This window comes from Sphaerimonospora cavernae (assembly GCF_042435035.1).
Classification (GTDB): domain Bacteria; phylum Actinomycetota; class Actinomycetes; order Streptosporangiales; family Streptosporangiaceae; genus Sphaerimonospora; species Sphaerimonospora cavernae.
This window is the reverse complement of the sequence record NZ_JBHMQT010000003.1, coordinates 1-54902: the sequence shown is the minus strand read 5'-3', so window position 1 is coordinate 54902 and position 54902 is coordinate 1. Positions and strand designations below refer to the sequence as shown.

The following is a 54902-nucleotide window of genomic DNA, read 5'->3' as shown; positions in this document are numbered from 1 at the left end:
GAGCCGAAGGCGTTGCTCGAGCTCAACGCCGTCACGATGCGCTTCGGCGGCGTGCAGGCCCTCGGCGGGGTCGACCTCACCGTCAGGGAGGGGGAGATCTTCGCGCTGATCGGCCCGAACGGCGCGGGCAAGACGACGGTGTTCAACGTGATCACCGGTGTCTACCGGCCGACCTCCGGCGAGGTGCGCTTCGACGGCGGGAAGATCAGCGGTCTGAAGCGATTCACGATCACCAAGCGCGGCGTCGCCCGCACCTTCCAGAACATCCGGCTGTTCCACAGCATGTCGGCGATGGAGAACGTCCTCGTCGGCTTCGACGCGCACAACCGGACCGGCGCGGTCGGCGCCGCTCTCGGCCTTCCGTGGCACCGGCACGCCGAGCGCCGCGGGCGGGAGCATGCGATGGAGTTGCTGGAGTTCGCCGGCATCGCGCACCGGGCCGACGAGACCGCCAAGAACCTGCCGTACGGCGACCAGCGCAGGCTGGAGATCGTGCGGGCCCTGGCGACCGACCCCAAGCTCCTGCTGCTCGACGAGCCGGCCGCCGGCATGAACCCGGCGGAGAAGATCGAACTCCAGGAGCTGATCAGGAAGATCCGTGACGCGGGCCGTACGATCCTGCTTATCGAGCACGACATGGCCCTGGTCATGGGAATCAGCGACCGCATCGCCGTGGTGGACTTCGGGCAGAAGATCGCTGAGGGTCTCCCGGCCGATGTGCAGAGCGACCCGAGGGTCATCGAGGCGTACTTGGGGGCACCCGCAGATGCTTCTTGAGATCAGGGACATCCACGTCCACTACGGCAAGATCGAGGCGCTCAAGGGGATCTCGCTCGACGTCGACGAGGGGGAGATCGTCACCCTCATCGGCGCGAACGGAGCGGGCAAGACCACCACGCTCAAGACGATCTCGGGCCTGCGTCCGCTGACGTCGGGCAGCATCGCCTTCGACGGCAAGGACATCAGCAGGCTGCCGGGCCACAAGCGGGTGCTGGTCGGCATCGGCCAGTCGCCGGAGGGCCGGGGCTGCTTCCCCGGCATGACGGTGATGGAGAACCTGCTCATGGGGGCCTACACCCGGTCAGGTGACTTCTCCAAGGACCTGGCGGAGGTCTTCGACCTGTTCCCGCGGCTGGCCGAGCGCAAGACCCAGGCGGCAGGCACCATGTCCGGCGGCGAGCAGCAGATGGTGGCCATCGGCAGGGCACTGATGAGCAAGCCCAAGGTGCTCCTGCTGGACGAGCCGTCGATGGGCTTGGCGCCCAAACTCGTGGCCCAGATCTTCTCGATCGTCAAGGAGATCAACAACCGGGGGACCACGGTCCTGCTCGTCGAGCAGAACGCCCAGCAGGCCCTCCAGATCGCCCACCGGGCGTACGTCCTGGAGACCGGCAAGGTCGTCAAGGCCGCGCCGGCCGCCGACCTGCTCGACGACCCACAGGTCCGCGAGGCGTACCTGGGCGGCTCCCTGGGACAGCACTGACGGACCCGTATGCGACGAAGGAGAGGCCGGCCGGGGAGGCGTCCCCGGCCGGCCTCTCGCGTCAGGCGTGCGGGAATGGGCGTGTGTCGATCACGGTGACCGCCGCGCGGCCGCCTCGGAAGATCCGGGCAGCCGCCGGGGCGGCACGGAAAGAATGGCGAGCCCGTGGAGGACCTTTGGGTCCGTACACAGCTTCCCCGGCTCCGCACGTTGTCTACTCGGTCCCCACGGGCTCTGAGGGCACCACGCTAGCGACCTGAGGGGCAGGTGTGCAAAGAAAGTCGCAAGGTCGTTCTTTTATGGAGTAAATGAGCTGAATGTCCTCTTTGAGGGTGTGGTGGAAACAGGCGGTGCGAGGATCACCCGGCGTCGCGGAGCATGCAGGTCAGGCGCGAGGTGCACACCCGCCGCCCCCGGTCGTCGGTGATCTCGATGTCGTACGTCGCGAGAGTACGGCCGCCGTGCACGAGAGTGGCCACCGCGGTGATGTGACCGGACGTGGCCGACCGGTGGTGTGAGGCGCTGATCTCGATCCCCACCGCGATCCGCCCGGGACCCGCCTGCAGCGCGGCGCCGGTCGATCCCAGCGTCTCGGCCAGCACGCAGGACGCGCCGCCGTGGAGCAGGCCGTACGGCTGGGTGTTGCCCTCGACGGGCATGCGGCCGACCACCCGTTCGGGGCTCGCCTCCAGGATCTCGATGCCCATGCGCTCGTGCAGGTGGCCCTCGCCGGCCCCGTTGAGGGCGCTGAGGAACTCATCGGGATCGGTGACGGTCAAGGGGAGATCCTCCTCCGGGAAGAGTCCGGGTTTTATGTCGTACAGGGAGACTAGGCTGCGGGTGTGCCGAAGAGTGAAGCGACCCCCGACCGTCCGTGTCTGCTGCTCCTGGACGGGCATTCCCTTGCATACCGCGCCTTCTACGCGCTCAAGGACGCCAATCTCATGACAACCGACGGCCAGCACACGGAGGCGGTCTACGGCTTCACCTCCATGCTGACCAACGTCCTGCGCGATGAGCGGCCGAGCCACGTCGCGGTCTGCTTCGACCGCAGCGAGCCGACCTTCCGGCACGAGGCGTACGACGGATACAAGGCGAACCGGGCGGAGACGCCGGAGGACTTCCGCGGCCAGATGCAGCTCATCTTCGAACTGCTCGACGCCCTGCGCGTGCCGCGGATGTCACTGGCGGGGTTCGAGGCCGACGACCTGATCGCGACGCTGGCCACGCGCGCCGCCGGCGAGGACATGAACGTGCTGATCGTCACCGGCGACCGCGACGCGCTGCAGCTCGTCGACGAGCGGATCACCGTGCTGATGACCAGGCGCGGCATCAGCGACATGACGCGCTTCACGCCTGAGGCGGTCGCGGAGAAGTACGGCCTGACCCCGGTGCAGTACCCCGACTTCGCCGCGCTGCGCGGCGATCCGAGCGACAACCTTCCCAACATCCCCGGTGTGGGTGAGAAGACCGCCACCAAGTGGATCGTCGAGTACGGATCGCTCGACGAGCTGGTCAGGCGGGCCGACGAGGTGAAGGGGAAGGTCGGCGAGCGGCTGCGCGAGCACCTCGGCCAGGTGATCCACAACCGGATGCTGACCGAGCTGCGGCGGGACGTCGCGGTCGAGGCGGGTGTGGCCGATCTGACGATGGGTCAGTGGGACCGCGAGGAGGTCGACAAGCTGCTCGACGCCCTGCAGATCCGGGGCGAGCTGCGCGAACGGCTCTTCAAGACCCTCGGCGCGGTCGGCACGGCCGAGCCGGAGGCGGAGGAGGGCTTCGAGCTCGAGGTGACCGTGCTGGAGCCGGGTCAGGTGGCCGGGTGGCTGTCCGCTCTACCTGAGTCGGTTGAGCCGGGTGGGGGACGGGCCGGGCTCGCGTTCCGCGGCGCGTACGGCAGCGGCACCGGCCGCCTGGACGGCATCGCCATCGCCACCGCGGCCGGCGCGGCCTACGTGGACCCGACGCGGCTCACCCCCGAGGACGAGGCGGCCCTCGGCGGGTGGCTGGCCGACGAGTCGCGGCCCAAGGCCGTACACGACGCCAAGGGGTCGCTGCTCGCGCTGTGGGCACACGGGCAGGACCTGCGCGGTCTCACCTGTGACACAGCCCTGGCGGCCTATCTGGCGCTACCGGGACAGCGGTCGTTCCCGCTCGACGACCTGGTGCTTCGCTACCTGCGCCGGGAGTTGCGGGCGGAGTCCGCGCCGGACGGCCAGACCTCACTGTTCGACGACGTCGACGCCGGTGAGGCGCGTGATCTGGCCCTGCGTGCCCATGCCGTGCGCGACTTGGCCGACGCGCTGGAGGAGCACCTGTCGCGGCGCGGCGGCACTCGGCTGATCACCGAGGTGGAGTTGCCGCTGGTGCGGGTGCTGGCCGAGATGGAGGGGGCCGGGATCGGCGCCGACAGGCAGTACTTCGCGGCGCTGGAAGCGGAGTTCGGCTCCGCCGTGAAGCAGGCCGTCGAGGCCGCCCACGAGGTCGTGGGCGAGCAGTTCAACCTGAGCTCGCCCAAGCAGCTCCAGGAGATCCTGTTCGGCAAGCTGGGCCTGCCGAAGACCAAGAAGATCAAGACGGGTTATACGACGGACGCCGACGCGCTGGCGTGGCTGGCGACGCAGACCGACAACGAGCTGCCGACGATCCTGCTCAGGCACCGCGACCAGACCAAGCTGCGCACCACGGTCGAGGGGCTGATCAAGGAGATCGCCGACGACGGGCGCATCCACACCACGTTCAACCAGATCGTCGCGGCGACCGGGCGGTTGTCGAGCGAGAAGCCGAACCTGCAGAACATCCCGATCAGGACCGTCGAGGGCCGTCGCATCCGCAAGGGCTTCACGGTGGGCGAGGGCTACGAGACGCTGCTGACGGCGGACTACAGCCAGATCGAGCTGCGGATCATGGCGCACCTGTCGGGGGACGAGGCGCTGATCGCCGCCTTCGAGTCGGGCCACGACTTCCACCAGGCGACGGCCGCGCGGGTCTTCGACCTGCCGCCCGAGGAGGTGACCGCCGATCTGCGGGCCCGTATCAAGGCGATGAACTACGGCCTGGCCTACGGGCTGTCCGACTTCGGGCTGTCCGGCCAGCTCGGCATCGCCGTGGCCGAGGCGAGGGCGCTCAAGGAGGAGTACTTCGAGGAGTTCGGCGGGGTGCGCGACTACCTGGAAGCGGTCGTGGCGCAGGCCCGCCAGGACGGCTACACCGAGACGATCCTCGGGCGCCGCCGTTACCTGCCCGACCTCACCAGCGACAACCGGCAGCGGCGTGAGATGGCGGAGCGGATGGCGCTCAACGCGCCCATCCAGGGCTCGGCGGCCGACATCATCAAGGTCGCCATGCTCAACGTACGGCGGGCGATGGAGGGAATGCGCTCGCGGATGCTGCTCCAGGTCCACGACGAGCTCGTGTTCGAGGTGGTGCCGGGAGAGCTGGAGGAGGTGACCGCGCTCGTGTGCGAGCAGATGGGCGCGGCCTACGACCTGCGGGTGCCGCTCGACGTCTCCGTCGGGGTGGGAGAGACATGGGAGGACGCGGGCCACTGACGCCCGCCTCCGGATCCCCGCTTTGTGACCCCGGGTCGTGGAGCGCCGATCATCGACCGTAATCGCCCGGTCATCTGCCCATGTGATTTAGGTAAATTTTGGGCATTATGGTCGGATGATCGTGCGGGAAGTTGCTCGGGTTGCCGTTCTGGCCAACGTCGTTGTGGTAGTGGTGGGTCTCGTCGTGCTCATACTGCTGCCGCGGGCCGGTTCCGGGGGCGGCGGCACCCGGACGGCGGTGGGAGTGTCGCCCACCACCACGCCGACGGCGCCCGCGGAGCTACCGCCCGGCCAGACGGCGTCGGTGACCGCGACGCCGGAATCCGCCAAGAAGGTGAAGGCCAACGAGGCCGGCCTGGTCCCGGTGATCATGTATCACCGGCTGCTGCCCAAGCGGATCGCCTCCATCGACCGCACCCCCGGCCAGCTCCGCAAGGAGCTGGAGCGACTGGCCCGGAAGGACTATGTGCCGATCACGGCCGCCGAGTTCGTGTCCGGAAAGATCGACATCCCGGCGGGCTCCCACCCCGTCGTCCTCACCTTCGACGACGGCCACCCCAGCCACTTCGCGCTGGACTCCAATGGGGTGCCGAAACGGGACACGGCCGTCGGCATCATCTACGAGGTCGCGGCGAAATATCCGAACTTCCGGCCGGTTGCCACTTTCTGGGTCAACCGCAACCCCTTCGGACTGCGGGACCGGGCCGAGCAGACCCTGGCCGTGAAGTGGCTCGTCGAGCGCGGCTTCGAGGTCGGCAACCACAGCTACGATCATCCCGATCTGCGCAGTCTGCCGACAAAGCGAGTGAGCGAGCAGATCGTGCGCCAGGACCGGCTGCTCGCCAAGATCGGCGCGGGAGAGTCCACCACGTTCGCCCTGCCGTACGGCTCACGGCCCAGGAAACTGAGCGCGGCGCACGACGGGAAATGGGACGGCACGAAGTACCACTTCGACGGCGTGTTCCTCGCCGGGGCCGAGCCGGCCGTTTCGCCCTACGCGAAAAAATTCGAGCGATACGCGATCCCGAGGATCCAGTCCAACGGAAAACATGGGGAATGCAGCCGCTGGTGCACTACCTATTGGCTCGAATGGCTGGACGAACACCCCGAGAAGCGGTATACGTCCGATGGAGACCCCAAGAGAGTGTCGATTCCTCGCAAACTGCGTGCCACGGTCGCCTCAAGCAGGGCCGGGAAGATCGTCGCCTACTAGCGGTGTGTCCGCTTGCCTCGGATTGACCCCGCCCGTCATGTCTCATATGCTGATCGCTGCGCTGTGGGCTCGCGCGCGTCTCGGACGGAGCGGGCTCGCGCTCGGTCTTCGGTCGGCTGCGATCGCTGAACAGCCGCCGATGAACGAAAACAGGCCCGCCGCGCTTTCGTCACAACGACATCTGTCCGGTTCGGAGCAATTCCACACATGACGAGCAGCACTGAGGCCACCTCGAGCACCCCGCAGGTAGCGGTCAACGACATCGGTTCCGAGGAGGCCTTCCTCGCCGCGATCGACGAGACCATCAAGTACTTCAACGACGGCGACATCGTTGAGGGCACCGTTGTCAAGGTCGATCGAGACGAGGTCTTGCTCGACATCGGCTACAAGACCGAGGGCGTGATCCCGTCCCGCGAGCTCTCCATCAAGCATGACGTCGATCCGGCCGAGGTCGTCGAGGTCGGGGAGCACGTCGAGGCGCTGGTCCTCCAGAAAGAGGACAAGGAAGGCCGCCTGATCCTGTCCAAGAAGCGCGCCCAGTACGAGCGGGCGTGGGGCACGATCGAGAAGATCAAGGACGAGGACGGCATCGTCACCGGCACCGTCATCGAGGTCGTCAAGGGTGGTCTCATCCTCGACATCGGCCTGCGGGGCTTCCTCCCGGCGTCCCTGGTCGAGATGCGCCGCGTCCGCGACCTCCAGCCGTATGTCGGCCGTGAGCTCGAGGCTAAGATCATCGAGCTGGACAAGAACCGCAACAACGTGGTCCTGTCCCGCCGTGCCTGGCTCGAGCAGACGCAGTCCGAGGTGCGCCAGACGTTCCTCAACACCCTGCAGAAGGGCCAGGTCCGGAAGGGCGTCGTCTCCTCGATCGTCAACTTCGGCGCGTTCGTGGACCTCGGCGGCGTCGACGGTCTGGTGCACGTCTCCGAGCTGTCCTGGAAGCACATCGATCACCCCTCCGAGGTCGTCGAGGTCGGCCAGGAGGTCACGGTCGAGGTCCTGGACGTCGACATGGAGCGCGAGCGGGTCTCGCTGTCGCTCAAGGCGACGCAGGAGGACCCGTGGCAGCAGTTCGCCCGGACCCACCAGATCGGCCAGGTCGTGCCCGGCCGCGTCACCAAGCTGGTGCCGTTCGGTGCGTTCGTCCGCGTCGAGGAGGGCATCGAGGGCCTGGTCCACATCTCCGAGTTGGCCGAGCGCCACGTGGAGATCCCGGAGCAGGTCGTGACGGTCGGCGAGGAGATCTTCGTCAAGATCATCGACATCGACCTCGACCGCCGCAGGATCTCCCTGTCGCTCAAGCAGGCCAACGAGGGTGTCGGCGCCGAGGTCGAGTTCGACCCCACCCTGTACGGCATGGCCGCGACCTACGACGATCAGGGCAACTACATCTACCCCGAGGGCTTCGACGCCGAGACCGGCGAGTGGCTCGAGGGCTTCGACAAGCAGCGCGAGGAGTGGGAGCGGCAGTACGCCGAGGCCCAGGCCCGCTTCGAGGCGCACAAGTCGCAGATCGAGAAGGCCCGCCAGGAGGAGGCGGAGGCGGCCAGCCAGGCGGCCACCTCGTCCTACGGCGGTGAGACCTCGTCGCAGACCCAGCCGAGCGGTGGCGCCCTCGCCTCGGACGAGGCCCTCGCGGCCCTGCGCGAGAAGCTGGCCGGCGGACAGAGCTGAGTCAGGGGACCGGTTCGCAGGCACCGGTTCAGAAAGCAGTACGGAAGGCCCCGCTTCGGCGGGGCCTTCCGCTGTCCGGACCTTCCGCGCACCGATAGGGTGACGGAGTGTTGGACATCGAGCGGGCCATGCCCGGCGACGCCGGGGAGATTCTCACCCTGCAGCGGGCCGCCTACGTGACCGAGGCCCAGCTCTACGGCGACCCGTTCCTGCCCCCGCTCGTCGAGACGGTCGAGCAGATACGCAAAGTGATCGACACCGGGGTCGTGCTGAAGGCGACGGAGGGCGCCCGGCTGGTCGGATCCGTTCGCGGTCAGCTGTCCGGCCCGACGTGCCTCGTCGCACGCCTCGTCGTCGCGCCGGACCGGCAGGGACGGGGCATCGGCGGCGGGCTGCTCGCCGCGCTGCACGAGGCCGTCCCTGAGGCCGCCGTGTTCGACCTGTTCACCGGTCATCTCTCCGAGGGCGATCTGCGGCTGTACCGGCGCCTCGGCTACCGCGAGACCCACCGGGAGCGAGTGCAGGACCACCTGACCCTGGTGCACCTGCGTCTCAGCCGTTGACGTCTCTCCCAGATCCCCTCAGCCCCCGATGCGTCAGCCGGCCCGATGCCGCCGCCCACCAGGCCGCGCCGTACCGCCGGCGGATAGGCTGCGGGGCGTGCTCAGGGTAGGACTCACGGGCGGCATCGGCTCGGGCAAGAGTGAGGTGTCGCGACGGCTCGCGGCGCGCGGCGCGATCGTCATAGACGCGGACAAGATCGCGCGGGAGGTGGTGGAGCCGGGGACTTCCGGCCTCGCCGAGATCGTCCAGGCGTTCGGTGACGGCGTGCTGCGCCCGGACGGGACGCTCGACCGGGAACGGCTCGGCTCGATCGTGTTCGTCGACCCCGACAAGCTGAAGGTGCTCAACGGGATCGTCCACCCGAGGGTCGGCGCCCGGGTCGAGGAGCTCCAGCAGGCCGCTCCCGCCGGGGCGATCGTCGTCTACGACGTGCCGCTGCTCGCTGAGAACGGCCTCGCCGCAATGTACGACCTGGTGATCGTCGTGGACGCCCCCGACGGCGTCCGCGTCCGCAGGCTGGGAGAGTTCCGGGGTATGACGGAGGGGGACGCACGGGCCCGGATCGCGGTCCAGGTATCCCGCGAGGACCGCCTCGACGTGGCCGACATCGTGATCGACAACGAGGGCTCGCTGGAGCTTCTCGACGCCCGGGTCGGCGAGGTCTGGGATGAGCTCGTCGCCCGGGCGGGCGCGTACGCCCCCGGCGGCGGGTGACCGAGACGGCGTTCCGGCCAGATCGTGTCCCGGATGCCGGCGGCTCCGCGGGCTTTCGAGCGGCAGGGATGAGGTGTTGGCCGTGGGGGGAGGTCTGCGGCGGCTGGACGTCCTCGACCGGATCCGGCTCGGCCTGCTAGCGGCAGGTCTGCTGTGCGCGGCCACCGGGCTCCTTCCTCTGACGGCGGCAGAGGAGAGCCTTGCCCGCGTCGCGCCGCTGCTGCTGTTCCTGGTCGCGGTCATCGTGCTCGCGGAACTGGCCAGGGAGGCCCAGGTCTTCGACGTCGTGGCGACTCGCCTGGCGATCGTCGGCAGAGGCAGCTATCCGGCGCTTTTTCTGCTTTGTTCGGCATTCGCATCGCTTGTTACGATATTTCTCAATCTTGACACGACGGCTGTACTGCTCACCCCGGTGATGGTGGCGCTGGCGCGGCGGGCCGGGATCAGGCCGCTGCCGCTGGCCGTGACGACGGTGTGGCTGGCCAACACGGCGAGCCTGGTGTTGCCGGTCTCCAACCTGACCAACCTGCTCGCGATGAACCGGTTCGCGCTCGACGCGCGCGGTTTCGCCGCGCGGATGTGGGCGCCGGGACTCACCTCGATCGCCGTCACGATGGTGTTCCTCTGGGTCTTCTTCTGGCGGCGGGCGGAGCGGGGTGGGGAACGCTACCGGCCGCCGGCCGCGGTCTCAGTGGCCGACCGGCTGCTGTTCACGGCCGCCGTCGCCGTGTGCGTAGTGTTCGCCGCCGCGATCCTCGCGGGGGTACGGATCGAGATCGCCGCGCTCGGCGCCGCCACGGCCGTGGTCGCCGCCTTCGCATGGCGCGACCGTTCGAAGCTCGGTTGGTCACTCATCCCATGGCGGCTCCCGGTCTTCGTCACAGGTCTGTTCCTGGTGGTGCCCACGCTCGCCAGGCTCGGCCTGGCCGACGTGATGCGCGCGGTCATCGGCGTCGACGGCGGCGCGTCGGGCGCATGCCGGGCGGCAGCGGCGGGCGCCGGCCTGTCGAGCATGGTGAACAACCTGCCCGCCTACGTCGCCGCGGAGCAGGTGATCCCACCCGCCGACGGGACGCGGCTGCTCTCTCTGCTCGTCGGCGTCAACATCGGCCCGGTCGTGACGCCATGGGGGTCACTGGCCACGCTCCTGTGGTTCGAGTGGTGCCGCCGCCGCGAGGTGCCGGTGCCGATCGGCAGGTTCGTCGTGACGGGTACCGGACTGGCCGTGGCAGCTCTCGCCGCGACGGTCGGCGTCCTGTTGCTCACCGCATGAACTCTTCGGAATCGATGGGCCGACTCAGTGAATGTGCGGGGGCTTCTCGGACCATCCGCTGCCGACGGTCCGGACCTTGCGGCGCGGAGCCGCGGCCAGAGCCGGGAGCCGTACCGGAATTGTCGGCCGTGCGGCGTAGGTTATGGAGACGTGAGCATCCGGCGGCGGGGGCCGGGCGGATCGGGGCCAGACGCGGGGCGAGAGCGAAGTGGTGAGCGAGCGATGAAGTCTCTGATCGACCTGCAGCGCAAGGCGGCGCCCTTCGAGGTCGTCACCGAGATGACGCCGTCCGGTGACCAGCCGACGGCCATCGCCGAGCTGGAACGCCGGGTCCGGGCCGGGGAGAAGGACACGGTCCTGCTGGGCGCGACGGGCACCGGCAAAACCGCCACCGTGGCCTGGCTGGTGGAGCGGCTCCAGCGCCCCACGCTGGTCATGCAGCCGAACAAGACGCTCGCCGCACAGTTCGCCAACGAGCTCCGAGAGATGCTGCCGAACAACGCGGTCGAGTACTTCGTCTCGTATTACGACTACTACCAGCCCGAGGCGTACGTCCCCCAGAGCGACACCTACATCGAGAAGGACTCCTCGATCAACGAGGAGGTGGAACGGCTGCGTCACTCGGCGACCTGGTCCCTGGTGTCGCGGCGCGACGTGGTCGTGGTCGCCTCGGTCTCCTGCATCTACGGTCTGGGCACCCCCCAGGAGTACGTCGAGCGGATGGTCGGGCTGAAGGTCGGCCAGCAGATCGACCGGGACCAACTGCTGCGCAGGCTCGTCGACATGCAGTACACCCGCAATGACCTGGCCTTCACCCGTGGCACGTTCCGGGTGCGCGGGGACACGGTCGAGGTCATCCCCGTCTACCAGGAGCTCGCCGTCCGCATCGAGATGTTCGGCGACGAGATCGAGAAGCTGGCCACCCTCCACCCGCTGACCGGTGAGGTCGTCGCCGAGGACGACGAACTGCACATCTTCCCCGCGTCGCACTACGTGGCCGGGCCGGAGCGGATGGAGCGGGCCATCAACGACATCGAGGCCGAGCTCGCCGAGCGGCTGGCCGATCTGGAGCGGCAGGGCAAGCTACTGGAGGCCCAGCGGTTGCGCATGCGAACCACGTACGACATCGAGATGATGCGCCAGATCGGCAGTTGCGCCGGCATCGAGAACTACTCGCGTCACATCGACGGGCGCGCGGCGGGCACTGCGCCGCACACCCTGCTGGACTTCTTCCCCGACGACTTCCTGCTCGTCCTCGACGAGTCGCACCAGACCGTTCCGCAGATCGGCGCGATGTACGAGGGCGACGCCTCGCGTAAGCGCACGCTTGTCGATCACGGGTTCCGTCTGCCGTCCGCGATGGACAACCGGCCGCTGAAGTGGGAGGAGTTCCTGGAGCGGATCGGCCAGACCGTCTATCTGTCGGCCACTCCGGGACCCTACGAGCTGGGGCGCAGCAAGGGCGACGTGGTCGAGCAGGTAATCCGCCCCACCGGCCTGGTCGACCCCGAGGTCGTGGTCAAGCCCACGCAGGGTCAGATCGACGACCTCATGGAGGAGATCAGGGTCCGGGCCGAGCGAGACGAGCGGGTCCTGGTCACGACGCTGACCAAGAAGATGGCCGAGGACCTGACCGACTACCTGCTCGAGAACGGCATCCGGGTCCGCTATCTGCACAGCGAGGTGGACACGCTGCGCCGCATCGAGTTGCTGCGCGAGCTTCGCCTGGGTGAGTTCGACGTGCTCGTCGGCATCAACCTGCTCCGTGAGGGCCTCGACCTGCCCGAGGTGTCGCTGGTGTCCATCCTGGACGCCGACAAGGAGGGCTTCCTGCGGTCGGAGACCTCGCTCATCCAGACCATCGGCCGTGCCGCCCGTAACGTGTCCGGCCAGGTGCACATGTACGCGGACAAGATCACACCGAGCATGGAACGGGCGATCGAGGAGACCAACCGGCGCCGGGCCAAGCAGGTCGCCTACAACCAGGCCAACGGCATCGACCCGAAGCCGCTACGTAAGAAGATCGCCGACATCCTGGACAGCCTCGCCAGGGAGGACGCGGACACGGCCCAGATGCTCGGCGGGGCCGGCCGTCAGCAGTCCCGCGGCAAGGCTCCGGTTCCCGGCCTCGCCTCCAAGCGGGCCGGCCGGCACGCGAAGGCCATCGTGGGAGAGATGCCGAGGGCGCAGCTCGAGGCCCTGATCGAGTCTCTCACCGAGCAGATGCACACCGCGGCCGCCGACCTTCAGTTCGAGGTGGCCGCCCGGCTCCGCGACGAGATCAAGGAACTCAAGCGCGAGGTCCGCGACATGCGCGAGGCCGGCGTGAAGTGACCGCTACGAGATGAGCACCGCCACGGTGACACCTGCTGTGATCACTGACGGTGCTCATACTGGGCTTATTCAGCCGACGAACGAGCTTCCGTGGTTGGCCAGCCCAGGCTCAGGTCGATGTCCACGTCGAAACCGATATGGGTTTTGAGCCGCTTGCGATGGATGCCCGTCGGGACGTACGCCTTCACACTCGGCTCCAGCTCGAACGTGTAGACAACCGGCTCCTGATCCTCGAGCTCGATCCGCCACATATACCTGATGCCGGCGTTGGAGTATTTGATCGGCTTGGTGGTCCGGTCCCGCTCCACCGAATCGGCGGACACCACCTCGACGACGAGGTGAACGTCCTCCGGTTTGAACGATGTCGTCTTGAGGTCGGTCAGCGCCATGCTTTTCACCAGCATGATGTCGGGTTCGGGGCGCTGCCGTAGTCCCAGTGTGACACTCATCTCGCGGGCGACGCACAGATCCGGAGGAGGTGTGAGCTCCCGCTCCAGGAGCCTGAGCATGAGCATGTGGAAGGCGGTCTGGGGAGACATCATGATTAGAGACCCATCGATCAGTTCGACGTGCCGGGGCGCGTCGGGGGGAAGATGATCGAGCATCTCGGCGGTCCATCCGCCGGGTGGGCCGGGGTAGAACCAATCGGGGAAAGCCGTGGTCATCCGCTGTCCATCCTCTCTTACCTCGCCGGATCACTCGACATGACCATCCTGCCACCCAGCGTAGCCGGGGTGGACGGATTCCGGTGGTAGGGCGACCGGGGGCAGGTGGGGAGTGCTCAGCCGGGAACGGGTGGCGGACGAGGGGCTGTGCCAGCCGAGGTCGGGGGAGTGCCGCCGTACGATCCTGGCGGGCACCCCGGCGATCACCGAGTGGTCGGGGAACTCGCCCCGCACGACCGCGCCGCCGGCGACGACCGACTGCCGGCCGATCCGGGTGCCCGGCAGGATGATCGCTCCCGTGCCGAGCCAGGAACCCGGCCCGATGACGACGGGCTTGTTGCGCGGCCACTGCCGCCCGATGGGCGCCTCCGGGTCGTCGTACACGTGGTTCTGGTCGGTGATGTAGACGTAGGGGCCGGTGAAGACGTCGTCGCCGATGTCGATGGACTGGTGGCCGACGATGTGGCTGCCCCTGCCGATGGAACAGCCGCGGCCGATCCGCACGATCGAGCCGGGACCGAGGTCCACCCCCGGGCCCATGCCGGCGGAGATGGAGACGCGCTCGCCGATGAGCGTGTGGTCGCCGATCTCGACCCACGCCTCACCGAAGATGGCGCCGGTGGGGAAGGCGATGCATGCCCCGTCGCCGAGGCGGCGGAACCGGTAGCCGCCCATGGCGCCGGGGGTGAGCGCGGCCGCTTCGCGCACGTAGGACCAGCCGCGGTGGACCAGTCGGCCGACGGCACGCTTCACGATCGACATACCGGGACAAGTTACCCGTTGGTCGACTTACCGGCTATAGCGGGTTCGCGCACGTAGGGGGGCGGATAACGGGAAGCGTTTGATATTCTGAGAGCCCGTGGGCATCGCGGTCGCCGACTGGGCGGCCGGGATAGACGACGACCACGGGAGCCATTCTTGCGCAGCGCCGCCCAGACCCGGGAAACACCGTCCAGGGAAACACTGTCCAGGCCGACACCGGCCAAGCAGATTCCGACCAAGCATCTCTTCGTCACCGGTGGCGTCGCCTCCAGTCTCGGCAAGGGGCTCACCGCCTCCAGCCTCGGGCGCCTCCTCAAGCTGCGCGGCCTCCGGGTCACCATGCAGAAGCTCGACCCCTACCTCAACGTCGACCCCGGGACGATGAACCCGTTCCAGCACGGCGAGGTGTTCGTCACGGACGACGGTGCCGAGACCGACCTCGACGTCGGCCACTACGAGCGCTTCCTCGACACCGAGCTGCACGGCTCGGCGAACGTGACGACCGGCCAGGTCTACTCCAACGTGATCGCCAAGGAGCGGCGCGGAGAGTACCTGGGCGACACCGTGCAGGTCATCCCGCACATCACCAACGAGATCAAGGATCGCATCCGCGGCATGGCCGGTCCCGACGTCGATGTCGTGATCACCGAGGTCGGCGGCACCGTCGGCGACATCGAGTCGCTGCCGTTCCTCGAGGCCGTACGGCAGGTCCGCCACGAGGTCGGCCGCGACAACGTGTTCTTCCTGCACGTCTCGCTGCTGCCGTACATCGGCCCGAGCGGGGAGCTGAAGACCAAGCCGACCCAGCACTCGGTCGCCGCCCTGCGCAGCATCGGCATCCAGCCGGACGCCATCGTGTGCCGGTCGGACCGGCCGATCACCACCTCGCTCAAGCGTAAGATCAGCCTGATGTGCGACGTGGACGAGGACGCGGTGGTCTCCGCCGTCGACGCCGCCTCGATCTACGACATCCCGAAGGTCCTGCACTCCGAGGGCCTGGACGCGTACGTCGTGCGACGGCTCGGCCTGCCGTTCCGCGACGTGGACTGGACCGAGTGGGACCAGTTGCTGCGCCGGGTGCACCGGCCCGCCAAGGAGGTCACGATCGGGCTGGTCGGCAAGTACATCGACCTGCCCGACGCGTACCTGTCCGTCACCGAGGCGCTGCGCGCCGGGGGGTTCGCCGCCGACACCAGGGTCAACATCCGCTGGGTCCAGAGCGACGACTGCGAGACCCCCGAGGGCGCCGCCCGGGAGCTCGACGGCGTCGACGGGGTGCTGATCCCCGGCGGGTTCGGCGTGCGCGGCATCGAGGGCAAGGTCGGCGCGGTACGGCATGCCCGCGAACAGAAGATCCCCCTGCTCGGCATCTGCCTCGGCATGCAGTGCATGGTCATCGAGGCGGCCCGCAACCTCGCCGGGATCGCCGAAGCCGACAGCACCGAGTTCGACCCGAAGACCCCGAGCCCGGTCATCTCGACCATGGCCGACCAGGAGGACGTGGTCGCCGGGGAGCGTGACATGGGCGGCACCATGCGGCTCGGTCTCTACCCCGCCAAGCTCGCCGAGGGCTCCATCGCCCGTCGCCTGTACGGCAAAGCCAGGGTGGAGGAGCGGCACCGGCACCGCTACGAGGTGAACAACTCGTTCCGGGAGCCGCTGGAGAAGGTCGGCATGGTGTTCTCCGGCTTGTCCCCGGACGGCAGGCTCGTGGAATACGCCGAGCTGGCCGCCGACCAGCACCCGTTCTTCATCGGCACCCAGGCGCATCCCGAGTTCCGCTCCCGCCCGACCAGGTCGCACCCGCTGTTCAAGGGGCTGGTGGAGGGCGCCCTCGAGTACGCGCAGGCCCGCCAGGCCGGGGCGAACCAGGCTGCGAGCCAGCCCGTCGTGAAGGCGGGCCGTACCAAGTGAAGGCGCACCAAATGAAGGCGTCGTCCTCGAACGGGCCGTCCACGGACGTTCCTCCGCAGGTGCGGGACGTCGAGGAGTCGTGGGAGGTCGTGGCCGCCGCGGAGCGGTTCAGCGGGCGGGTCATCTCCGTGCGCACCGACACCGTGGTGATGCCGGACGGCGGGACGGCGGACCGCGACTATGCCGTGCACCCCGGCTCGGTCGCGGTGGTCGCCCTCGACGACTCCGGCCGCGTGCTGCTGATCCGCCAGTACCGGCATCCGATGCGGCGCCTGCTGTGGGAGCTGCCGGCCGGCCTCCGCGACGTGCCCGGCGAGCCGCTGGTGGCCTGCGCGGCGCGCGAGCTGGCCGAGGAGGCGCGCTACCGTGCCCGCACCTGGGACACGCTGGTCGACGTCTACACCTCGCCCGGCATGACCGACGAGCGCATCCGGATCTTCCTGGCCCGCGACGTGGCGCCGATCCCCGAGGAGGAGGACTCCTACGTCCGCCGGAACGAGGAGATCGACATGCCGGTGGTGTGGATCCCGATGGCTGAGGCGGTCGACAGAGTGCTGACCGGAATGATCCACAATTCTCCGGCGGTCGCCGGTATCCTCGCCGCATACGCAGCTTCCGCCGACGGATTCATGGGACTCCGTCCCGCCGACGCGCCGGAGGCATGAGTCCGTAGGGGGACGTCCTGAGCGAGCCCGAGGCGGTGCTGTCCAGCTATCTCGCCCATCTGGCGGTGGAGCGGGGGCTGTCTGCCAACACGCTCGCGTCCTACCGGCGCGACCTGCGCCGCTATGTCGAGCATCTGGAGGCACGGGGCCTCGCCACGCTGGCGGACGTCGCGGAGGGGGACGTGGTGGCGTTCCTCGCCGCGCTGCGCGAGGGGGACGACCATCACCCGGCGCTGGTGGCCAGCTCGGCCGCCCGCGCCGTGTCCGCGGTGCGCGGGCTGCACCGGTTCGCGCTCCGCGAGGGCGTCTCCGGTCACGACCCCGCGCACGACGTCCACCCGCCGCGCCAGATGCGGCGCCTGCCCAAGGCGATCAGCGTCGCCGACGTCGAGCGGCTCCTGGCCGCGTGCGGTCCCGAGGACTCGCCGCTGGCCCTGCGCAACCGCGCGCTCCTGGAGGTCCTGTACGGCACGGGCGCCCGGATCTCCGAGGCCGTCGGGCTCGCCGTCGACGACGTGTCCCGCGATCCCGGACACGATCCCGGACAGGACTCGGAACAGGACCCTGGAGAGGATCAGGTGCGGCTGCGCGGCAAGGGCGGGCGGATGAGGATCGTGCCGCTGGGCCGGTACGCCCGCCGGGCGCTCGACGCATACCTGGTCAGGGCGCGGCCCTCGATCGCGGCGCACGGCCGGGGGACACCCGCGCTGTTCCTCAACGCGCGAGGCGGCCGGCTGACCCGGCAGGGAGCCTGGGAGGTGCTCCAGGCCGCGGCGGAGCGGGCCGGACTTTCCGGTGTTTCTCCACACATGTTGCGACATTCGTTCGCAACCCACCTCCTCGATGGCGGCGCGGACGTTAGGGTTGTCCAGGAACTGCTCGGTCACGCCTCGGTGACCACCACGCAGGTGTACACGCTGGTGACGGTCGACAGGCTCCGGGAGGTCTACGCGGCGGCCCATCCCCGCGCGCTGAACTGAGAGCGCCTTGGGCGCGCCGCCTTGCCGCATCGTTGCCGACCCTTTAGATTCGATCAGGTTCGAGGCCGTCAGGGAGGACAAGGTGACTGCGACCACTGAGGCGACGTGGAACGCGGGGATCCCCGGCGGTGCGATCGGGCCTACCGGCCGTCCGCGCCCGGTGTTCCCCGAGCCGACACCGCCGGAGACGCACGGACCGGCGCGGATCGTCGCGATGGTGAATCAGAAGGGCGGCGTCGGCAAGACGACGACCACCATCAACCTCGGCGCCGCGTTGGCCGAGGTGGGCCAGCGGGTCCTGCTGGTGGACTTCGACCCCCAGGGCGCGCTCTCCGTCGGTCTGGGCATCGACCCCCGGCCGATCGAGGCGACGGTCTACGACCTCATCATGGAGGAGCCGGACGTCACCGTCGAGGACGTGCTGCTCGACACCTCCGTCGAGAACATGGAGTTGCTCCCCAGCAACATCTTCCTGTCCGGTGCGGAGATCAGGCTGGTCAACGAGGTGGCCAGGGAGTACGCGCTGCAGCGGGCGCTGGAGCCGCTGCTGCCGCACTACGACATCTGCCTGATCGACTGTCAGCCCTCGCTCGGCCTGCTCACGGTCAACGCGCTCACTTGCGCGCACAGCGTGATGATTCCACTGGAGTGCGAGTTCTTCGCGCTGCGTGGCGTCGCGTTGCTCATGGAGTCGATCGGCAAGGTCCAGGAGCGCCTGAACAAGAGCCTGGAGATCGACGGCCTGCTCGCCACGATGTACGACCCCCGTACGCTGCACGCGCGCGAAGTTCTCCAGACGATCATGCAGGGGTTCGGGGACAAGGTCTTCCACACGGTGATCAACCGGACCGTCCGCTTCCCCGACGCCACCCTGGCCGGTGAACCGATCACGCAGTTCGACTCCGGATCGATGGGCGCCACCGCCTATCGTGATCTCGCTCGAGAGCTCCTCGCCCGCTGGCCCGCCCACTCCCGCGCGTGATCTCGTAATTCACTCCTGGGGACTGGGCGACAATGGGAGGCGTGACGGAGCAGGTGTCCGGGCCCGAGACCCAAGACCAGGCCGGGTTCCAGGTGCATCTGGATGTCTTCGAGGGCCCGTTCGATCTGCTGCTCGGGTTGATCTCCAAACACAAGCTGGACATCACCGAGGTCTCCCTGCATCAGGTCACCGACGAGTTCATCGCGTACATCCGTTCTCGCGGACCCGAGTGGGACCTCGACCAGACGAGCCACTTCCTGCTGGTCGCCGCGACCCTGCTGGACCTGAAGGCTGCCCGCCTGCTGCCCACCGGCGAAGTCGAGGACGAGGAGGACCTGGCTCTGCTGGAAGCCCGCGACCTGCTCTTCGCGCGGCTCCTGCAGTACCGGGCCTACAAGGAGGTCGCGAAGATCTTCACCGGGCGGCTGGCGGAGGAGGCCCTGCGCTTTCCCCGGTCGGCGCCCATGGAGAAGCGGTTCGCCGACCTGCTGCCGGAGCTCGTCCTCGGCATCGGGCCGGAGCAGCTCGCGAAGATCGCCGCGAAGGCGTTCACGCCGAAGGCCCCGCCGACCGTCTCGGTCTCCCACATCTATCAACCGCTCGCCAGCGTCCGCGAACATGCCGCTATTCTTGTCGAGCGGTTGCGGCGGGTCGGAAGGGCGACCTTCCGGGCGCTGACCGCCGACTGCGGGGGCACCTTCGAGATCGTCGCCCGGTTCCTGGCCGTCCTGGAGCTGTTCCGGGAGGCCGCCGTCTCCTTCGAGCAGGTCGAGCCGCTCGGCGAGCTGTACGTCACGTGGACCGGCGCCGCGGACGGCGATGTGCTGGTCGGAGACGACTACGACGCGTCACGCGGTGACGGCGACGCCGAATAGCGAGAGGGGCCCATGGAACGCAGCGAGGCAGCCGAGGCAGCCGGGATCCCGCAGCAGGCCCTGCCGGACCTCAGACCGGCGCTGGAGGCGATCCTGATGGTGGTCGACGAGCCGGTCGCCGAGGTGACCCTCGCTCAGGTCCTGGAGCGGCCGACGATTGAGATCGGCGCCGCCCTGCGTGATCTGTCCGAGGAATACATCGCGGCCGGACGTGGTTTCGACCTTCGGGAGGTGGCCGGAGGCTGGCGTTTCTACACCCGGGCGGAGTGTGCCCCGCTCGTGGAGCGTTTCGTCAGGGACGGCCAGACTGCGCGGCTGACACAGGCGGCGCTGGAGACCCTCGCCGTGGTCGCCTACCGGCAGCCGGTCAGCCGGGCCCGGGTGGCGGCGATCCGTGGTGTGAACAGCGACGGCGTCATACGGACGCTCACCGCACGAGGCCTGGTCGAGGAGGCCGGAACCGACCCGGAGAGCCAGGCTGTGCTCTACCGGACGACGAGTTACTTCCTGGAGAGGCTGGGGTTGCGTAGCCTCGACGAGCTTCCCGAGCTCGCCCCATTTCTCCCGGACGACGTGGAAATCTTTGAGGAGAAGCAGTGAACAGCAGGCGTGGTACCCCGTCCGGTGAGGGACGCGGTCGGAGCCGGAGCACCGGTCAGCGGGGCATGGGTCCCAGAAACGAGGGCAGGGGAGGCGGCGGCTTCAGAGGCGGCGACCGCTCCCGTGACGCCGACCGCAAGCCCTTCCGCGGTGACCGTACGGATCGAGACCGTACGGATCGAGACCGGACCGGCCGAGACGCCCGTGACAGCCGTGCCGCCGGGGGCTACCGGGGCCGTCGGGACGATGGAGATCACCGGGACCGGCGGGACGGCGGGGGATATCGGGACGACCGCGGCGGCTCGCGCGGCAGGTACGGCAGGCCCTCCGGCGAGGGAGGCCGTTACGGAGACCGGGACCGGGACCGGGAGCGTCCCGGCGGTCGTGACCGGGCGCAGGCGTACCGTGACGACCGGACCCCGGGTAGGGACCGGGCCTCTGGTGGCGGACGGGGCTTCGACAGGGACCGGTCCGCCGCTGGTAGGGACCGCGGTTTCGACAGGGACCGGGCCGCTGGCAGAGACCGGGCCGCTGGCAGAGACCGGGGCTTCGAGGGCGGCCGGGACTTCGGCGGCAGGCGTTCCGAACGTGGTTTTCGGGACGATCGCCCCTATCGGGGTGAGCGGGCCGACCGCCGGCCTGAGGACCGCAGGCGTGAGGACCGTCCCCGTGAGGACCGTCAGCCCGGACGTGCCCCGTTCCGCGCCGCCAGGGGTGGCACCCGGCCGCGTGACGACGTGCGGACCATCGGCGGCGGGAGTGCCGAACGGGGCGGATTGCGCGCGCGCTTCGGCCACGACAGGTCCGACCGCGGCGGTGCGGCCTCCCGGCCCCGGTCGGGAGAGAGTCGCGGGGGAGCGCCCCGGGAGAGCAGGGCGAGCCGGGAGGAGAACCCGTTCAAGACCTCTCGGCAGCCGCTGCGCGACCCGGACTTCTACGACGAGGACTACACCGACGAGCGCGACACCACGGAGGTGCCGGACGGCGAGCGGCTGCAGAAGGTCCTCGCCCAGGCCGGGGTGGCCAGCAGGCGCGCCTGCGAGGAGATGATCGGCGACGGCCGCGTGACGGTCGACGGCCAGGTGGTGCGCCGCTTCGGCGCCCGGGTCGATCCCGCCAGGCAGGTCATCCACGTCGACGGCAGGCGCGTGCCGACCGCGCCGGACCTGGTCTACTACGCGCTCAACAAGCCGATCGGCGTCGTGAGCACGATGGACGACCCGGAGGGCCGCCCGTGCCTGCACGACTACGTGCAGGACCTCGCTCCGCGGCTGTTCCACGTGGGCCGGCTGGACACCGAGACCGAGGGCCTGCTGCTGTTCACCAACGACGGTGAGCTGGCGCATCGGCTGACCCATCCCAGTTACGGCGTGACGAAGAAGTACTGGGCCAAGGTGCCCGGTCCGGTGCCGCGCAACCTGCACCGGGCGCTACGCGAGGGCGTGGCGCTGGACGACGGGCTGGCCCGGGCCGACGAGTTCCGCATCGTGCAGGAGCACGGCCAGCAGGCGCTGGTCGAGATCATCCTGCACGAGGGGCGCAAGCACATCGTCAGGCGCATGCTGGAGGCCGTGGGCCACCGGGTGATCGACCTGGCGCGCATCGAGTTCGGTCCGGTCAAACTGGGCCGGCTCAAGCCCGGTACGCTCCGCACCCTGACGGTGCAGGAGGTCGGCGAGCTCTACTCCGCCGTCGGCATGTAGCCTTGCCGGGCACCGGTTCGCAGGGCGGGACAATAACGGATAAAGCCCCGTGAACTGGGTGGTGGCTTGGGCCCTACGGCGGCGAGCGCGAGAGGGGAACGACGATGGTGCGGGCGGTTCGTGGAGCCATCCAGGTCGACGGCGACGACCGGGAGTCGATCATCGCGGGGACGACCGAACTGGTCACCGAGGTGATGGCGCGGAACGACCTCACCACCGAGGACGTCATCAGCGTGATCTTCACGGCGACGCCCGATCTCACCGCGGAGTTCCCCGCGCTGGCCGCGCGGAAGCTGGGGTTCCACGACGTCCCGCTGCTGTGCGCGTCCGAGATCGACGTGCCCGGTGCGCTGCCGCGTGTGGTCCGCCTGATGGCGCACATCGCCACCGACCGGCCGCGTCAGGAGATCCAGCACGTGTACCTGCGGGGCGCGGTCGCGCTCCGCGTGGACATCGCACAGTAGACCCCGCCACCGCGCGGTAGATCCTGTCAGGGACGAGACCACCAGGACGAGCAGGATGACTCCCACCGAGAGCGCTTCCGACGAGGGCGCTTCCACCGAGGGCGCCGCGACCGCGCTCGGCAGCGCCGTCATCGTCGGCACGGGACTGATCGGCACCTCGATCGCGCTCGCGCTGCGTCAGCGCGGCGTCCGGGTGTTCCTCGCCGATCGGGACGCGGGAGCCGTACGGCTGGCGCGGGAACTGGGTGCGGGGGAGGACTGGCGGGCCGACCGGACCGTGGACCTGGCGGTCATCGCGGTGCCGCCCCCGTTCGTCGCGCAGTGGCTGCTCGACCTGCAGAAGAGCGAGACCGCCCGGGCCTACACGGACGTGGCCAGCGTGAAGGAACTCCTGATCGCGCAGGCGGCGCAACTCGGCTGCGACCTGTCCACGTTCGTCGCCGGTCATCCGCTGGCAGGCCGGGAGCGGTCGGGGCCGGCGGCGGCCCGGCCCGACCTGTTCCTCGGCCGCCCCTGGGCGTTCTGCCCGACGCCGGAGGCGTCCGGCCCGGCGGTGGCGGCGGTCCTGGAACTGATCGGCCTGTGCGGGGGCAACGCCGTACGGGTGGACGCCGCCGAGCACGACCGGGCGGTGGCGGTGGTCTCGCACGCGCCGCACGTGACGGCGGCGGCGGTCGCGGCGCGGCTGGCCGAGGCGTCCGACACGGCGCTCGGCCTGTCCGGTCAGGGCGTACGCGACGTCACCCGGATCGCCGCCGGCGACCCGGCGCTGTGGACCGGCATCCTGTCCGGTAACGCCGTACCCGTCGCGGAGGTGCTGGAGGCCGTCGCCGCCGACCTGGCGAACGTCGCGCGATCGCTGCGTACGCTCGCGGGCGACGGTGCCGCCGTCGCGGATGTCACCGAACTGCTGCGGCGTGGCGTGCGCGGGACCGGCCGGATCCCCGGCAAGCACGGCGGCCCGGCGAGCACCTACGCGGTCGTCCAGGTGGTCATCGGGGACCGTCCCGGCGAACTGGCCCGGCTCGTCCAGGCCGCCGGACAGGCGGGGATCAACATCGAGGACATCCGGCTGGAGCACGCGCCGGGGCTGCCGCTCGGCGCGGCGGACCTGTACGTCCAGCCGGAGGCGGCCGAGGCGCTCGCCGAAGGCCTGCGCGAGCGCGGCTGGCAGGTGCCCTGACGGCCGCCGACGGCCGAACCGGCTGCGCGGGCACGGCGCTGATGCGCGGGATCGCCGGGAGTCCCGGTACGCTCGGGGGTCGGGTAAAGGCAGGGTGGGGATCGCCGGGCCGGGATGTCGGGTCGGGATGTCGGGTCGGGATGTCGGGCCGGATCGCCGGGCAGGGCTGGAGAAGAGGAGCGAGCGTGTCGGGTCTGGTCGTCGCGATGGACGGGCCTTCCGGGTCGGGGAAGTCGAGCGCGTCGCGTGGAGTCGCCCGGGCTCTCGGGCTGCGGTACCTGGACACGGGGGCCATGTATCGTGCGGTCACCTGGTGGATGCTCGACCGGGGGGTCGACCCCTCGGATCAGGACGCCGTCACCGCCCGCTGCCGCGAACCCCGGCTGGAGATCAGCACTGACCCGGACGCCCCGGGCATCAGCGTGGACGGGACCGACGTCAGCGGGCCGATCCGCACCCAGGAGGTCACCCGGGCCGTCTCCGCCGTGAGCGCGGTGCCCGACGTGCGCAGGCGTCTGGTGGATCTCCAGCGGCAGATCATCGGGCCCGGCGACATCGTGGTCGAGGGACGCGACATCGGCACGGTCGTGGCGCCGGACGCGCCGCTCAAGATCTATCTCACCGCGAGCGCCGACGCCCGCGCGCTTCGCCGTACGGCGGAGCTGACCGGGACCTCCACCCGGGAGCAACGGGCCGAGATGGCCCGGCGGGACGCGCTCGACTCCACGCGCAAGACCGACCCCCTGGCGATGGCGGCCGACGCGGTGGAACTGGACACCACTCCGCTCGACCTCGACGAGGTGATCGCCGAAGTTCTCCGGCTCGTCAAGGAGCGGACCATCTGAGCCCCGCCAGTGCAGGGGGCATATTGAGCCTGATCCTGGCGGGATCGGGGAGGAATCAGCCGATGAGGCAGGAAATGGACGTTACGGGGGAGTACGAATACGACGAGGGCGGCTGGACCGAGGCCGAACTCGCCGCTTCCGCGGACGAGGGCTCAGGTGAGCCCGACGCGGGCCCCCTGCCGGTCGTGGCCGTGGTCGGCCGCCCCAACGTGGGCAAGTCGACGCTGGTCAACCGCATCATCGGCCGGCGCGAGGCGGTCGTGGAGGACGTGCCCGGTGTGACCCGGGACCGGGTGACGTACGAGGCGACCTGGCGCGGCCGCCGGTTCACACTGGTCGACACCGGTGGCTGGGACCCGGACGCCACCGGCATGGCGCTGCGGATCGCCGAGCAGGCCCAGGTCGCGGCCGAGCTGGCGGATGTGATCCTGTTCGTGGTGGACGCGAGTGTCGGCGTGACCGACTCCGACGAGACGGTCGGGGCCGTGCTGCGCCGGTCGGGCAAGCCCGTCGTGCTGGCCGCCAACAAGGTCGACAACCAGCAGCTGGAGATCGAGGCGTCGGGGCTGTGGTCGCTGGGCCTGGGTGAGCCGTACCCGGTCTCCGCGCTGCACGGCAGGGCCAGCGGCGACCTGCTCGACGTCGTGCTCGACGCGCTGCCCGAGGCGCCGGAGCAGACGTTCGGCGAGCGGCGCGGCCCACGCCGGGTCGCTCTGCTGGGCAAGCCCAACGTGGGCAAGTCGTCGCTGCTGAACCGGCTGGCGGGCGAGGAGCGGGTGCTGGTCGACCCCGTGGCGGGCACCACCCGCGACCCGGTGGACGAACTGGTCGAGCTGCGTGGCACGACCTACCGGTTCGTGGACACCGCGGGCATCCGCCGCCGTGACCGGGAACTGAAGGGGGCCGACTTCTACGCGGCGATGCGGACCCGGGCCGCGCTGGAGCGGTCGGAGGTGGCCGTCGTGCTGATCGACGCCTCCCAGGTGCTGACCGAGCAGGACCTGCGGATCATCGGCCTGGTCATCGAGTCCGGTCGCGCCATGGTCGTCGCGTTCAACAAGTGGGACCTGGTCGACGAGGACCGGCGGTACTACCTGGAGAAGGAGATCGACCGCCAGCTCGTCCGCACGCCCTGGGCGCTGCGGGTCAACATCTCCGCCAAGACCGGCCGTCACGTCGACAAGCTCGCCCCGGCGATCGAGCGAGCCCTGGAATCGTGGGGGACGCGGGTGCCGACGGCCCGGCTCAACCAGTTCGTCACCGAGCTGGTGCAGGCCACGCCGCCGCCGGTGCGCGGGGGCAGGCAGCCCAAGATCCTGTTCGCCACGCAGGCGACGACCGAGCCGCCGAGGTTCGTGCTGTTCACGTCGGCGTTCCTGGAGGAGACCTACCGCCGGTTCATCGAACGCCGCATCCGCGAGGAGTTCGGCTTCGCCGGCTCCCCGATCGAGATCACGATGAAGATCCGGGAGAAGCGGCAGAAGAAGTAAACGGGTGAACGCCGCACCGCTGATTCCTGCCCGCTCCTCCGTTCGCCGGGGATCGCGGTGCCGGCCTACCTGCGATCCTGACCTGCCCGCGATCCTGACCTACCTTGGTGGTCCTGAGCCGCTCGCGTCCCGCCGGGCAGGGCCAGGGCCGCCACCGTGCCCAGCAGGCACAGTCCCGCGGTGATCAGAAAGATCTCCGTGTACTCCACGTGCAGCGCGGCCTTCACCTCGGCCTCGTACTCCGCCAGCTCGGCCAGGTAGTCGGCGCCGGCGCCGCCGATCGGCAGGGGCGTGTCCAGGTGTGCCGTCAGCGACTGGAACCGGTGGAACCCCCACGCCGACAGCGCCGCCACGCCGAACAGCATCCCCATCATGCGGGCCACCACGACCGCGGCCGAGGCCACGCCGTGCCGAACGGCAGGGACGGCACGCAGCACGGCCGAGGAGACCGGGGCGACGACCATGCCCAGCCCGAGCCCGGCGACGGCCAGATCGACGTCCAGCCACACGCCCGCCGCGGTGGGGTCCCACCGCGACATCATGAGGTAACCGGCGGCGGCGACCGCCATGCCCGCGACGGCCACCCGGCGCTCCCCGAACCGGCGGGTCAGCATCCCGCCAAGGAACGCCGCGACGGCCAGCGCCGCGAGGAAACGGGTCAGCACCAGCGCCCCGCCGACCGCGTCCTCGCCGAGCAGTGTCTGCGCGGCGAGCTGGACGTCCACCAGCGTCACCAGCAGGGCGGCCCCGGACAGCAGGCTCACCGCCAGTGTGGCGAGCAGCGGCCCCCCCGACGCGCCGGTCAGATCCAGCAGCCGCACCGGCGAGCGGATCTCCCAGCCGACGAACGCCGCGGCCGCGACCACCCCGGCCGCCAGGCACGGCAGACCCCACGGCGGCAGGACCGCCTCGCCGGGCGAGGGATTGTAGAGCCCGGCCACCAGCAGGCCCAGTGCCAGCGCCAGCAGCGCGCCGCCGACGGCGTCGACCCCGCCTCCCGCCCTGCCGTACGGCTCCCGCGGCACGCCGCGCTGCACGGCGACGGCGGCGAGCAGGGCCAGCGGGATGTTGACCCAGAAGATGCCCCGCCAGCCGACGAAGGCGGCGATCCCGGCACCGTAGAGGGGGCCCAGCACGCTGCCGAGTTCCTGAGCCGCGCCCACCGCCCCCAGGGCGACCGGCCGGGCGCGCTCGTCCCACAGGTCGCCGATGAGGGCCATCGTGATCGGCAGCAGCGCGCCGCCCGCCAGGCCCTGCAGCGTACGGCCGGCCGTCAGCGTGGGGATGTCCTGGGCGAGCGCGCAGACCAGCGAGCCGGCCGCGAACCCGGCCAGGCAGGCATGGATCAGCGGGCGCCTGCCGTACCGGTCGGACAGCCGGCCGAGCAGCGGCATCGCCGCGACGTAACCCAGCAGGAAGCCGGTCACGATGGGCGTCGCCCGTTCCAGACGGTTCAGCGGGACGCCGACCTGCTGGGCGATGTCCGCGAAGACGGTGACGACGACGTAGGCGTCGAGCGCGGCGAGCAGCACGGCCGCGCCGCCCACGCCGAGGGCGAGACGGCGGCCGCGGACGAGGGAGGTCATGACGCGGGCGGTGTGATCGTCACGGGGGCGTCGTAGTCGTCCAGGGTCACGGTCACTCCGCCGCCGCTGAGCGGAAGTTCGATCTTGAGTAGCCGGTCGGTGGCCCTGTCGATCCACAGGGTCCCGTCCACGGCCTGGGCGATGCCGGGGACCAGCTTGGCGAGGGACTGCTGCGGCAGGGTGGCCGCGATCCGGTAGGCGTCGACGCCGCCGACCTTCTCGGCGGCTTCGGTGCGCGCTTCGTTCGCCGAGGACAGCAGCTCCGGCACGCCGGTCAGCACGACGGAGGGGTCGTAGATCGCGGCGAGCTGCTGCCTGGTCATGGTCTGGAAGCCGCCCGTCGGGCCCTTGAAACGCACGGTGTCGCCCGTGATCACGAACTCGAACTCCTGCAGGCCGACGAGCTCGACCTGGAGCGTTCCCCTGGCATCGCCCTCCTTGGTCAGGGTGCCCTCGGCGTGCCTGACCGGTACGGCGGGCCGGTCCCTGGTCTCGATGACGAAGGCGACGGTCCGGACCGCTTGCATCGCCTCGGCCGACTTCTCCAGCAGGCCTGGCCCGTCGGGAAGCGCGACCGTGCCGTTCGACGCGCAGGCGGTCACCAGCAGCAGGGCGGCCACGACCAGCCCGAGGATTCTTGTCACAACGCGGATCGTAGCGACCTTCATCAGCGGGCCGTCCGGATCGACTGAAGGCGGTCGGCGATGGGGCCGAATATCTCCTCGATCGCGGTGACCTGCTCGGGGGTCAGCAGATCGATCAGGTGCCGGCGGACTCCCGCCACGTGACCGGGGGCGGCACACTGAATGGTCTCCCAGCCCAGATCGGTGAGCACGGCGAACGTGCCACGCCGGTCGTCGTCGCAGCTCGCCCGGACCACCAGCCCGGCGGCCTCCATCCGGGAGATCTGGTGCGAGAGCCTGCTGCGGGACTGGATGGTGGCGTCGGCGAGCTCGCTCATCCGCATGCGGTGGTCGGGGCTCTCCGACAGGTTCACCAGGATCTCGTAGTCGTTGAGCGACAGACCTGCCTCCTGCAACTCGCGGTCGAGCTGATGGAACAGCAGCCGGTGCGCGGCGAGGTGCGCCCGCCAGGCGCGCTGCTCCTGCGCACTGAGCCAACGGGGGTCTTCCATGACCTCAAGCATAAGATCGTGATGATCGCGCCGGGGTGGGCAGTTCTGTAGGGGAACAGGAGATTTACCCGGGCGTGGAGTCAGGACGCTTGACGCGATGTTGTCGCCGCTGTTGCCTGGGAAAACACGACCTGTACGGCTCCGGTCGGCCGGTTGGCAGGCCGGAGCGGGAGGAAGGCGGGCCCCCGGGCCGGAAAGGCGGCGCGCATGCGCATTGGAACGATCTTGAAGGGTAAGGGGACAGGCGTGGTGACGGTCCCTCCGCAGGCCACGGTGACCGAGCTCCTGGCCAGGCTGGCCGAGTTCAACATCGGTGCGGTGGTGGTGTCGGAGGACGGAGAGACGATCGCGGGCATCGTGTCGGAACGGGACGTCGTACGGCGCCTGCACGAGCTGGGTGCCGCCGTGCTCGGCCAGCCGGTCTCAACGATCATGACCTCCGACGTCAGGAGCTGCACGCCCGACGCCAATGTCGAGGAGCTGCGCCGTACCATGACCGACCACCGCGTGCGGCACGTCCCCGTGGTGCGGGACGGGCGGCTGGCGGGCATCGTCAGCATCGGCGACGTCGTCAAGAGCGCCATCGAGGAGCTGGAGACGGAGAAGGACGCTCTGGTCGGCTATCTGCACGGCTGACCGATCGTTCGAGGGCTGACCGATCGCGGGCTTTTCTCCTAGACTGTTCGCGTGAAGCTCAAGCTTGATCTCCACGACATCTACAACAGGGGCAGCGAGATCGACCGGGCGCTGCGCGGCGTCATGGAGGAGGCGGTCCGGAAGAAGGCCACCCAGGTGGAGATCATCCCCGGAAAGGGATCGGGGCAGCTCAAGAAGAAGGTGCTGCGCTTCCTGGAGCAGAAGGAGATCAAGGCGCTCTACCATCGCGTGGACAAGGACGCCAAGAACCACGGCCGCCTGTTCGTCTACTTCCGGTGGTAGCCGCCGGGGTGCCCGCCGGCATCCGACAGCCGGGACCTGTGGCTGGCGCGAGGGGCGAGAGTGTAGGAGGATTTGCCCGCGTGTGACACAAGGGAGGCGTGATGTCGGTATTGCGGGATCTGATGGAGGGAATCCGGAACGGCGGGATCGAGGTGCTCGACCTGACCGCGCCGTTGACCGAGAAGACGCCGATCCTGTCGCTGCCGGAGCCCTTCGGCCAGACGGCGACCTTCAGCCTGCAGGAGATCAGCCGGTACGACGACCGCGGCCCGGCCTGGTACTGGAACAACTTCACCACCGGTGAGCACACCGGAACCCACTTCGACGCGCCCAACCACTGGGTCACCGCCCGGGACGGTGAGGACGTCTCGCGGGTGCCCGTCACCAAGCTGATCGCGTCCGCGGCGGTGCTGGACTTCAGCGCCGAGGCGGCCGCGGACCCCGACTTCCTCCTCGAGATCGACCACGTCAGGGCGTGGGAGAAGGAGCACGGCCCCCTCCCGGAGGGCGGCTGGCTCCTCTACCGCACGGGCTGGGACGCCCGAGCCGACGACGCGGGCCGGTTCCACAACGCCGACGAGACCGGGCCGCACACCCCCGGCATCTCCGCTGAATGCGCCCGCTTCCTGGCTGAGCAGACGCCGATCATCGGCCTCGGCGTCGAGACCGTGGGCACGGACGCGGGCGCCGCGCACTCCTTCGACCCGGCTTTCCCCTGTCACTCGTTCCTGCTCGGCGCCGGCAAGTACGGCCTGACCCAGCTGCGCAACCTCGACAGGCTGCCGCCGACCGGCGCCGTGGTGATCGCCGGCCCGCTGCCGATCGTGGGCGGCTCCGGCAGCCCGCTGCGCGTCCTGGCCCTGCTGGAAAGATGACCGGTCGACAGATGAGCCATCCGACGATGAACGTCGCACAGGCCGTCGGGGCCGTCCTCGCCTCACTCGGCGTGCGCACGGCCTTCGGGGTCGTCGGCAGCGGGAACTTCCACGTCACCAATTCGCTGGTACGGCACGGCGTGCGGTATGTCGCCGCGCGCCACGAGGGCGGCGCGGCCACCATGGCGGACGCCTACGCCCGGATGAGCGGAACCGTCGCCGTCCTCACCGTCCATCAGGGGCCCGGCATCACCAACGCGCTGACCGGCGTCACGGAGGCGGCCAAGAGCCGCACTCCGCTGCTCGCGCTCGCCCCCGAGGCCACCTCGGCCCGTTCCAACTTCTGGATCGACCAGGCCGCCCTCGTCTCCGCGGTCGGCGTACACGTCGCCAGGGTGGCCTCGGCGGAGACCGTGGTCGACGACACCGTCATGGCCTTCCTCGCCGCGCTGCTGGGACGCCGGACCGTGCTGCTCCGCCTGCCGCTGGACGTCCAGGACGAGGTGCTGCCGGACGAGGCCGCGCGCGCCGTACGGGAACTGCGGGCCGGTGGCGGCGGGGTGCGGCGGGCCGCGGCGAGCCGGATCCCCGCTCCGTGGGGGCTCACGTTCCCCAGCGAGCACGACCCGGAGGCCGTGGACGGTCCCGGGGCTTCGGACGGCGCCGCCGAGCCCGCGGCCCCGGACTCGATCGTCCCGGACTCTGTAGCCCCGGACTCGATAGCGCAGTTCGCCGGGTTGCTGCGGGTGGCGCGACGGCCGGTGTTCGTGGCCGGTCGCGGGGCGCGGGGCGCCCGCCGGGAACTGGAGGCCCTCGGCGAGCGGGTGGGCGCGCTGTACGCGACCTCCGCGGTCGCCAAGGGGAACTTCCACGGCAGCCCGTGGGACCTGGACGTGATGGGCGGATTCGCCTCGCCGCTGACGGCCGAGCTCGTCGGCGACGCCGACCTGGTCGTCGCCTGGGGCTGCTCGCTCACCATGTGGACCACCCGGCACGGCAAGCTGATCGGCCCGGACGCCACCGTGGTGCAGGTCGACATCGACGCCGACGTCATCGGCGTGAACCGTCCCGTGGACCTCGGCGTGATCGGTGACGTACGGGCGACGGCACGGGCGGTCGCCGACCTCCTGGACGCGCCTTCCGGGGACGTGCCTTCCGGGCACGCGGCGGGCTACCGGACCCCCGAGATCGCCGATCGGATAGCCCGTGAGGTGCGCTGGCGCGACGTGCCGTACGCCGACACGGGCGGCGGCGGGCGGATCGACCCCAGGACGCTGACGATCGGACTCGACGACCTGCTCCCGGCGGATCGGGTCGTGGCCGTCGACTCCGGCAACTTCATGGGATATCCGTCGATGTTCCTGTCCGTGCCGGACGGGGGCTCCTTCTGCTTCACCCAGGCGTTCCAGTCGATCGGCCTCGGCCTGGCCACCGCCGTCGGCGCCGCCGTCGCCAGGCCCGACCGGCTCACCGTCGCCGCGCTGGGCGACGGGGGAGCGCTCATGGCCATCGCCGAGCTCGAAACGGTCGTACGGCTCGGGCTGCCGATGGTCATCGTGGTCTACGACGACGACGCCTACGGCGCCGAGGTGCACCACTTCGGCCCGGACGGCTTCCCGCTCGACAATGTCACGTTCCCGCCGGTGGACCTCGCCGAGATCGCCCGCGGCTTCGGCTGCGCGGCCGTCTCCGTACGGCGGGAGGAGGACCTCGCCGGGGTCGCCGAATGGCTGAAGGGCCCGCGTGACCGGCCGCTTCTCGTCCACGCCAAGGTCACACCCGGCCTCGCGGCCTGGTGGATCGAGGAGGCATTCCGCGGCCACTGACCGGTCACTGACCGGCCATGTCCTGCGGGCGGCCCTCATCATCGAAGCTACTGGTGCGTAGGTTACCGTTCCGTACATGTCCGAGCTCGTGTACCCGCCGGTGATCCGCGCCGTGCTGGCCGCCTTCAAACTGCTGGACCTGCGGATCCGGATCGAGGGCGCCGAGCGCGTGCCGCGATCCGGGGGAGCGGTCCTGGTCAGCAACCATGTCAGCTACCTCGACTTCGTCTTCGCGGGCCTGGCTGCCCGGCCCTCACGGCGGTTCGTCCGGTTCATGGCGAAGCAGGAGGTGTTCGCCCACCGGGTGTCGGGTCCGCTGATGCGCGGCATGCACCACATCCCGGTCGACCGTTCGGCCGGGGCAGGTGCGTTCCGCGCGGCCGTACGGGCCCTGCGGTCCGGGGAGATCGTCGGAAACTTCGCCGAGGCGACGATCAGCAGGTCGTTCACCGTCAAGGACATCAAGAGCGGTCCCATCCGGATGGCCGTCGAAGCCGGGGTCCCCATCATCCCGGTCGCGGTGTGGGGCGGGCAGCGGCTGTGGACCAAGGGCCGGCCGCGCAAGCTGCTCCAGCGGCACGTCCCGATCACGATCCTGGTCGGCGAGCCCCTGAACCCGGGATCCGACGACGACATCGCCAAGCTCACCGCCGAGTTGCGGCGCCGGATGTCGGACCTGCTCGATGAGGCGCAGCGCACCTACCCGGAGATCCCGCCCGGGGTGTGGTGGCAGCCCGCCCGTCTCGGCGGCACCGCCCCCACCCCCGAGGAGGCCGCGGCCCTCGACGCCGCCTCCCGAAAACCGAGATCAGAACCGCTGCCGTGATCTTGCGAAAACTCGCACGCCACTCTCCTGGCCTGCATAAATCAATTCCTGATCTTGCAGATACTCGCAGGTATGCCGCCCGACCTGCGCCTATGCATGGCGTGATCTTGCAGTAGGCGCGCAGTGCGAGATCACGGTTTGAGGAATGCGCGCAGGACCTGCGCGACCAACTCCGGCCGGCCACCCCTGTTCCGGTTCCCGGTGGCGCCGTGGCCGAGGCCGGGAAGCTCGACCCGTTCGACACGCGGGAGGACCCTCTCGAGCGCATTGAGGGCGGTCTTCAGGTAGGCCGGGCTTCGGTCGCCGCCGAGCAGCAGCACCTCGGCGCGGATCGCGGCGAAGCCCCCCACCGTCTCGGCGGCTTCGCTGACGAGACGCAGGTCGCAGCGCAGGGTCGGGGCGAGCGTCCGCATCGACGGCTCTCCGGTCCCGTCGGGAAGGTCGTCGCTGCCCATCGTGAGCTTGGTGAGCAGCTTGAGCAGGGGCCGGGGCACGCGGTCGAACACCGGCGGCCCCATCCGCGCCCCCAGCATGCCGGTGACCAGCGCGGCGGCGATGTCGCCGCGGGCCATCTCCGCCTCATAGCGCGGCAGCCAGTCGGTGGGAGCCGAGCCGTTCACGGACAGCGGAGGCTCGAAGACGACGGCCCGGCGTACCGAGGGATTGTCGAGCGCCGCCCGGAGCGTGATGAGCGCGCCCGAGCTCACGCCGATGAGATCGCGGGCGCCGGTCGCGGTGAGGACGGCGTCGAGGTCTTCGAGCTCCCTGTCCATGCCGTGGTCGGCTCCGCACGGGCCGCTCATGCCCCGGCCGCGCCGGTCGGGCAGATAGACGGTGAAATCGGCGGCCAGCGCCTCGGCGAGTTGCAGATGGCTGTGCGACGACTCCATCGCGCCATGCAGCACCACCACTCCCGGCTGCCGTGCTCCGGTCCCCGGGTGGCCGACCGTACGGTAACCGATCACGGTGTCGTCGGCGGAGGTCACGGAGTCGAGCCGCGAGGTGCGTACGCCGCTTACGTCGGTCATGGTTCTCCCCATGCGTCATCGCCGGGGCCGGTGGCAGCCGGTCCCCGGGCGTTCGATTCGGATGTGTCCGAACCGCCCGTGGCGGGGAGCCCAGCTATCCTTGCGGTTGCCACCTTCGTGGCCGGGTCCCGTCCGCGGGTCTCGGTTCGAGGTCGGGGCCCGGCGGGGTGTTGGCGCACCCTGCTGGGCCTTTTCGTTGTGTCGGGCCCTTCGTCCGTGGATCAGTCGGTTGTGGCGCCCCTTTCCGCGATGTCGGTCAGCTGGGGCGGGATGTGGCCGGTGCCGTGGAAGTCCCGCCACGCGGCGAGGTCCGGGAAGGTCCCGGTGACGAGCTCGCCGATGAGGGCCCGGACCCAGGCCGTCTCCGCCTCCTGGATGGCGAGCTCGTACTCCGTCTCGACGAGGAACAGCCGCGGGATCTCGTGGAGCTCGCGGGCGAGTGTCTCGCGCCGCTCGGCCAGGTCCGCCTCCAGCCTGGCGAGTCGCCGACGCAGCAGGTCGACGACCTCGTCCGGCGAAAGGGCCCCCATGACGGACAGCCCGGCCTTGAACCTCGGCTGCTCCCGCTCCGGAGTGGAGACCAGCTCGCGCGCCCAGTCCTCGAGCTCCTCCAGCCCGGCATCGGTGATCCGGTAGATCGTGCGCTCGGGGCGGCCACCCTGCCGCGTGCTCTCGATCGCCTCGATGAGGCCATGCTTGTCCAGGTTCCGCACCACCGTGTAGAGCGATCCCCACTTGATGGGCATGTCCTCGTCCTTGCCGCGTGCGCGCAGCACCGAGGCCATCTCGTACGGATGCATCGGCCGTTGGACGAGGACCGAGAGCACGGCGAGCGCCAGCAGGTTCCCCACTCTTCGCTGCCTGGCCACCACATCACCTCGCCTACGACTACTCGTCCACGAGTATACGTAGCCGAGTAAAATCCCGGCAAGACCAGTCGCCGGTGCGGCTTGCAGGTTGCTTGCATGGCGTGCCGGTAAGTGGCGGTCAAGGGATGTGCAGGCGGGGGCCCGTATCACTGAGGTGTAAGCGAAACCCCCGGGCGGCGACGGCCAGACCGGGACCCGCCCCGACTCCGCCTCAGGGAGAACACGATGAAGCGCACCCTCACCGGTCTGGCCGCCGCCGCGATCACCGGCCTCGCCGTCACCGCCCCCCTCACGCTGATGGCCGGCCCGGCCTCCGCCGGCGGCGACTACGGACCCGACACCTGCCTGCAGGGCTACGTCTGGCGGGAGGCCCGCGTGGGCGACGTCGTCTGCGTCACCCCGGCCACCCGCACCCAGACCAAGGCCGACAACAATGTGGCTGCGGACCGCTGGACCGACGGCGTCTACGGCCCGCACACCTGCGTGACCGGTTACGTCTGGCGCGAGGCCTACAACGGCGACGACGTCTGCGTCGTCCCGGCCACCCGCAGCCAGGCCAAGACCGACAACAAGCTGGACGACGAGCGCAAGGTCAAGGCCCGCGTCTGGGCCACCCGCTACTTCAGGGCATACGGTGTCGACGACACCCAGCTCATCAAGATCAATGGCGACCACTTCAACTTCGGCATGGTCCGGCTGACCATCCGGTACAACACCGGGAAGCTCTTCTGGAGCGGCACGGCCAACGCCAAGGCCCAGGCGAAGTTCGCCGGTGGCGCCTTCGGTCTGATGACCGACGTGGTCGACTGCGCATACACCCGGCGGCCCGCCAACGCCTACATCCAGGCGCAGGACGTGGTCTCCGGCCGTCAGTCGGCCCGCATCCCTGTCCGCGTCGGCTGCGCCGTCCTCTGACCGCTCAGACGGATCCCTCAAGGCAGCGAAGGACCGGTCCCACCCGGGCCGGTCCGCACCTTTCCCGGCTCATACGGCCAGACGGCCATACGACTCAGTCACGGGTGACGTCTCCGACGTCGAGCATCCCGCTCTCGTACGGCTCGATCGGCGGATAGAGCTCAGACACGAGGGACCTCCAGGTTGAGAGAAGTACAGTTCTCACAACTACGGTTATCTCGCCGGCGCCACTCTGGCGCGAGTCAGTCCGGCTCGACGGCTTGTACGGCTGACGCGAACGATGGTGCCGATTCGCCGGCGGGCAGACTGGATGGCATCCGAGTACGTCTACTGCCGGGACAGATTAAATGATCTTCATTACCGCGAAGTTCCGTGTACGGCCCGAGCATGCGGCCCGTTGGCACGAGATCGTCGATGAGTTCACCCGGGCGACCCGGGCCGAGCCGGGCTGCCTGTGGTTCGACTGGTCGCGCAGCCTGGACGACGCGGCCGAGTACGTCCTGGTCGAGGCGTTCCGCGACGACGAGGCCGGTGCGGCGCACGTCAGGTCCGAGCACTTCAAGCAGGCTCAGCGGACGCTCCCGCAGTACCTCGCCGAGACACCTCGGATCGTCAACGTGAAGGTCCCGCAGGACGACTGGTCCCTCCTCGGCGAGATGGCCGTCCCCGGCAGCGATTGACTCAGTCGGCGACCGCACGGCGGGCGACGACCTTGCGTTGAGCCTGTGATCCGACATGGAAAGGCCCGGTGCGTGAGCGGCCGGGCCCTTTTCCCTGGATCCGTCGTACGGTCCGGAGACGGTCAGCAGCCGACCCGGACCGGGATGCGGGCCGACTGGCGGCCGGAGACCACGTCCTGCGCCTGGATGTAGGCGTTGGCGGGCCGCCGGGTGTATGCGCAGTCGACCACGTCGGTCATCAGACCGAAGGCGCCACCGGCGAACTTCGCCTGGGCCTTGGTGTCGGCCGTGCCGCAGCTCGATCAACGCTCCCGGCCGCTGATGGCCGCATCGGTGGGGCCTCGCTGCGTAGGGCGGAAGCTGATGCCTTTTCTCCCTGCTGCTCTGCTCTTGCGGGATCGGCGTGGGCGGTCATGCCGTTCAGCGTACGGGCCGCAGGACATGGAATTCGCGCACTACGGAGGTTACACTTATTTCAGATATCGATCTGGGAGGTGGTCGTGTCCCGCACAGGCGTTCTTGCTCGTGCCACCCGCGTCGAGGCTGACAGTGGTGACCGCGAGTTGCTTGCCCATATCGAGACCGCGGCCCGGTCTGCCGAACTTGTACTGCGTAGGGCAGACGGTCGTGACATCGTGTTGCCTGAATCACTTGTGAATCTCGTCCTGGCCGCAGCTCACGATCTGGCCAAAGGTAACGCGATCTTCGCTCTCCCGGTGGAGACTCGCCTGACCCCGAACGAGGTCGCCCAGATTCTGGGGCTATCGCGGCCCTTTGTCGCACGATTGCTTGACGAAGGAGAGATTCCCTCCCGGCATCTGCCCGGCAGCCGCCACCGCTTGGTCCTCCTCTCTGATGTGTTGGAGTTCCAGGCTCGCCGCGAGCGCCGCGCCGAAGGCCGTCGCAGGATCATAGAAACCGCTGAAGAGGCGGATCTACCCTACTGAGGCGGGAGAGTGTCGGTCGATGGCGCGGGTTTTCGTCGACACCAACGTGCTGTTCCCGTTCTCGTTGATGGACCTGATGCGCGGGTGGCGATAGCCCGCGCGCTGCTCGGCAGGCCAGAGGTGATCTTCGCCGACGAGCCGACAGGAGCCCTCGACCGGGGCTCCGGGCGCGAGGTGCTGGCGCTGTTGCGGGAGGCGGTCGACGGGTACGGCCAGACGGTGGTCATGGTCACACACGACCCCGAGGCGGCGGCGTGGGCCGACACCGCACTCTTCCTGGTCGACGGGCAGATCGTGGACACACTGGAGCGGCCCTCGGCCGACCGGATCGGCGCGCGATTGGCCGAATGCCGATGATGCCGATGATGCCGGTGCTCGCGTTGAACAACGTGCGGACCAATCGCGTCGGCTTCGCCGCTTCCTTCGCGGCCGTGCTGCTGGCCGTGGTCCTCGTGGCCTCCAGCGGCGTACTGGTGACCAGCGTGGACGGTGACGACGAACTGAACGGAGTCATGTCGCTGCTGGTCCTGTCCGCGGTGGTGTCGGGGTTCGTGTCGGTCTTCGTCGTCGCTGGCACGATGAGCCTGCACGTGCTCGGACAGCGCAGGACATGGGGGCTGCTGCGGTCGGTCGGCATGACACCGCGCCAGGTGCGGCGTCTGATCGTGGCCGAGGCCCTGGTTGTGGCCGTCTTGGCCGGGGTGGCGGGGTGCGTGCTGGCCGTGCCGTACGCCGGGGGAGTGGCGGCCCTGCTCACTGGCGTCGGCCTGGCGCCCGCCGGGGTCCCGCTGGAGGTCACGTGGGGACCGTTCATCTTGGCGCTCGCGGTGGGACTGGTGGTCACGCTGACGGCGGCGCGGATCGCCGCGCGCAAGGCGGTGAAGGTGACGCCGCTGGAGGTGCTGCGCGAGGAGGCGGCCCAGGCCCGCACGCTGCCCTGGTCCCGGATGGGTGTCGGGGCCGTGGCACTGGCGGCCGGTGTCGTGCTGCTCTGCTTCACGCCGCGGGTGCCGCCGACGGCGGCCCTCCCGGCAGGATTCGGGGCGACGATGGCGCTGTGCGTCGCCGCGTCGGCGCTTGGGCCGGTCGCGCTGCGCGGAATGGGATGGCTGCTCGGCGGCGCGGCGGTGTGGCTCGATCCCGGGCCCGGAGAGCTGGCGAGGGCGTCGGTGGTGACCCAGCCGCGCCGGGCGATGTCGATGGCGTCGCCGGTGATGCTCACGGTGGCGTTCGCGTGCACCTTCCTGTTCGCGATCGCGACCTCGGACGAGGCTGCGGGGGTGACCAGGACGGGGGTGTCGGCCTGGGCTGCTCCCGTGGTGGTGGGCTCGGCGATGGCCTACACAGTGATCTCGGTGCTGAACTCGACGGCCATGTCGATGGCGGAGCGGGCGAGGGAGATGAGGCTGCTGCGGTCGGCGGGCGCCACGCCGGCACAGCTCACCAGGGCGGTGTGCTGGGAGTCATTGATCGTTACCTGTGCGGGGGCGTTGCTCGGGACCGGGATCGCGGCCGCATCGCTGACCGCACTGGGCCTGGCGGCGTCGGGGGAGGCGAGATTCGTGTACTCCGCCCCGCAGCACGCCGGGCTGGTGGGGGTGTGCGCGGTGAGCGGGCTGATCGGAGGGCTGCTCTTCACCCGCACGGCCCGCCACGGCCCCCTCGTCTTCTGAAGGAAGTGAGCCGACCGCCCGAAGTTATGCGATTGCTGGTGGCATGGTGTGGAACATGGTCATGCCTCAGCCCGCGGATCCAACGGTCAAGAAGTCGGTTACACTTCGCCGCTCCCTCGCAGAGGAGATCGAGAGCCGCACCGGACCACGCGGCTTCTCCCGATTCGTCGATCAGGCGGCGGAGTACGGCTTGGCGTTGCTGAAGGCCGAGGAGATCGTGGCCGACCACGAGCGCCGGGTGGGCACCTTGTCCGACGAGGTCATGGAGGAGGCCAGACGAGCGTGGGCCGATGACGGGGAGTAGGGGCGGCCCCGGGGCCGGGTGATGTCCGAGGGCCCCGGGGTTGCCGTGGGCGCCTCAGCCCATGTGGGGGTAGCGGTGGTCGGTCGCGGGGACGAAGGACTCCTTGATCGACCGGGTGTTGACCCAGCGGATCAGGTTGAAGATCGACCCGGCCTTGTCGTTGGTGCCCGAGGCCCGCGCGCCGCCGAACGGCTGCTGGCCGACGACCGCGCCGGTGGGCTTGTCGTTGACGTAGAAGTTGCCCGCCGCGAAGCGCAGCCGCTCGGTGGCCGCCGTGATCGCGTACCGGTCCTGTGCGATCACCGCGCCGGTCAGCGCGTACGGCGCGATGCTCTCCATCTGGTCCAGGACCGTGTCGTAGGCGGAGTCGTCGTACACGTGCACCGCGAGGATCGGCCCGAAGTACTCCTTGACGAACACCTCGTCGGTCGGGTCGGAGCACTCCAGAATGGTCGGCTTCACGAAATACCCGGTCGAGTCGTCGTACGACCCGGTGAGGACGTTGATCGAGTCGGTCGCCCTGGCCCGGTCGATGGCCTCCCGGTGCTTGGCGAACGCCCGGTGGTCGATGACGGCCCCCATGAACGCCGACAGGTCGCTCGCCACGTCGCCCACCGCGAGCGACTCGGCGGTGCCCACGAAGTCGTCCCGCATCCGTGACCACAGCGACCGAGGGACGTACGCCCGGGAGGCGGCCGAGCACTTCTGGCCCTGGTACTCGAAGGCGCCGCGGATCAGCGCGGTCGACAGCACCTCGGCCGAGGCGGAGGGGTGGGCGACCACGAAGTCTTTGCCGCCGGTCTCACCGACCAGCCGCGGATAGCCCCGGTAGCCCGCGATGTTCGTCCCGACCGTCCGCCACAGATGCTGGAAGGTCGCAGTCGATCCGGTGAAGTGGATCCCGGACAGCTCGGGGTGGGTCAGCGCCACCTCGGAGACGGCGGCGCCGTTGCCGGTGACCATGTTGATCACGCCGGGCGGCAGCCCGGCGGCCTCCAGCAGCCGCATCGTGAAGTGCGCGGCGAACTGCTGGGTCGGCGACGGCTTCCAGACGACGACGTTGCCCATCAGCGCGGCGGAAGCCGGCAGGTTCCCCGCGATGGCGGTGAAGTTGAACGGGGTGATCGCGAGGACGAAACCCTCAAGCGGGCGGTACTCCATGCGGTTCCACACGCCCGGCGACGACACCGGCTGTTCGGAGAGGAGCTGCCGCGCGAAGGAGACGTTGAACCTGAAGAAGTCGATCAGCTCGCAGGCCGCGTCGATCTCGGCCTGCTGCACCGACTTGGACTGGCCCAGCATCGTCGCGGCGTTGAGCGTGGCGCGCCATGGGCCGGCCAGCAGGTCGGCGGCCTTCAGGAAGACCGCGGCCCGCTCCTCGAACGGCAGGGCCCGCCAGGCGCGGCCGGCCGCCAGCGCCGCGTCGATCGCCGCGCGTACGTCGGCGGCGGTCGCGTCGGCCGTGGTGCCCAGCACGGCGGTGTGGTTGTGCGGCTGGACGACGTCGATCGGGGCGCCGCCCGCCATCCGCCGCTCACCGCCGATGGTCATCGTGAGGTCGAGCCGCGTCTCGCCGAGCTCCTTGACCCGGGCCTCCAGGGCCGCGCGCTCGGCGCTGCCGGGCGCGTAGCCGTACACCGGCTCGTTGGCCGGGACCGGGACGTTGACGATGGCATCCATTGCTTCACTTGCCTTTCAGAGCGCGCAGGAAGAAGGCGACGTTGGCCGGGCGCTCGGCGAGACGGCGCATGAAGTAGCCGTACCAGTCGTCGCCGAACGGAACGTAGACCCGCACCCGGTGCCCGGCGGCGGCGAGTTCGCGCTGCCTGTCGGTCCGGATGCCGTACAGCATCTGGTATTCGTAGCGGTCCCGTCCGTGACCGTACCGGTCGGCGAGCAGTTCGGCGATGGCGATCAGCCGGTCGTCGTGCGTGGCCACCATGGGATACCCGCTGCCCGCCATGAGCACCCGCAGGCACCGGACGTAGGCCCGGTCGACCTCGGCCTTGTTCTGGTAGGCCACCGAGGCGGGCTCGCGGTAGGCGCCCTTGACGAGCCGGACCCGCGAGCCGGCGAGGTCGCGGCAGTCGGCCTCGCTGCGCAGCAGGTACGCCTGGATCGCCACGCCGGTCTCCGGGAAGTCCTCGCGCAACGCGCGCAGGATCTCCAGCGTGGAGTCGACGGTGGTGTGGTCCTCCATGTCCAGGGTGACGGTGGCGCCGCAGTCGCGGGCCGCCAAGCAGATCTGCCCGACGTGGTCGAGAGCCATACCGCCGAGAGCCATGTCGCCGTCGAGCGTAAGCCCGACGGCCGACAGCTTCACCGACACCTCGGCCCGGTCGCCGAGCCCGAGCGGCCGCAGCGCGTCCAGCAGCGTGACGTACGCCTTGGCGGCCTCGACGGCCGCCCCCCTGTCGCGGACCTCCTCACCGAGATGGTCGATCGTGACCGTGAGCCCGGAGCCGGTCAGGCGCCGGACCGCGGCCACGGCGTCGGCGGTCGACTCCCCGGCCACGAAGCGGTCGACGACCTTGCGGGTGGCCCGCAGACCCGAGACGGTCCGACGGGCCAGCGGGCTGCGCGAGACCGCGAGAAGCAGAGATCCGAGCATGGCGCAAGGGTAAAATTCCCAGCTCACGATGGTCCACGGACATCCGCCACAGCATTTTCCGACAGATGCACAACAATGGAGCACATGCAGGAGATCGCCGATGAGATCGCGCGGCTGCTGGATGCCTCGGTCACGATGGAGGACCGGTCGTTCAAGCTGCTCGCCTACGGCGAGCAGAGCGGAGACATCGACCGGGTCCGGCAGGAGTCGATTCTGCGCCGGCGCGCCTCCGCCGAGGTGCGCGCCCATTTCGAGGGGTACGGCATCGCCACCGCGACCGGCCCGGTGCGCATCCCCGGTCTGCCCGGCCTGCTCGGCCGGGTGTGCGTTCCGCTGCGCCACCGCGGGGTGAACTACGGCTACCTGTGGCTGCTCGACTATCCGATGCTGACCGACGAGCGGCTGGCCGCCGCGGCGCCGCTGGTGGCCCGGGCGGCGATGCTGCTGGCCCGGGAGGCCCGCGGGCGGCATGTCCGGCTGCGGGACTTCTTCTCCGCCGACCCCGCCACCCGGGCCGCCGCCGGGGTCGAGGTCGAGGGCCCGGTGGCGGCGCTGGCCGTACGGACGCCGCCGGAGTGGGCGGGCGACCCGCCGCCTCTCCCGCGCGGCGTGCCGGCCGACCCGGGTATGGACGGGGCGCCGGGGGAGGGGCCGGACGAGCGGCTGCTCGCCGTGCTGGCCCCCGCCGCACAGGCGCGGGAGGTCGCCCAGAGGCTGCACGCGGCGTACGGCGACGCGATGGGTGGCGCGATCGGCGGCGCGGTCGGCATGGGAGGTCCCCGCGACGATCCGGAGGAGGCGTGGGAGAGCTGGCGGGAGGCGCTGTTCGCGCTGCGGGTGGCCGAGCACGTCGCCCGGCATGCCCCGGTGGCGAGCTGGCCGGAGCTGGGCGTCTACCGCCTGCTGGTCCGGCTGTCCCACCGGGAGCTCGCCGACCTGGCCGCGGAGAGCGCCGCACTGGCGACGCCCGCGTCGCGGGAGCTGGCCCGCACGGTCGAGACGTACCTGGATCACGGCGGGCACGTACAGGAGACCGCGGCCGCCCTCGGCGTGCATCGCCAGACGCTCTATTACCGGCTGGGCAAGGCCGAGGACCTCACCGGACTCGACCTCGCGGATGGGGAGAACCGGCTGCTCCTCCACCTGTCCCTCAAGGCGGCCGCGCTGGCCCGGCCGCCCCATCCCAGGCAACCACAGTCTGGTCAGCCACATCCCGGGCAGGCGCGGTCCAGTCAGGCGCAGGTCTTCTCGTAGACCCGCAGCAGCTCCATGCTGATGCGCTCGAGCGAGTAGCGGGAGCGCGCGCGGTCCGCCGCGGCGTACCCGATGGCCGTACGCAACGTGACGTCGCCCAGCAGCCTGCGGATCCGCTGGGCCACCTCGAGGGGCCGGTCGGGCCGGGCCAGGAAACCGGTCACGCCGTCCACCACCGCGTCCAGATGGGCGCCGGCCGCCGAGGCGATCACGGGGATGCCGCAGGCCATCGCCTCCAGCGCCGCCGTGCCGTTGGGCACGGACGGGGACAGCGACAGCACCAGGTCCGCGCTGCGCATGAGCTTGGGCATCGAGTTGTGCGGGACCGTGCCGAGCGCCTCCACCCGGTCGGCCAGGCCGTGGTCGGCGGCCAGTGCGCGCAGCCGCTCGACGCCGGGCTCGTCGCCCCCCGCGATGACCAGCTCGGCGTCGGGGACCGCCACCAGCGCGGCCACCGCGCTGGCCGCGCCCGCGTGTCCCACGTGCAGCAGCCGGGGCCGGTCGCCGCGCGGGCAGGCGGGGCCCTGGCGGTGGAAGCGCTCCACGTCGATCCCCTGCGGCACGACGGAGATGTTGCGACGCGGGACCCCCATCCGGATCAGCTCGGACTCCTCGTCGGCGCAGGCGGCGATCACGGCCCTGGCCCGGCGGCCGATCGCGCACTCCAGGCGGCGTACCGGAGCCGGCCTGTGGTCGTCGGGATGGGCGTGGAAGGTCTGGGTGACCGGCACGCCCAGGCCTTCCGACCCGGCGATGGCGGCCAGGCCGCTGGTCCAGGAGTAGGCGTGGATGATGTCCGGGCGGTGCTTCCGCCACCGCTGCCGCAGCCCGGCGCTGAAGTCCGGGATGTAGGGGAGCAGGTCGCTTTCTGACAGCTCCACGTCGGGTCCGGCCGGGACGTGCTCGATCGCGGTGCCCTGGGCCCTGCATCGTGTGTACATGATGACCCGGTGGCCGCGAGCGAGCTCGCGGGCGATCGCGGGAGTGTCGGGTGTCAGCTCGTGAGCGGAGACGATGGCGATATCCATGGCACACCTCAACGGCAGGAAGGCGTTTAGAAGGTGTGCCTGCGTCTTAGGCACGATAGGTGCCTGTTTACCGTACTCTGATCCTCGCTAAACGCCTAATCGAGAAAAACTTTGTGCGCGCCCGCCGACGGGTGTCGCGCTCCCCCGTTCTCCCTCGGCGTGCCCCCCATGACCGGCGGCGGCGGATTACACCATGTTCGCAGATCGGGCGGGGCAGCGGGAGACCCGGGTCGGTCTTCACCTGGACCTGCGCAGCGCCAGCACGGTGATCTCGTCGGTGGCGTGGCTGCCGCAGAAGGCCCGGTGGTCCTCCTCGATGGCCTTCACCACCGCCCCGGGCGGCTGGCCCATGCACCGGGCGAGCAGCTCGGTCAGGCGCGCCTCGCCGTAGTTCTCCCCGGCCGCGCTCTGCGCGCCCACCAGGCCGTCGGAGTAGAGCAGCAGCGTCTCACCCGTCGGCATCACCAGCTCGTCGGTGGCTGGCACCGACCCCTCCTCGAATCCGAGGGGGACGCCGCCGCCCTCGGTGAAGCGGATCCCGCCGCCGGGCTGGAGCAGCGCCGCCGGATGATGTCCCGCGGAGGCCAGGCGCACCTTGCGGCCGCGGACGAAACCGGCGGCGGCCATCACGAACAGACCGGTCCGCTGCACGACGAGAGCGTCGTTGACCTTGCGCATGGCCTGTCCCGGGTCGTCCTCCCAGACGCTCAGCACCCGCAGCCCGTTGCGCACCATGGCGGTCACCGCCGCGGCCTCCTCACCCCGGCCCGCCGCACTGCCGATCACGAACCCCCAGCCGTTCTTGACCCGGAACACGTCGTAGAACTCGCCGCCGATCGCGCGCAACCCCGAGCCCGGGTGATAGAACGCGGCGCTCTCGAAGCCGGGGATCTCCGGCAACGTGCGGGGGAGCACGCCGGTCTGGAGGGTGTCGGCCGCCTGGGCGCGGCGCTGGAAGCCCCGCTGGGCCCGCATGGCCAGGCCGAGGTGCATGCCGATCTCCTCGAGCAGGCCGAGGTCGGCCAGGCCGAACGGCCGCCGGTCGCGCTGCCGTACCAGCGTGAGCACGCCGTGAACCTCGTCGTCGGTGCGGATCGGCACGCTCAGCAGCGACCCGGCCCGCATGCCGCTCAGCACGTCCTCGCCGAGGAGCGAGTCGTCCGCCAGCATCTCGTGCACGATCCCGCTCCGCGTCGCCAGAACCTGCTCGATCATGGGCGCCTCCGCCGGGGACGTCTCCTCGATCATCCGCTGGAGGCGGCCGAACGGCTGGTCGCCCGGGCCGACGACGATGACCCGCTGGACGTCGGCCCGATCGACGGCGGCTCGATCGACGGTGGGGCCGTACGGGTCGCCGTTCCTGATCACGTCCGCGATCACCCAGTCGGCCGTCTCGGCCGCGAGCAGGCGCGCCGCGCGCAGCAGGGCCACCGGCTCGCGCAGGCTCTCCTCGTCGAGCAGCAGCCGGGTGAACCGGGACAGCAGTTCGTGCCGGCGAGCCGCCGCCATCAGATCCGGCGGGGAGCCCGCTGGATTCGTCCACTCGTCGTCGACCGGTCCGGGGGCCTCAGTCAGCCGCATCCCGGTCCGCGGCGTCCCGGCCGGTGGCGGCTGGGCCGGCAGCACGACCGCCGCGATCATCTCCTGGGGCTCGCCCGGCATCCGCAGCCTGCTGAGCACGAGCCGTACGACATGGGCCCGGCCCTGGTGGGCCAGCCGGGTCTGGAGCGACGAGGTCTCCTCACCCCGCAGGAGGGCGGTGAAGTGCGCACGGAACGCGGCCCGGCCGGCCACGTCGATCAGCAGCGGAAAGGCGCGGCCGATGAGGTAGCCGGCCGGGCTCCCCAGCAGGCGGGTGGTCTCGTTGTTGATGCGCCGCACCGTGCCGCCGGTGTCCATGATGATCACGGGTATCGGCAGCGAGCGGAAGACCTGGCGCAGCAGCTTGTGCTCACGCAGGGTGCCACCGTCCCGGCGCCTGCGGGTGCGTTCCAGCTCGGCGAGCGCGTCGCGGAGCAGGTCCTCGGCGGTCTCCAGCTCTCGCAGGGCCGCGTCGGGCCGGAAATCGTCCCGCAGGACGGCGATGCGGTCGGCGAGACCGCTCAGGGCACGCTCGAGTTCGGCGTTGGCGGGCAAGCGACCTCCTTGCGTCAGCTAGACGCTACGCCCGGGACCGGGTCTAATCGTTCCAGCCTGGATTAATCCGGAACCGATGGGAATGGTCTTTCTATCATGGAGACGACGTCCATCCTCGTGCGTGACCTGACCGCTCTCGGCAGGGTGACTGAGGGGGCCTCCTGCGAGAGCGTTCTGCGCGGCATCAGCGAGGCCATGGCGCGCGGCGTCCCGGGCTGCGCCGGCGGCACCGCCGAGCTGTGGGCGGACGGGCCCGTGCTGCTCGCCGCGTCGCACAGCGAGCTCACGGCGCTGATCGACCGCGAGCGCGAGCTGCGTGAGGGACCTTCGCGGGAGGCACTGGCCTCCGGTACGCCTGTCCTGGTGGTCGACGTCGTGCACGAGTCCCGCTGGCCCGGCTACTGCGCGACCGCCGTACGGCACGGCGTGCGCTCGGTGTTCGTGCTGCCGATCGAGGTGGACGACGGCATAGTCGTCATCGGCCTGTACGGCGTGCGCGCCGGGGTCTTCAGCCCCGCGGCCTTCACCGGAGAGGGCTCGCTCACGGCCCTGCTCAGAGAGCAGGTGACCGTGGCGCTGGCCAACGTGCGGCAGTTCGACGATGTCCTGACCGGCGCGGCCCAGATGCAGGAGGCCATGGAAGGGCGCTCCGTCATCGACCAGGCCAAGGGCATTCTGATGTCGACGAGCGGCTGCTCGGCCGAGGAGGCGTTCGAGGAGCTCAGGAAGATCTCCCAGCATCACCAGGTCAAGGTGGCCGACCTGGCCCGGATGCTGGTCTCCGAACGGGGCCGGCGACCGGCGGTCACCGGAACGGCCACCCGGGAAGACGGCGGTCAGCGAGGACAGGGTGATCCGGACCACCGGCGCCCAGCCTGATCGTCGGCCTGAGCGGGATCAGGAGGCGGCGAAGGCGGCGAGCGCCTCGTCGAGGGTGTCGAAGAGCGGCAGCCGTTCCGACAGTCCGGTCACCCACATCACCTTGGAGTTGGGGTACTGCACCGAGACCAGCGCGAAGTCGCCGCCGTCGCCGGTCGACCGCTGCCAGTGATGGACGATCAGCCCCAGCGCCCGGGAGTCCATGAACGTGACTCCGCCCAGGTCAAGGATCATGTCTGGGCCGTGGTCGTCCGCCGCCGCGTCCAGGAAGTCCGAGAACTGCTCGCGCGTCGTGGCGTCGAGAACGCCGCTGATGTGGATCACCACAATGCCGCCGGCCATGGTGGAGCTCAGGGACAGCAGCCCGTTGTTAGACACCTCGCGCCTCCTCTGCGGAGAAGATTACTGGTGTCCGCACGTCAGTGATACCGAGTGGTGATATTCCGAGATTTGCGGCAATATAGTCATCCTGAGGTCCAGCAGAGGGCCTTGTCTCGACACTGTAGCGAGGCACGCCTTCTGCATGGATCGATCTCTGGCCGGATGCGCCAGGTGGTCCATCCCAGACAGGCGTCGCCCTCGCGTGAAGACCACGAGGGGATCTGCCAGATGCCTGCCGAGGGCCAAGCGACGAGCTTCGACACTCCGACCGCCGAGGAACTGCTGACCGAGCTGGCGCGGGAGGATCTCCCCGCCGAGCGGCGGGACCGGCTCCGCGAGACGATCGTGGAAATGCACCTTCCGATGGCCAGGGACGTCGCCCGGCGTTACCTGCACCGCGGCGAGCCCATGGAAGACCTCCTCCAGGCGGCCTACGTCGGCCTGATGAAGGCCCTCAACGGATTCGACCCGGCGCTCGGGCACGCGTTCCGCGGCTACGCGATGGTGACCATGACCGGTGAGGTCAAGCGGCACTTCCGCGACCGCACCTGGGCCGTCCGGGTGCCCCGTCTTTATCAGGAGCGGCGGGCCGAGCTCAACCGGCTGGTCGCGGAGATGACCCAGGAACTGGGCCGCTTCCCCACGGTCGCCGAACTCGCCAAGAGGATGAACATTTCGGAAGAGGACATGCTGCTCACCATGGACGCCTCCGCGGCGTACAGCACGCTCTCCCTGGACGCGCCGATCGGCGCCGACGACGACGCGGCGGCGCTGGGGGACGTGATCCCCGACGAGGACGACGCCCTGGACATCCTGGTGGACCGGGAGGCCGTCAAGCCGCTCATCGACCATCTCCCCGAGCGGGAGAAGAACATCCTCCTGCTGCGCTTCTACGGCAACCTGACCCAGGCCGAGATCGCCGCGGAGTTCGACATCTCCCAGATGCACGTCTCGCGGATCCTCCGCAAGACCCTGGACCTGCTCCGTACGGAACTCGTCGCGGGATGAGTTCGGGGCGACCCCCAGATGAGTCCCAGATGAGCCACGGATGAGCCCCAGATGAGTTCCACCATGTGTCGTACGGTCGGCCGGGTCGCGCGATGTCCGGCGGAAGGCGCGTGACGGGTGCGGGATGACGGCGCCCCGGCGCACGTCACCGGGTCGGCCAGGGAGCGCGGTTTCTCCCTGGCCGACCTGCCCGACGTGCGGGAGTTCGCCGCTGACGAGGCACGCCGTGGCGGGATGCCCGACGACGCCGTCGGCGACTTCCTGCTGGCGGTCAACGAGGTGGCGACCAACGCGGTGACCCACGGCTCCACCAAGGCGCGGCTGAGCGTCTGGCGGGACGGGGAGGACCTGGTCGTCGGCGTGCACGACGAGGGCCGGGACTGGCGTCCGGAGGGAGCCCCGGGGGAGACGCCGCCGCCTGAGAACGCGACCAGCGGCATGGGCCTGTGGGTGGCCCGCCGGCTCAGCAGGGACATAGCGGTTGAGACGGGGTCAGGCGGGACGACCGTCACGATGCGTTTCCCGGTCCGCGCCGGGTAGGGGACCGGCATGGCAGTCCCACGGATTCTGATAGTCGGCGGCGGATACGTCGGCATGTACACAGCACTCCGCCTGCAGCGACGGCTTCACCGCGGCGAGGCCCAGATCACCGTCGCGGACAACGACTCCTACATGACGTACCAGCCGTTCCTGCCGGAGGCGGCGGCGGGAAGCATCGAGGCCCGGCATGTCGTGGTCCCGCTCCGGCGGGTCCTCCGATCCTGCGAGATCCTCAGCGGACGGGTCACCTCGGTGCGACTGGCCGACCGGAAGGCGGAGGTCAAACCGCACGAGGGGCCGGACCTGACCCTCGACTACGACTACCTGGTCCTCGCGCCCGGTTCGGTGTCCCGCCTGCTGCCGATCCCCGGCCTCGCCGAGAGCGGCATCGGGTTCAAGACCGTGGAGGAGGCCATCCATCTGCGCAACCACGTGCTCGGCCGGATGGACGTGGCCGCCTCGACGGCCGACGACGACATCCGGCGGCGGGCGCTGACCTTCGTCTTCGTCGGCGGCGGCTTCGCCGGCGTCGAGGCGATCGCCGAACTGGAGGACATGGCCACCCACGCCTCCAGATACTTCCGCGGGATCCACCGCGACGACATGCGCTGGATCCTCGTCGAGGCCACCGACCGCATCCTGCCGGAGGTCGGGCCGGACATGGGCCGATGGACCGCCCGGCAGCTGAGCGAGCGCGGCGTCGAGGTCAAGATGGGCACGCTGCTGAAGTCGGCGGAGGGCTGCCACATCGTGCTCGACGACGGCGACGAGTTCGACACCGACACGCTGGTGTGGACCGCCGGGGTGAAGCCGAACCCCATCGTCCGAGCGGGCGACCTGCCGCTCGACGAGAAGGGCCGGGTCAAGGCCACCCCGTTCCTGCGGATCGAGGGCACCGACTTCGCGTTCACGGGCGGGGACGCCGCCGCCGTGCCCGACCTCACCCGCCCCGGGCAGCTGTGCCCGCCCAACGCCCAGCATGCCGTACGGCAGGCCCGCCGCCTCGCCGACAACCTGCTGGCCACGCTGCGGGGACGGGAGCTGAAGCCGTACCGCCACCAGTCCGCCGGGTCGGTGGCCAGCCTCGGGCTCTACAAGGGCGTGGCTCAGATCTACGGCCGGGAGGTGCGGGGGTATCCGGCGTGGTTCATGCACCGGACCTATCACCTGGTGCGGATGCCAACGCTCAACAAGAAGTCGCGCATCCTGGCGGACTGGACCCTCGGCCTGTTCTTCCCGAGGGAGATCGTTTCGCTGGGGGCCGTACAGAATCCTCGCGAGGAGTTCACCCTGGCCGCACGAATGTGACGGCGGCCCCACGCACTGATCGCCCCCTCCTGTCTGAGGGAGGGGGCGATCTCGGTATGCCAGGAGGTGAGAGGGGATCAGCGGCGGGCGCGCCGGCGCCACCCGGCGGAGCCCACACCGGCGGTGCCGACGCCGGCCTGGTGCAGGGCGAGTAAGCACAGACCGAGGGCGATCAACGCCGTCATGCCGATGCCGATGCTCGCGTCGAGAAGATCGAGGAGAAAGGCGATCCCGAAGACGACCGCCGCCGCGATGGCGAGCACGACCATCACCTCACTTTCCGGTTAACTGGAGCAGCAGCGTGTGATAGTCGCGAAGAGCGCGTCGCAGCGTCTCCGTGTCGCGCTCGTCGCCGTTCTTCCAGTGATCGAGCAGGGCGCGGTGGCGGGTCGTGATCCGCTTCAGCGCCTCATCCACAAGGGCGTCCGCCTGCTCGACCGACTGGCGTGGATCGTCCACGAACCCGGCCTTGATCTCCCGCCAGTGCGTCTCGAACCCATCACCGTCGCTGGCGCCGTTGGTCCTGTCGGTGACTTGGGTCTTGGCGGTGACATCGGGGTCCTTGGCGGGCGCGGTGTCCTTGTTGAACGCTGCCTCGTCCGCATCCCGGGCGCCGTTCTTGCGAGGCTCACTGGGTCGAGGCTCACTGGGCGCCTTCCGCGGGTGGGTCGCCTGCTGAATGGGGGTCGCGCCGGGCGTGCGTGTCTGTGTGGTCTCGTCCATGGCGTCCGTCGTACTCCGTTCGTCTGCCGAGGGTCGGATGTCGTCTTGTGGGGACTGGGTGTCGTCGTTCGAGGGCCGGACGGTCCTCGCCGTGTCGTTCGGAGTCAACGGTCGGCTCCCTTCATGTCCCGGGAGCGTGCGCCGTCCGCGCGGCTCTCGGCGTCATCACCGAGGAGTTCCCGGAAGAGTTCGCGGTAATGGACCATCGCCTGGCGCAGTTCCTCGGTGGTGGCGTCCTGCCGGGCGGCGCGTCCGCTGATGTCGTGTGCCTTGCGGTAATGGTCGAGTGTGGCGGCGTGGGCGACGGACAGATCGCTCAGTCGCTGCTCGAACTCCTCGATGGGATATCCGCGCTCGGCCATGACGGCGGCGACAAGGGTGTCGGCCTCGGTGACGGCGAATCCCGGCGCGTCGACGAACTGCTCCTGGACCTCGGCCCACTTCCTCGCGTAGGAATCTCTCGTCTCCGGGGCGAGGGTGCGGATGCGCAGCCTGGCGTGGCGCTCCTCGCGGGAGATCAACTCCTGCTCGGCCTCCCTGCGGCTGTCGCTGTGCCGTACCGTCCGTTCGTATTCGGGCCCGAACCGGACCCGCAGGCGGCGGCGGCGACTCCACGCCGTCAGGGCATAGCCGACCACGGCCAGAGCCAACACCACGACTATGACGACTGCCGCCCATGTTCCGGCGCTCATGTCTGCCTCCCTGGGGTGGGTGGTTGCTGTTTCCGGCGACTGCCCTCGAAGGCACCCTTCACGCCTCGCGTAGTCGGCGGATTCACGGGTAGAGGGGCTTTACCAGCAGAGGAGGTAGCCATGGGATTCGGAGCCAGCCTCGCCTTCATCGCGATCGGCGCCGTTCTCGCCTTCGCGGTGAAGTGGGACGTCCCCGGGATCGACTTACAGATGATCGGCTGGATCCTGATGGGGGTGGGTGTCGTCGGAGCGCTGCTGACCAGCATTTACACCCGCCGCCCGCGGGCTGAGGAGACGGTTGAAGCCATCGAGCCGGAGGTGTACACGGTCGATCCGGCCGCCGAGCAGCACATCCACGTGCACGAGAACGAGCCTCACGCCTCAGTGCACCCTGGCCGGCGCCACGTCCACATCCGGGAGGACACCACACCTGTCCGCCGGGAGGGCGACTGACCGCCGGGCTTCACCCCTGTCCTGAGGTGTCCGCGCCCCGTGGCCCTTCCCCCGGGGCCTCGCCGAGAACGTCCCGGGCCTCCGCCAGCACTCGCCCGATGTGAGAGGACCCCTCGGCGGGCACCTCCAGGAAGCTGTGTTCGGGGTCGTAGGTGATGTCGAGACCGTTGTCGACGAGCCGGTTCGCCCAGCGGAGAGCCGTGTTGAGCTTGTCCTTGGTGACCGTACGGCCCTGGGCGGCCGCGGACAGGTTGCGCAGGTTCGTGGCCGGCCCGCTCTGACTGTGTTCCCGGCGGAGCGTCCAGGGCAGGGCCCGGCTGTGATCGGCCATCGGCTTGGACAGGCCCGCCGCCCGCTTCGCCTGAAGGACGCCGGACTCCGTGACGCCGAAATGTGCGGCCAGCCGGGCATTCGACCAGCCCTCGGCCGCCAACCGGGCGAGCTCCTCTTGATCGATCCGCGGTTTCCTTCCCATGATCGAAGCTTAGGGCCGGAGGGGATCGTGATGTACGCACCCGGCCGGAAACTGCGCTAAGGTTATGGAAGCCCGGCCAGCCGGGCGACGGGACGTAGCGCAGTTTGGCAGCGCACTTGACTGGGGGTCAAGGGGTCGTGGGTTCAAATCCCGCCGTCCCGACAGAGTTTTACCAGGTCAGAGGCCGTGATCACAAGAGAGTGATCACGGCCTTTCTGCTTCTCGTTGCTCATTTGCTGCTCGGATGAGCCGTCAGTTGCCGACACCCCAATGTCGGGCGTTCTCGCAGCTTGCCGCCTACTCCACCCCTCTCATGCCCCGCGGGAGCCGAGATGTTCAAACGGATGGTGCCGGCTGTGCCATGATCTAGATCTACAACGTAAAGGCAGTCTCGTTATTGCACTGAGTTATAGCCGTGTCGCCATCCTCAAGAGTCAAGATCGAGGCCACCGTTCAAGTTGAACATCAGCTGACGGCTGGTCGACGTGTTCATGAGGAAGCCCTGCACATGCCGATACGGCTCAAGTAACTTGATCCCGAAGCGGTCGGCAGACGGTTCATGTCCTGCTCTCATCCGCCGTCCGGCGTCCGTATAGCTGGGTGTGGATCGACCTCGCGGCCCACGGGATCGGCGAGTGCCATGGCCGTGGGAAGCCAATCTCGCAACATCGGACGGAATCTCGCGTCGCTCAGCGCGGTGCGCACCAGCTCGATTTGGTCCGTGCGGATGACCAGGTCGAGGTCGTACGGCCCTCCTGAGCTCGGCCTTCGCCAGGGTCGCCGCGTCCCGGCCGGGGTCGCCGTAGGCGGCTGCCCCGTCCCGGCGGCTGACTATGCGCCGGCTTAGCCCGTCCCCTTAACCCGGGTTCTCGCCCGCGCTTCACCGCGGGCTGCGGAGGGCGAGTGGCGGCCGTTGAAGATCTTTTGCTGGCGCAAAACATCTTCAACGGCCGCCACCACCCGGGTTGCGGGGCCGGTCACGCCGTCGCTCCGTCTGCCTTTTCGCCGGGACGGGGCAGCCGCCGAAACAGCTCCCCTTCCAGGTCAAGGACGCAGGAAACCCGTGTGGCGGCAGTGCCACAGCGAAGGGGAGGGGACCCGTGCTCGACATCCACATCAGCCTCACCGGCAGGATCGCCTACGACCCGCGATTCTTCCCGCCCGACCACGAGGCGCCGGCCATGTGGTCGGCGGTGCTGGAGGTCAACGGGCCTCCCACCCCGCGCCGTGACGGCTCGACCCACATTCCCACCCGCCAGGTGGAGGTCGTCGTCTACGGCGTCGCGGCGATCCGCGCGCACGAGTCGTACCGCAAGGGGCAGCTCATCATGGCGCAGGGCTGCGACCTGATCCCGCGCACCTACGAGACGAAGGGCCGCGAGGGTAAGCCGACCGTGCGTGCCGCGGTGAAGGTGATCGCCGCGAATCTCGGGCTGGCCTCCCGCTACAGCCCGGTGCACGAGGGCACCGCCGGCTGGCCAGTCGACGCCTCGCCCCGCCGCCTGGCCCAGGGCGCCTCCGCGGTCGTCGCCGAGGAGCCCGCCACCACGTCCTTCGCCGGCTGACCTCCCCTCGTGCGGGCGGCCCGATAACGACCGGGCCGCCCGTACGGGTCCGCGCCCGTGGGCGATCCTCTCGCCGCAGACCGCCGCTTCCTGGTGCGCGCCCTGCGCGGCACCGGCGACGGGGCCGGCGTGGCCCGGGCGTTCCTGTCGGACCGCTACAAGATCATCGACAATCTGGACGTCCTCATGGCCGCCCTGGACGGGGTACGGCTCGCCGGAGCCGACGTCCGCATCGACGGCTGCGACCCACGGCCGTTCCAAGATCATGAAGCGGTGTAGGTCGCGATCTGATCACGTACGGCGTGTTCG

At 69.9% G+C, this 54902-nt stretch carries 57 protein-coding genes and 1 tRNA gene (1 of these 58 running past the window's edge); 40 read left to right on the top strand and 18 right to left on the bottom strand.

Annotated features, from left to right (window positions below; genetic code table 11):
• A protein-coding gene (locus ACFHYQ_RS00730) for an ABC transporter ATP-binding protein (protein WP_446746286.1) crosses the window boundary here: on the top strand, window positions 1–777 show its 3' portion. The gene continues 6 nt to the left of window position 1, outside the view; only the last 777 of its 783 coding nucleotides appear in the window; its start codon lies beyond the left edge, outside the window; it ends in the stop codon at window positions 775–777.
• Window positions 767–1483: an ABC transporter ATP-binding protein gene (locus tag ACFHYQ_RS00725; protein WP_394299080.1), complete on the top strand. Its 717-nt coding sequence runs from the start codon at window positions 767–769 to the stop codon at window positions 1481–1483. Before ACFHYQ_RS00730 ends, ACFHYQ_RS00725 begins: the two co-directional genes overlap by 11 nt.
• 359 nt (window positions 1484–1842) lie before the next feature.
• Here the strand turns inward: ACFHYQ_RS00725 and ACFHYQ_RS00720 are convergent, their stop codons facing one another.
• Window positions 1843–2190, bottom strand: a complete 348-nt coding sequence (locus ACFHYQ_RS00720; RefSeq protein WP_394299622.1) for a PaaI family thioesterase — start codon at window positions 2188–2190, stop codon at window positions 1843–1845.
• Window positions 2191–2325: 135 nt separating this feature from the next.
• On the opposite strand from ACFHYQ_RS00720, the gene polA reads away from it, so the two are divergent.
• From polA to uvrB, 7 genes are all read left to right on the top strand, one after another.
• On the top strand, window positions 2326–5034 hold the full coding sequence (gene polA / locus ACFHYQ_RS00715) for a DNA polymerase I (RefSeq protein ID WP_394299079.1): 2709 nt from the start codon (window positions 2326–2328) through the stop codon (window positions 5032–5034).
• Between the two features lie 115 nt (window positions 5035–5149).
• Entirely contained in the window at window positions 5150–6247 is a 1098-nt protein-coding gene (locus tag ACFHYQ_RS00710) for a polysaccharide deacetylase family protein (RefSeq protein WP_394299078.1), read from the top strand.
• A 207-nt stretch (window positions 6248–6454) separates the two neighbouring features.
• Complete coding sequence (rpsA, locus tag ACFHYQ_RS00705) at window positions 6455–7924, top strand: 30S ribosomal protein S1 (protein ID WP_394299077.1); 1470 nt, start codon at window positions 6455–6457, stop codon at window positions 7922–7924.
• 107 nt (window positions 7925–8031) lie between these two features.
• Window positions 8032–8487, top strand: a complete 456-nt coding sequence (locus tag ACFHYQ_RS00700) for a GNAT family N-acetyltransferase (RefSeq protein WP_394299076.1) — start codon at window positions 8032–8034, stop codon at window positions 8485–8487.
• A gap of 97 nt (window positions 8488–8584) precedes the next feature.
• On the top strand, window positions 8585–9202 hold the full coding sequence (gene coaE, locus ACFHYQ_RS00695) for a dephospho-CoA kinase (RefSeq protein ID WP_394299075.1): 618 nt from the start codon (window positions 8585–8587) through the stop codon (window positions 9200–9202).
• Window positions 9203–9284: 82 nt separating this feature from the next.
• Window positions 9285–10475: an ArsB/NhaD family transporter gene (locus tag ACFHYQ_RS00690; RefSeq protein WP_394299074.1), complete on the top strand. Its 1191-nt coding sequence runs from the start codon at window positions 9285–9287 to the stop codon at window positions 10473–10475.
• A gap of 222 nt (window positions 10476–10697) precedes the next feature.
• The gene (gene uvrB, locus ACFHYQ_RS00685) at window positions 10698–12809 is read left to right on the top strand and encodes an excinuclease ABC subunit UvrB (protein ID WP_394299073.1); all 2112 of its coding nucleotides are present in this window, start codon (window positions 10698–10700) and stop codon (window positions 12807–12809) included.
• Window positions 12810–12874: 65 nt separating this feature from the next.
• On the opposite strand, the gene ACFHYQ_RS00680 is transcribed toward uvrB, so the two are convergent.
• Together ACFHYQ_RS00680 and ACFHYQ_RS00675 are read right to left on the bottom strand one after the other, a co-directional pair.
• On the bottom strand, window positions 12875–13474 hold the full coding sequence (locus ACFHYQ_RS00680; protein WP_394299072.1) for a Uma2 family endonuclease: 600 nt from the start codon (window positions 13472–13474) through the stop codon (window positions 12875–12877).
• Between the two features lie 30 nt (window positions 13475–13504).
• Window positions 13505–14236 (bottom strand): acyltransferase, encoded by a 732-nt coding sequence (locus tag ACFHYQ_RS00675; protein WP_394299071.1) that lies wholly within the window; start codon window positions 14234–14236, stop codon window positions 13505–13507.
• 201 nt (window positions 14237–14437) lie between these two features.
• Here ACFHYQ_RS00675 and pyrG point away from each other — a divergent pair, with 201 nt between their 5' ends.
• The 11 genes from pyrG to der all read left to right on the top strand — a co-directional run bounded on the left by pyrG (window position 14438) and on the right by der (window position 25937).
• Window positions 14438–16150, top strand: coding sequence for a CTP synthase (gene pyrG, locus ACFHYQ_RS00670; RefSeq protein ID WP_394299621.1), 1713 nt, complete (start codon window positions 14438–14440; stop codon window positions 16148–16150).
• Between the two features lie 11 nt (window positions 16151–16161).
• Window positions 16162–16815: an NUDIX domain-containing protein gene (locus ACFHYQ_RS00665; RefSeq protein WP_394299620.1), complete on the top strand. Its 654-nt coding sequence runs from the start codon at window positions 16162–16164 to the stop codon at window positions 16813–16815.
• A gap of 35 nt (window positions 16816–16850) precedes the next feature.
• On the top strand, window positions 16851–17795 hold the full coding sequence (locus tag ACFHYQ_RS00660; RefSeq protein ID WP_394299070.1) for a site-specific tyrosine recombinase XerD: 945 nt from the start codon (window positions 16851–16853) through the stop codon (window positions 17793–17795).
• Between the two features lie 82 nt (window positions 17796–17877).
• On the top strand, window positions 17878–18777 hold the full coding sequence (locus tag ACFHYQ_RS00655) for a ParA family protein (protein ID WP_394299069.1): 900 nt from the start codon (window positions 17878–17880) through the stop codon (window positions 18775–18777).
• Window positions 18778–18809: 32 nt separating this feature from the next.
• Window positions 18810–19652, top strand: coding sequence for a segregation and condensation protein A (locus ACFHYQ_RS00650; RefSeq protein ID WP_394299068.1), 843 nt, complete (start codon window positions 18810–18812; stop codon window positions 19650–19652).
• Window positions 19653–19664: 12 nt separating this feature from the next.
• The gene (scpB, locus tag ACFHYQ_RS00645; protein WP_394299067.1) at window positions 19665–20252 is read left to right on the top strand and encodes an SMC-Scp complex subunit ScpB; all 588 of its coding nucleotides are present in this window, start codon (window positions 19665–19667) and stop codon (window positions 20250–20252) included.
• A gap of 65 nt (window positions 20253–20317) precedes the next feature.
• A complete protein-coding gene (locus tag ACFHYQ_RS00640; RefSeq protein WP_394299066.1) occupies window positions 20318–21955 on the top strand; it encodes a pseudouridine synthase in 1638 nt (545 codons plus the stop codon).
• Window positions 21956–22059: 104 nt separating this feature from the next.
• Entirely contained in the window at window positions 22060–22419 is a 360-nt protein-coding gene (aroH, locus tag ACFHYQ_RS00635; RefSeq protein WP_204010949.1) for a chorismate mutase, read from the top strand.
• Window positions 22420–22474: 55 nt separating this feature from the next.
• Window positions 22475–23602, top strand: coding sequence for a prephenate dehydrogenase (locus ACFHYQ_RS00630; RefSeq protein WP_394299065.1), 1128 nt, complete (start codon window positions 22475–22477; stop codon window positions 23600–23602).
• A gap of 140 nt (window positions 23603–23742) precedes the next feature.
• The gene (gene cmk / locus ACFHYQ_RS00625; protein ID WP_394299064.1) at window positions 23743–24447 is read left to right on the top strand and encodes a (d)CMP kinase; all 705 of its coding nucleotides are present in this window, start codon (window positions 23743–23745) and stop codon (window positions 24445–24447) included.
• A 74-nt stretch (window positions 24448–24521) separates the two neighbouring features.
• Window positions 24522–25937 (top strand): ribosome biogenesis GTPase Der, encoded by a 1416-nt coding sequence (gene der / locus ACFHYQ_RS00620; protein WP_394299063.1) that lies wholly within the window; start codon window positions 24522–24524, stop codon window positions 25935–25937.
• 65 nt (window positions 25938–26002) lie between these two features.
• On the opposite strand, the gene ACFHYQ_RS00615 is transcribed toward der, so the two are convergent.
• The 3 genes from ACFHYQ_RS00615 to ACFHYQ_RS00605 are packed head-to-tail and all read right to left on the bottom strand — an operon-like array spanning window position 26003 to window position 28658.
• On the bottom strand, window positions 26003–27523 hold the full coding sequence (locus ACFHYQ_RS00615; RefSeq protein WP_394299062.1) for an MFS transporter: 1521 nt from the start codon (window positions 27521–27523) through the stop codon (window positions 26003–26005).
• A complete protein-coding gene (locus ACFHYQ_RS00610) occupies window positions 27520–28167 on the bottom strand; it encodes an LppX_LprAFG lipoprotein (RefSeq protein WP_394299061.1) in 648 nt (215 codons plus the stop codon). The genes ACFHYQ_RS00615 and ACFHYQ_RS00610 overlap by 4 nt, the downstream gene beginning before the upstream one ends.
• A gap of 23 nt (window positions 28168–28190) precedes the next feature.
• Window positions 28191–28658 (bottom strand): MarR family winged helix-turn-helix transcriptional regulator, encoded by a 468-nt coding sequence (locus ACFHYQ_RS00605; RefSeq protein WP_394299060.1) that lies wholly within the window; start codon window positions 28656–28658, stop codon window positions 28191–28193.
• Window positions 28659–28865: 207 nt separating this feature from the next.
• Between ACFHYQ_RS00605 and ACFHYQ_RS00600 the strand changes: the two genes are divergently transcribed.
• The 5 genes from ACFHYQ_RS00600 (at window position 28866) to ACFHYQ_RS00580 (ending at window position 33124) form a co-directional block, all read left to right on the top strand.
• Entirely contained in the window at window positions 28866–29294 is a 429-nt protein-coding gene (locus ACFHYQ_RS00600; RefSeq protein ID WP_394299059.1) for a CBS domain-containing protein, read from the top strand.
• A 51-nt stretch (window positions 29295–29345) separates the two neighbouring features.
• Complete coding sequence (locus tag ACFHYQ_RS00595; protein ID WP_204010673.1) at window positions 29346–29597, top strand: Smr/MutS family protein; 252 nt, start codon at window positions 29346–29348, stop codon at window positions 29595–29597.
• 101 nt (window positions 29598–29698) lie between these two features.
• Window positions 29699–30472, top strand: coding sequence for a cyclase family protein (locus ACFHYQ_RS00590; protein WP_394299058.1), 774 nt, complete (start codon window positions 29699–29701; stop codon window positions 30470–30472).
• A 26-nt stretch (window positions 30473–30498) separates the two neighbouring features.
• Window positions 30499–32298 carry a thiamine pyrophosphate-binding protein gene (locus ACFHYQ_RS00585; RefSeq protein ID WP_394299057.1) on the top strand — a complete coding sequence of 600 codons (1800 nt, stop codon included), beginning with the start codon at window positions 30499–30501 and terminating at the stop codon, window positions 32296–32298.
• Between the two features lie 76 nt (window positions 32299–32374).
• A complete protein-coding gene (locus ACFHYQ_RS00580; RefSeq protein WP_394299056.1) occupies window positions 32375–33124 on the top strand; it encodes a lysophospholipid acyltransferase family protein in 750 nt (249 codons plus the stop codon).
• 131 nt (window positions 33125–33255) lie between these two features.
• Here ACFHYQ_RS00580 and ACFHYQ_RS00575 read toward each other — a convergent pair whose 3' ends face one another.
• On the bottom strand, window positions 33256–34152 hold the full coding sequence (locus ACFHYQ_RS00575; RefSeq protein ID WP_394299055.1) for an alpha/beta fold hydrolase: 897 nt from the start codon (window positions 34150–34152) through the stop codon (window positions 33256–33258).
• 221 nt (window positions 34153–34373) lie between these two features.
• Window positions 34374–35021: a PadR family transcriptional regulator gene (locus tag ACFHYQ_RS00570; protein WP_394299054.1), complete on the bottom strand. Its 648-nt coding sequence runs from the start codon at window positions 35019–35021 to the stop codon at window positions 34374–34376.
• A gap of 225 nt (window positions 35022–35246) precedes the next feature.
• On the opposite strand from ACFHYQ_RS00570, the gene ACFHYQ_RS00565 reads away from it, so the two are divergent.
• From ACFHYQ_RS00565 to ACFHYQ_RS00540, 6 genes are all read left to right on the top strand, one after another.
• The gene (locus ACFHYQ_RS00565; protein ID WP_394299053.1) at window positions 35247–35936 is read left to right on the top strand and encodes a hypothetical protein; all 690 of its coding nucleotides are present in this window, start codon (window positions 35247–35249) and stop codon (window positions 35934–35936) included.
• Window positions 35937–36283: 347 nt separating this feature from the next.
• Window positions 36284–36616: a putative quinol monooxygenase gene (locus ACFHYQ_RS00560; RefSeq protein WP_394299052.1), complete on the top strand. Its 333-nt coding sequence runs from the start codon at window positions 36284–36286 to the stop codon at window positions 36614–36616.
• A gap of 500 nt (window positions 36617–37116) precedes the next feature.
• Window positions 37117–37563 (top strand): helix-turn-helix domain-containing protein, encoded by a 447-nt coding sequence (locus tag ACFHYQ_RS00555; protein ID WP_394299051.1) that lies wholly within the window; start codon window positions 37117–37119, stop codon window positions 37561–37563.
• A gap of 84 nt (window positions 37564–37647) precedes the next feature.
• Window positions 37648–37920, top strand: coding sequence for an ATP-binding cassette domain-containing protein (locus ACFHYQ_RS00550; protein WP_394299050.1), 273 nt, complete (start codon window positions 37648–37650; stop codon window positions 37918–37920).
• Window positions 37911–39236 carry an FtsX-like permease family protein gene (locus ACFHYQ_RS00545; RefSeq protein ID WP_394299049.1) on the top strand — a complete coding sequence of 442 codons (1326 nt, stop codon included), beginning with the start codon at window positions 37911–37913 and terminating at the stop codon, window positions 39234–39236. The genes ACFHYQ_RS00550 and ACFHYQ_RS00545 overlap by 10 nt, the downstream gene beginning before the upstream one ends.
• Window positions 39237–39297: 61 nt before the next feature.
• Window positions 39298–39540, top strand: coding sequence for a hypothetical protein (locus tag ACFHYQ_RS00540; RefSeq protein ID WP_394299048.1), 243 nt, complete (start codon window positions 39298–39300; stop codon window positions 39538–39540).
• 54 nt (window positions 39541–39594) lie between these two features.
• On the opposite strand, the gene pruA is transcribed toward ACFHYQ_RS00540, so the two are convergent.
• Entirely contained in the window at window positions 39595–41220 is a 1626-nt protein-coding gene (gene pruA / locus ACFHYQ_RS00535; RefSeq protein WP_394299047.1) for an L-glutamate gamma-semialdehyde dehydrogenase, read from the bottom strand.
• A gap of 4 nt (window positions 41221–41224) precedes the next feature.
• A complete protein-coding gene (locus ACFHYQ_RS00530) occupies window positions 41225–42151 on the bottom strand; it encodes a proline dehydrogenase family protein (RefSeq protein WP_394299046.1) in 927 nt (308 codons plus the stop codon).
• 84 nt (window positions 42152–42235) lie between these two features.
• Here ACFHYQ_RS00530 and ACFHYQ_RS00525 point away from each other — a divergent pair, with 84 nt between their 5' ends.
• Window positions 42236–43405 carry a PucR family transcriptional regulator gene (locus tag ACFHYQ_RS00525; protein WP_394299045.1) on the top strand — a complete coding sequence of 390 codons (1170 nt, stop codon included), beginning with the start codon at window positions 42236–42238 and terminating at the stop codon, window positions 43403–43405.
• Here ACFHYQ_RS00525 and ACFHYQ_RS00520 read toward each other — a convergent pair.
• Together ACFHYQ_RS00520 and ACFHYQ_RS00515 are read right to left on the bottom strand one after the other, a co-directional pair.
• Window positions 43384–44433, bottom strand: coding sequence for a glycosyltransferase (locus tag ACFHYQ_RS00520; RefSeq protein WP_394299044.1), 1050 nt, complete (start codon window positions 44431–44433; stop codon window positions 43384–43386). The genes ACFHYQ_RS00525 and ACFHYQ_RS00520 overlap by 22 nt on opposite strands.
• 237 nt (window positions 44434–44670) lie before the next feature.
• Window positions 44671–46569 carry a SpoIIE family protein phosphatase gene (locus ACFHYQ_RS00515; RefSeq protein ID WP_394299043.1) on the bottom strand — a complete coding sequence of 633 codons (1899 nt, stop codon included), beginning with the start codon at window positions 46567–46569 and terminating at the stop codon, window positions 44671–44673.
• 96 nt (window positions 46570–46665) lie between these two features.
• Between ACFHYQ_RS00515 and ACFHYQ_RS00510 the strand changes: the two genes are divergently transcribed.
• Entirely contained in the window at window positions 46666–47448 is a 783-nt protein-coding gene (locus ACFHYQ_RS00510; protein ID WP_394299042.1) for a GAF and ANTAR domain-containing protein, read from the top strand.
• Window positions 47449–47466: 18 nt separating this feature from the next.
• On the opposite strand, the gene ACFHYQ_RS00505 is transcribed toward ACFHYQ_RS00510, so the two are convergent.
• Complete coding sequence (locus tag ACFHYQ_RS00505) at window positions 47467–47826, bottom strand: STAS domain-containing protein (protein ID WP_394299041.1); 360 nt, start codon at window positions 47824–47826, stop codon at window positions 47467–47469.
• A gap of 231 nt (window positions 47827–48057) precedes the next feature.
• On the opposite strand from ACFHYQ_RS00505, the gene ACFHYQ_RS00500 reads away from it, so the two are divergent.
• From ACFHYQ_RS00500 to ACFHYQ_RS00490, 3 genes are all read left to right on the top strand, one after another.
• Window positions 48058–48837: a SigB/SigF/SigG family RNA polymerase sigma factor gene (locus tag ACFHYQ_RS00500; RefSeq protein WP_394299040.1), complete on the top strand. Its 780-nt coding sequence runs from the start codon at window positions 48058–48060 to the stop codon at window positions 48835–48837.
• 117 nt (window positions 48838–48954) lie between these two features.
• Window positions 48955–49377 carry an ATP-binding protein gene (locus tag ACFHYQ_RS00495; RefSeq protein ID WP_394299039.1) on the top strand — a complete coding sequence of 141 codons (423 nt, stop codon included), beginning with the start codon at window positions 48955–48957 and terminating at the stop codon, window positions 49375–49377.
• 9 nt (window positions 49378–49386) lie between these two features.
• Window positions 49387–50685, top strand: coding sequence for an NAD(P)/FAD-dependent oxidoreductase (locus ACFHYQ_RS00490; protein ID WP_394299038.1), 1299 nt, complete (start codon window positions 49387–49389; stop codon window positions 50683–50685).
• Window positions 50686–50762: 77 nt separating this feature from the next.
• Here the strand turns inward: ACFHYQ_RS00490 and ACFHYQ_RS00485 are convergent, their stop codons facing one another.
• From ACFHYQ_RS00485 to ACFHYQ_RS00475, 3 genes are all read right to left on the bottom strand, one after another.
• Window positions 50763–50954, bottom strand: coding sequence for a hypothetical protein (locus ACFHYQ_RS00485; protein WP_394299619.1), 192 nt, complete (start codon window positions 50952–50954; stop codon window positions 50763–50765).
• A gap of 4 nt (window positions 50955–50958) precedes the next feature.
• On the bottom strand, window positions 50959–51408 hold the full coding sequence (locus tag ACFHYQ_RS00480) for a hypothetical protein (RefSeq protein ID WP_394299037.1): 450 nt from the start codon (window positions 51406–51408) through the stop codon (window positions 50959–50961).
• Between the two features lie 104 nt (window positions 51409–51512).
• Window positions 51513–52100 carry a hypothetical protein gene (locus ACFHYQ_RS00475; protein WP_394299036.1) on the bottom strand — a complete coding sequence of 196 codons (588 nt, stop codon included), beginning with the start codon at window positions 52098–52100 and terminating at the stop codon, window positions 51513–51515.
• Between the two features lie 120 nt (window positions 52101–52220).
• Here ACFHYQ_RS00475 and ACFHYQ_RS00470 point away from each other — a divergent pair, with 120 nt between their 5' ends.
• Window positions 52221–52553, top strand: a complete 333-nt coding sequence (locus ACFHYQ_RS00470; protein WP_394299035.1) for a DUF6458 family protein — start codon at window positions 52221–52223, stop codon at window positions 52551–52553.
• Between the two features lie 10 nt (window positions 52554–52563).
• On the opposite strand, the gene ACFHYQ_RS00465 is transcribed toward ACFHYQ_RS00470, so the two are convergent.
• On the bottom strand, window positions 52564–53028 hold the full coding sequence (locus tag ACFHYQ_RS00465; protein ID WP_394299034.1) for a hypothetical protein: 465 nt from the start codon (window positions 53026–53028) through the stop codon (window positions 52564–52566).
• Window positions 53029–53116: 88 nt separating this feature from the next.
• On the opposite strand from ACFHYQ_RS00465, the gene ACFHYQ_RS00460 reads away from it, so the two are divergent.
• A tRNA-Pro gene (locus tag ACFHYQ_RS00460) sits at window positions 53117–53190 on the top strand.
• Window positions 53191–53598: 408 nt separating this feature from the next.
• Here ACFHYQ_RS00460 and ACFHYQ_RS00455 read toward each other — a convergent pair.
• On the bottom strand, window positions 53599–53763 hold the full coding sequence (locus ACFHYQ_RS00455) for a hypothetical protein (RefSeq protein WP_394299618.1): 165 nt from the start codon (window positions 53761–53763) through the stop codon (window positions 53599–53601).
• A gap of 365 nt (window positions 53764–54128) precedes the next feature.
• Between ACFHYQ_RS00455 and ACFHYQ_RS00450 the strand changes: the two genes are divergently transcribed.
• Together ACFHYQ_RS00450 and ACFHYQ_RS00445 are read left to right on the top strand one after the other, a co-directional pair.
• The gene (locus ACFHYQ_RS00450) at window positions 54129–54593 is read left to right on the top strand and encodes a single-stranded DNA-binding protein (protein ID WP_394299033.1); all 465 of its coding nucleotides are present in this window, start codon (window positions 54129–54131) and stop codon (window positions 54591–54593) included.
• A 57-nt stretch (window positions 54594–54650) separates the two neighbouring features.
• Window positions 54651–54872, top strand: coding sequence for a hypothetical protein (locus tag ACFHYQ_RS00445; protein ID WP_394299032.1), 222 nt, complete (start codon window positions 54651–54653; stop codon window positions 54870–54872).
• Window positions 54873–54902 lie beyond the last annotated feature (30 nt).

Bases quoted from the DNA above. Each gene is read 5' to 3' on its own strand.
- ACFHYQ_RS00725 (WP_394299080.1), top strand. From the start codon at position 767: ATGCTTCTTGAGATCAGGGACATCCACGTCCACTACGGCAAGATCGAG.
- ACFHYQ_RS00720 (WP_394299622.1), bottom strand. From the start codon at position 2,190: ATGGGCATCGAGATCCTGGAGGCGAGCCCCGAACGGGTGGTCGGCCGC.
- ACFHYQ_RS00710 (WP_394299078.1), top strand. From the start codon at position 5,150: ATGATCGTGCGGGAAGTTGCTCGGGTTGCCGTTCTGGCCAACGTCGTT.
- rpsA (WP_394299077.1), top strand. From the start codon at position 6,455: ATGACGAGCAGCACTGAGGCCACCTCGAGCACCCCGCAGGTAGCGGTC.
- uvrB (WP_394299073.1), top strand. From the start codon at position 10,698: ATGAAGTCTCTGATCGACCTGCAGCGCAAGGCGGCGCCCTTCGAGGTC.
- ACFHYQ_RS00680 (WP_394299072.1), bottom strand. From the start codon at position 13,474: ATGACCACGGCTTTCCCCGATTGGTTCTACCCCGGCCCACCCGGCGGA.
- ACFHYQ_RS00675 (WP_394299071.1), bottom strand. From the start codon at position 14,236: ATGTCGATCGTGAAGCGTGCCGTCGGCCGACTGGTCCACCGCGGCTGG.
- ACFHYQ_RS00665 (WP_394299620.1), top strand. From the start codon at position 16,162: ATGAAGGCGTCGTCCTCGAACGGGCCGTCCACGGACGTTCCTCCGCAG.
- ACFHYQ_RS00650 (WP_394299068.1), top strand. From the start codon at position 18,810: ATGGGAGGCGTGACGGAGCAGGTGTCCGGGCCCGAGACCCAAGACCAG.
- scpB (WP_394299067.1), top strand. From the start codon at position 19,665: ATGGAACGCAGCGAGGCAGCCGAGGCAGCCGGGATCCCGCAGCAGGCC.
- ACFHYQ_RS00640 (WP_394299066.1), top strand. From the start codon at position 20,318: ATGGGTCCCAGAAACGAGGGCAGGGGAGGCGGCGGCTTCAGAGGCGGC.
- aroH (WP_204010949.1), top strand. From the start codon at position 22,060: ATGGTGCGGGCGGTTCGTGGAGCCATCCAGGTCGACGGCGACGACCGG.
- ACFHYQ_RS00630 (WP_394299065.1), top strand. From the start codon at position 22,475: ATGACTCCCACCGAGAGCGCTTCCGACGAGGGCGCTTCCACCGAGGGC.
- cmk (WP_394299064.1), top strand. From the start codon at position 23,743: ATGTCGGGCCGGATCGCCGGGCAGGGCTGGAGAAGAGGAGCGAGCGTG.
- der (WP_394299063.1), top strand. From the start codon at position 24,522: ATGGACGTTACGGGGGAGTACGAATACGACGAGGGCGGCTGGACCGAG.
- ACFHYQ_RS00615 (WP_394299062.1), bottom strand. From the start codon at position 27,523: ATGACCTCCCTCGTCCGCGGCCGCCGTCTCGCCCTCGGCGTGGGCGGC.
- ACFHYQ_RS00605 (WP_394299060.1), bottom strand. From the start codon at position 28,658: ATGGAAGACCCCCGTTGGCTCAGTGCGCAGGAGCAGCGCGCCTGGCGG.
- ACFHYQ_RS00600 (WP_394299059.1), top strand. From the start codon at position 28,866: ATGCGCATTGGAACGATCTTGAAGGGTAAGGGGACAGGCGTGGTGACG.
- ACFHYQ_RS00590 (WP_394299058.1), top strand. From the start codon at position 29,699: ATGTCGGTATTGCGGGATCTGATGGAGGGAATCCGGAACGGCGGGATC.
- ACFHYQ_RS00585 (WP_394299057.1), top strand. From the start codon at position 30,499: ATGAACGTCGCACAGGCCGTCGGGGCCGTCCTCGCCTCACTCGGCGTG.
- ACFHYQ_RS00580 (WP_394299056.1), top strand. From the start codon at position 32,375: ATGTCCGAGCTCGTGTACCCGCCGGTGATCCGCGCCGTGCTGGCCGCC.
- ACFHYQ_RS00575 (WP_394299055.1), bottom strand. From the start codon at position 34,152: ATGACCGACGTAAGCGGCGTACGCACCTCGCGGCTCGACTCCGTGACC.
- ACFHYQ_RS00565 (WP_394299053.1), top strand. From the start codon at position 35,247: ATGAAGCGCACCCTCACCGGTCTGGCCGCCGCCGCGATCACCGGCCTC.
- ACFHYQ_RS00560 (WP_394299052.1), top strand. From the start codon at position 36,284: ATGATCTTCATTACCGCGAAGTTCCGTGTACGGCCCGAGCATGCGGCC.
- ACFHYQ_RS00545 (WP_394299049.1), top strand. From the start codon at position 37,911: ATGCCGATGATGCCGATGATGCCGGTGCTCGCGTTGAACAACGTGCGG.
- ACFHYQ_RS00540 (WP_394299048.1), top strand. From the start codon at position 39,298: ATGCCTCAGCCCGCGGATCCAACGGTCAAGAAGTCGGTTACACTTCGC.
- pruA (WP_394299047.1), bottom strand. From the start codon at position 41,220: ATGGATGCCATCGTCAACGTCCCGGTCCCGGCCAACGAGCCGGTGTAC.
- ACFHYQ_RS00530 (WP_394299046.1), bottom strand. From the start codon at position 42,151: ATGCTCGGATCTCTGCTTCTCGCGGTCTCGCGCAGCCCGCTGGCCCGT.
- ACFHYQ_RS00525 (WP_394299045.1), top strand. From the start codon at position 42,236: ATGCAGGAGATCGCCGATGAGATCGCGCGGCTGCTGGATGCCTCGGTC.
- ACFHYQ_RS00520 (WP_394299044.1), bottom strand. From the start codon at position 44,433: ATGGATATCGCCATCGTCTCCGCTCACGAGCTGACACCCGACACTCCC.
- ACFHYQ_RS00510 (WP_394299042.1), top strand. From the start codon at position 46,666: ATGGAGACGACGTCCATCCTCGTGCGTGACCTGACCGCTCTCGGCAGG.
- ACFHYQ_RS00500 (WP_394299040.1), top strand. From the start codon at position 48,058: ATGCCTGCCGAGGGCCAAGCGACGAGCTTCGACACTCCGACCGCCGAG.
- ACFHYQ_RS00490 (WP_394299038.1), top strand. From the start codon at position 49,387: ATGGCAGTCCCACGGATTCTGATAGTCGGCGGCGGATACGTCGGCATG.
- ACFHYQ_RS00485 (WP_394299619.1), bottom strand. From the start codon at position 50,954: ATGGTCGTGCTCGCCATCGCGGCGGCGGTCGTCTTCGGGATCGCCTTT.
- ACFHYQ_RS00480 (WP_394299037.1), bottom strand. From the start codon at position 51,408: ATGGACGAGACCACACAGACACGCACGCCCGGCGCGACCCCCATTCAG.
- ACFHYQ_RS00475 (WP_394299036.1), bottom strand. From the start codon at position 52,100: ATGAGCGCCGGAACATGGGCGGCAGTCGTCATAGTCGTGGTGTTGGCT.
- ACFHYQ_RS00470 (WP_394299035.1), top strand. From the start codon at position 52,221: ATGGGATTCGGAGCCAGCCTCGCCTTCATCGCGATCGGCGCCGTTCTC.
- ACFHYQ_RS00465 (WP_394299034.1), bottom strand. From the start codon at position 53,028: ATGGGAAGGAAACCGCGGATCGATCAAGAGGAGCTCGCCCGGTTGGCG.